This window comes from Agrobacterium sp. rho-8.1 (assembly GCF_033957725.1).
In the GTDB taxonomy this organism is placed as follows: Bacteria; Pseudomonadota; Alphaproteobacteria; order Rhizobiales; family Rhizobiaceae; genus Agrobacterium.
Genome location: NZ_CP192792.1, coordinates 1 through 57671, shown reverse-complemented (window position 1 = coordinate 57671; position 57671 = coordinate 1). Strand labels below are relative to the sequence as shown.

Genomic DNA, 57671 nt, shown 5'->3' with positions numbered 1-57671 from the left:
TACTCCTCTATTGGCCTCGGAAACAAGTGCGTTCCCGGTTGACGAATCGAAGATGGTCAGGGTCCTTGAATCGAAGTCCAAACCGATAAGTTCGTCGACACGCGCGGATTGGTTTGAAGGGGTGCGAGCCTTGATCTCGCCGTGAGGCGTATCGATCGTGACGATTTGTGTCGTTCCGAGATATTCGACGGCCACAACCCGGCCCCGATAGATCGAGTTGTCATCGAACCTGACATGTTCAGGTCTGACGCCAACTGCCAGCTTGCCCTGACGTTCTTCATGAGATTCCGGCACTTTGACCTTATGGCCGGAGAGCGCCACGGAGTTCCCTCCAGCTGCAATCGACCCATCGAACTCCAGGAAGTTCATCGAGGGCGAGCCGATGAACTTCGCAACGAACTTCGTCGCCGGCCAGTCGTAGATCTGCTGGGGCTTACCGAATTGTTCGACGACGCCATGGTTCATCACCACGATCTTGTCCCCCATCTGCATTGCTTCCAGCTGATCATGCGTCACATAGACTGTGGTGGCACCCATGCGATCGTGCAGAGCCCGCAATTCTTCGGCCATATGCTCGCGGAACTCGGCGTCGAGGGCGCCGAGTGGCTCGTCCATGAAGAAGGCTTTCGGATTGCGCACGATGGCGCGGCCGAGCGCGACGCGCTGCCGATCGCCGCCGGAGAGGCCTCCGACGGGCTTGTCGAGGATATCTTCGATCCTCAGGATCCTCGCCACTTCCGCGACACGCGTGGTGACTTCGGCCTTCCTCATGCCCTGGCTGACAAGCGGATAGGAGATGTTCCCGCGGACGTTCATGTGCGGATATAGGGCGAACATCTGGAAGACGAATGCGATGTCGCGCTGGCTCGCCCGCTTCATGCCCACCTCTTCGCCACCGATGTAGATTTCACCACTGGTGGGAAGCTCAAGGCCCGCCATCATCCGCAGCGTCGTCGTCTTGCCGCATCCGGAAGGCCCGAGAAGCATGAAGAACTCGCCATCCTCAACGGTAAACGTGGAAGATTTCACCGCGTTGAACGCCCCGAAATCCTTGCGCACATTCTGAATTCTGATCTGTGCCATGGGTTCACTCCGGGAAATGGCTGACGATGATGAACATCACTGTTCCGACCAGCGTCACGAGGAAAGAATACGTGTAGAGCGATAGCGACAGGGGCTGCATCAGCATGACGACCCCGAGCGCGATCAGGACCGATGCTAGCATTTCCCATGCGTCGCGGCGCAGGCGGAACAGGCGATTAAGAAACGTTGTCATTTGCGTACCGCTCCGAAGGTAATGCCGCGCAGGAGATGTTTGCGAAGCAGGATCGTGAAGACCATGACCGGTACCAGGAAGATCGTTGCGCCGGCGGCGACAGCTGGCCAGTCCTGACCGCTGACGCCGATGATGGTCGGGATGAACGGCGGAGCCGTCTGGGCGTTGCCCGATGTCAGCAGCACAGCGAAGGCATATTCGTTCCATGCGAAGATCAGGCAGAAGATCGCAGTCGACGCAATGCCGGTGACGGCCTGGGGCAACACGACCTTATAAAAGGCCTGGAAACGCGTGTAGCCGTCGATGAGTGCCGCCTCTTCGTATTCGATCGGGATTTCGTCGATGAAGCCCTTGAGAAGCCAGACTGAGAGCGACAGATTGACCGCCGTATAGAGCAGGATCATGCCGGCGTGGGTATCGCTGAGGCCCATTGAGCGGAACATCAGGAAGATCGGGATCGCGACTGCGATCGGCGGCATCATGCGCGTAGAGAGAATGAAGAAAAGGAGGTCGTCCTTGAACGGCACTTTGAAGCGGGAAAAGGCGTAAGCTGCCGCAGTGCCAAGTGCGATGCAAAGGACAGTCGAGCTAAAGGCAATAATGACAGAGTTGGTAAACCGCTCGGCAAAGCGCGACGCACCGGTGATCACCACACCTTCCTTGCGAACCAGCTTATCATACCACGTCGTCGGTTCGCCGAGTGCCTTGAGTTGATCCTCGGGCACGCGGGTGCGGGTGGTGAAAAGGTTGACATATCCTTCGACCGTCGGCTCGAAGATCATCTTGGGCGGGTAGGCGATCGCGTCTTCAGGCGACTTGAACCCGGTACCAACGATCCACAACAGTGGAAGGAGGGTGATTGCTGCATAAAGAACAACCAGGATACCGGCAAACCATTTCTGACGCCCTGAGGGCTCGGTTACGGAATAGCTGCTCATCTCTGTTTCACCTTGTTCAGTGCTTTGACATAGATCGACGCAAGGCCGAAGACGGTGACGAATAGAATAACGGCGTAGGCGGATGCGTAGCCGGTACGCCATTGCTCGAAAGCGGCGCGCTTCAAATTGATCGAGGTCAGTTCCGTGATAGATCCGGGACCGCCGCCGGTGAGTTGGACCACGAGGTCGAACATCTTGAAGTTTTCGATGCCGCGGAAGAGGACGGCCAGCATCAGGAACGGCAGTACCATCGGGATGGTGATCGTCCAGAACTGGCGCCACTTGCTTGCACGATCGCATTCGGCCGCCTCATAGATGCTGCTCGGGATGGACCGCAGACCGGCCAAACAAATCAGCATGACGAAAGGCGTCCACATCCAAGTGTCCACGATGACGATGGCCCACGGTGCCAGCGTTGTGCTGGCGATCATCGAGAAACTGGACGGATCGTTGCCGGTGAGGAAGCCGACCACGTAGTTGAAAAGGCCTATTTGCGGCTGGTAGAGAAAGGTCCAGAAGTTGCCAACGACGGCTGGACTCAACATCATAGGAAGCACGATGATCGTCGTCCAAAGGTCATTGCCGCGAAACTTCTTGTTGATCAAATAGGCGAGAGAGAAGCCGATTAGCACCTGCAGGACGATGGTCCAGATGAGAAAGTGCGCGGTCGCCTGCATGCTTTGCCAGATGTCGTTATCCGTCAGAATGCTGATATAGTTGCGCAAGCCGACGAACTCGACCGGTGCGTTAGGCCGGTTGACCCTGATATTCGTGAAACTTAGCCTAATCGTCCAGACCAATGGAAAGATGTTGATGGCGAGCAGCAACACGATCGACGGTGCTACGAAAAGCCAAGCTATTGCGCGATCAGATAGACCTCTGACGCGAGCCGCGATTGCGGGCGGAGTCGCGCTGGCGTCCCGATCGATCGGTGATTGGAGCATGTCCGTCTCCTTGGTATGAAGGTGGTAGGATGCAGGGCCGGCACGGTCCGCGTGGCCGGCCCTGCGTGACGCTCACAGCTGGGAGGAAGCGTGCGTAAGCGTCAGTATTTGCCTTCGTCCTCGAAGACGGCTTTCCAGTCCTTCGCGAGGCCATCGAGGGCTTCTTTTGGGGTGCCCTGATTTGCGATCACATAGTCGTGGAAACGCTTCTGGGATGCCTGGAGGAGAGACGCGTAGGAGGGCTCAGCCCAAAAATCCTTTACGATCGCCATAGAATCGAGGAACGGCTTCGCGTAAGGCTGACTGGAGGCAAAGCCCGGATCTTCCACCACCGCCCTCAGCGCAGAGTAACCGCCAAGCTTCCACCATTTCTGCTGGATTTCGGGCTGGCCGAACCACTTGATATAATCAAGGGCTTCTTTCTGCTTCTCGGACGCCGCGACGACCGAGATGCCCTGACCGCCGAGCTGGGCGAACTGCACGCCCTTCGGGCCGGCCGGATTGGGGAAGTAGCCTGACTTATCGCCACCGACGTTGGGGTCGGCATTGATGCCCGGCCAGGTAAAGGTGAAGTTCATCTGCAACGCGACCTGACCTGATTTATAGGCGTCAACGTCCTGAGTCATGTATGCGTCGGAGTGCCCCGGAGGCGTGCAGCAATCGTAGAGCTTCTTGTATTCTTCGAGGCCTGCGACAGCATCGGGGGAATTCACGAAACCTTCGAGGTCGTAGGGCTTGTTCGGATTCTGGTATTCGAAGCCATAGCTGTATAGCGCGTTCATGGCGCCCATGGTGATCCCTTCGGAACCACGCTCCGTGTAAATCGCCGCACCGTAAACCTTTTTGCCGTCGATTTTACGGCCTTGGAAGAACGTGCCGATGTCGATCAGTTCGTCCCAATCTTTCGGGACTGCGAGATCACGGCCATACCTCTTCTTGAACTCGGCCTGTAGTTCAGGGCGTGAGAACCAGTCCTTTCGGTAGGTCCATCCTACGACGTCGCCGAAGGCAGGCATCGCCCAGTAGTTAGGGGTATTCTTCGGCCACTCCGCGTATCCGACGACCGTCGCGGGGATGAAGTCGTCCATCTTGATTCCTTCTTTATCGAAGAAATCGTTGAGTTTGACGTACTGGCCGTTCTCCGCTGCGCCGCCGATCCACTGGCTGTCGCCGATCAAAAGGTCGCAGAGTTTGCCGCCGGAATTCAATTCGTTGAGCATGCGGTCTGCGAAATTGGGCCACGGCACGAATTCGAAATGCATCTTGTTGCCGCTTTTCGCCTCGAAGTCCTTGCTGAGCTCGACGAGAGCATTGGCGGGATCCCATGCTGCCCAGCACAAAGTGAGATCAGCGGCCTGAGCAGGAAAAACCGTTGCCAAAGAGACAGCAGCGTACGCCCCGGCAGCGAGTGCCGAGTTCATAAAAAGGGACTTCATTTGGGATCCTCCCGTTGACCTCTCGACCTCCATCGAGAGGAGTAAACAAGTGATACGGCAAATGGCGCAGTGTTCGGAAAGCGCTTTGGCCGGGCTAGTCAACCATCCTCTCGGCTTCTGGCCGCTCAGGCGTCGCCATTTCTCATTAACTGAGGTGCGGACCTCAATGCAAGCTTATTTTGAGGTCCGCACGTCAAATCTTGCTATTTTGGAATTTTTGGAGGAAATGTGGCAGAGTTAATCGATTGGAGTGCACATGCGGCCCACAGCAAAAGATCTCGCGGAAGCAGCTGGCGTGAGCCTCGCAACCGTGGATCGCGTCCTGAACGACCGCCCGAACGTAAGCAAGAAGGCGTCACGGAGTGTCCAGGAAGCTATTGAGCGGATCGGGTTTATTCGTAATCCAGCCGCCGTCAGCTTGGCGCGCAACAAAAATTACCGCTTTCGGTTCGTACTCCCCAAAGCAGGAGACCTCTATCTTCGCGAGCTTTTGCAGCGCGTGAAGGAGTTGAAGGAGGTCCTCAAGGGCGATCTCACCGAGATTGACTACACGCAGATTCCCATCAGCGACGCCCATTTCGTCGCAAAATATCTCACAGAGCTAAGCGAGAACGAGGTTGACGGGGTCGCGCTGATGGCTCCCGAGTCACCACAGGTGCGTGATGCCGTGGCCCGGCTCCTCGAAAGAAATATCCAGGTCGTCCAGTTTCTGTCAGGGCAGGAGAAACTTCCTGCCGCCGATTTCGTAGGTGTTGATAATTTTGCAGCCGGGGCAACCGCCGGCAAGTTGATCGGCAGGTTTGTCTGCCGAACGCCCGGCAAGGTGATGGTCATCGCCGATACGATGCAATCTCTGGACAGCATCCAACGGCGACACGGCTTTGACAGCGTGATCAACGAGCAATTTCCTTACCTTAGATCCCTGCCTTCCATCGAAACGCATGCTGACGAGAAACGCGCGCAGCAGATTATCGCCCGGGTGCTCGATAACAATAGGGATATTATCGCGGTTTACGTACTAAGCTCGGAGGCACGCGCTCCTCTCACGGCAACCGCCGCGCACGTAAATCTCAGCGATCTTGCCGTCGTTGTTCACGAGCGAACTCCCTTCACTGAGGAAGCGTTGCGCGACAACCGTATCGATGCTGTCATAGGTCAAGATCCGGGACACGCCGTGCGCAGCGCTGTTCGCATCATGCGGGCTCGCGCAGATTCGAAAGAGCCCCTGGCAGCACAAGAAAAGATAAGAATCGAAGTCCTTCTTAAGGAAAATCTTTAAAATTGGCCGTGCACGCGCTGGACCGGCCCGCTACGTTTGACGTTCGCACCTCACATTCAGAGGGCCGAGGGGCCGATCTGGCGTATCTTTCCTCGAAATCGCAACGGTTTTAGGATATAGCCTTCGCCAACATTTCTTTTTCTGTGCTCAGCAGTCCGCACCAGAGAAGCATGACGGAGGTTGGCAGTCGTTCCCACATTGAGAGTTCGGCCGTCCATCTTCAGACGCAGGTAAAAGTGCCGATTGCGGCGGAACCAAAGCCTGAATCAGTATTTTTTTCGAAGGCGCCGCAATCTCGTTGGTCTTAATTGGTCAAGCTGCTTTTCTGGAAAGGTTGTCACCCGCTTGGGTGCCGGCGGTTGTCTTGAATGCGCGCATCAGCTCGGCAAGTTGGGTTGTTTCCAACAAAAGGTTCTGCGTCGCGGCTGTGGTCTCTTCGACCATCCCCGCGTTCTGCTGCGTAACCTTGTCCATTTGGGCGGCCGCTGCAGATACCTGATGGAGGCTGGCAGCCTGATCTTGGGCGCTGACTGAAATTTCGTTTATCGCACTCGATACGCCGTCCACCTGAGTTAAGATGCGCTCGAAGACGATGCCTGATTCCGTAACGAGTGCTACGCCGTCCTTAACCTGACTATTAGCGCTCGATATTAGACCCTTGATTTCTTGCGCCGCACTCGCCGACTGTTGGGACAGCGCCCTAACCTCTTGTGCGACGACAGCGAAGCCCTTTCCGCGATCGCCCGCCCGAGCTGCCTCAACGCCCGCATTAAGTGCAAGGAGATTGGTCTGGAAGGCAATCTGATCGATAAGGCCAACGATGTTGTTTATCTTGCCCGAGGACCGTTCGATCTCAGACATTGCCCCAATTGCCTCAGCCAACACTGCTGCGCCTAGCTTCGCTTCATTATGAGCACCCTCTGCCAATTTTGTCGCTTCGACGGATTTCAGCGATGTTTCCTCAACCTTTTTCATCAGCTCTGAGAGCGCGGCTGAAGTCTCTTCAAGGGCAGCCGCTTGCTGCTCGGTCCTTCTGGAGAGATCGGATGCGGAATCTGTGATCCCGTTCAAGTCGGCCTGCATTGAGCTGATGCCAGCATCAACAGCGGCTATGGCGTTTTCGAGCCGTTCAACTGAAGAATTGAAGGCGGTCCGAATAGGTTCGAACTCTTGGGGAAATGCGCCACCGATGCGCGTCGTCAACTCACCAGTCGCAAGTCCTCCAAAGGCGATCTTCACGTTGTCGATAAGGTCGCGCAAGCGCTGCGTGCGGGCGTTATCCTCTGCCGCCTGCCGCTTCTGGATCTCCGCGCGCTCATTGTTGGCGATCTCTGCTTCATTGGCGAGCCTGCGGTTTTCGTTGGCAGCTTTTTTAAATACTTCAACGGAACGGGCCATGTCGCCAATCTCGTCCCGGCGCTGACGCCCATCAATCTCCACATCCAATTCGCCGGCGGCGAGGGTACTCATAGCCCCGCCAAGCTTGCGCAAAGGCCCGGTTATGCCTTTGGAGGAAACAAGGAGCGCTATGACAATTCCAAATGCGATACCCGCAAAGGATCCCGCCAGGGTGAGATAGATCACCCTGTTGGTTGTGCGGCCAAGGCTTTCGGCATGATAGGACGCGCTGGAGGATATTTGGTCGTAGAGCTTGGAGTAGGCCTGATTGAAATCAAAATAGGATTTGTCGAGTTGCTGAAGTGAGGATCGCTGACTTTGATCATCCGGATTTATCGCCACCATCGCAGCTCTCTCGCTAGCGGTGTCGACCAGTCGCACTGCCTGCCGCAAGGCGTCGATGTCTGCTTTATGGTCCGGGAAACGCCGCAATGCGCCGTCCAGCAAAAATGAGGCGCGGTTCAAACTGCGTGTCCTCAGCGCCTTCGATGAAATGACCACCCCAGAATTCCTTGGGTATGCGGAGACCCTGTGGGTGGCAAAAGCTGCATCGCTCACGCTTTTGGCGACGCCAACGAGTTTCAAGACCCCAGGATCTCGCTGATTCACTAGCAAGGAATAGTTCGAACCTATGTCCTCGATCTGGTCACTGGAGAACACCGCTAAAGCGGCGCTGACCAAACTGACCCCTAATACGATTCCCAGGATCTTGGTTCTAATTTTCACGCGACTGAGCATAGGAATTCCTGTCGATTGTAAAAACGCGGTTGCCTGCGGACGGGCCGCGCCTCTGCTGCTCGTTGGTCCGCATCGTGGAAAAGGCAGATTAACGTGAATTCCTTAATAATTTTTGACGTCCGCACGTCATTTTTGCGGTAGTACCACTAAAGACAAGATTATTCGCTTGTTTTGATGTTCGAACCTCAATAGATTTTGATCGATCCGGGGCTGCCGGATTTTTTCTTTAGAGGAGGAGATTAGAATGAGGTTGTTTCTTGCAGGGGGAGCGATGATCCTCAGCGCAACAGGCGTCGCTGCGGCCGAAACCAAGCAGTTTTTGACGCTTGCAGACGCGACGACGATGGCAGAGGCGTGCCTAAAGCATCAGTCAAAAGCGAAGTATAAGCCTATTAATGTCGTGATCGTCGACGACGGTGGAAACATCGTTCTGACGAACCGGCAGGATGGTGCATGTAAGGCTTGTGGGGACATTGCCGAAAGCAAAGCCCGCACAGCCGCACTTTTTGACGACGCTACAAGAAGCTTCGAACTGAAAGCCTACGGCAAAAACAAAGATGGCGAGGCAGCAGAGATGCCGGGCATTGCTCTGGTACCAGGTCTCATCGCGTTCCCCGGCGGGGTTCCCATTCACTCGGGAGGAACGGTTATCGGCGGCATTGGAGTCAGCGGAGCGAGTGGAGACGAAGATGAGCAATGCGCTATTGCTGCCATCGGAGCCTTTCAGGCCAGCCAGCACTAGCTTCTTCGGTCCTCACGCCTCTATGGGCGTGAGGACCAGTAGCGGAAACCAGAAAATTCTTTGAGTTCAGATCTATGCCAACGGGCCTTGAACCTGTGTCAGCCGACTCGATTACATTAGGAATGGAGTACATTCCCGGTCCGAAAACCCTTTCCGAGCATCCCGATCACTTTCTGAACTGTCAGGAAGCGATTGCGGACGCATTCAGACAGTTGGCCGAGCAAGCGGTGATGGCCGGTTGGGGAGAGACCGAAGTCGCCGGCGACTGGTGGATTGCCGACTGCCACATGCTTTCGCTGGCATCCAATCTGGAAACAGAGCGAATGTTAGACCAGGCGATCAAAGGCGGGCGCTAGGAGAATGTCGGACCGATATCCTCAGACGCCGGAATAGACTGGTCAAGGATTTGATGTCCGCAAAAAGGGCTGTTCGCGACGCAAAGGGCGACCCCGATGCGATGGCAAAGGCTCGACATCTGGTCGATGATGCCAAGGTTGCTCTCGGCGAGCGCGGTGCGCTCTGGTGGGAAGATGGCGCACCGGATTATAATCGGCACATGGCAAAAAACACGCCCTATGCCGAGTGGTTCGCCAACCTCGGAAAATAGGCTGGCGTCAAAGCAGCAGCGGTGCCTCGGGTGCAGACTTCTTTTTCGCCCACAGCTCGCTGGTCCGCTCCATTGTCACCAATTCAGCCGGAAATGTCCGTTTCTGGAATGCTAGCGCATCATCGAAGGTACCGTGCAGCCATTGTTCGTACTCATCGGGCTGTAACAGAACAGGCATCCGGTTGTGCACGGGTTGGATCGCCTCATTGGCGTCCGTCATGACCCCGGAATAGACCGGACCCCACTCGTCACTGATCCGCCACAGCCCTGCCCAAGCGAAGACCGGCTGGTCCTTCAGGGCAAACCAGGTGCGGGTCATTCTGCCCTTCTCCCCCTCGGCTTCGGCAAAACCCGTCACGGGGATCAGGCAACGCCATTGGGGTTTTCGAGCAAGACCAATCCACATGCCTTTCGCAAGGTCAGCGATATTGTTGACCGGCTTTGGCTTGGCTTCCGGCTTCATGCCTTTCAGGCGCAGCGGAAAACCCCACACCATCGAGCGGAGCTCGCGAACACCGTCATTCTCCGTCACCACCATCCCGGGCGTGCCCGGATAGACTTCCTCGGGAGCGTTCGATTGCATCGGGTTTGGCACACGGAAGTGTGCGGCCACTTCCGCGGCGGAAAGACGGACGGTGTACAAGTTGCACATGTGACGGACCTTTCAACACGAACCCCGGCTTACTTAAGCATGTTGTCCCGACGGGGTGAAGCCTTGGAGGGTGCAACGCCGCTTTGCCAGCGGTCGCGGCTGTGCAGGATTTCGAAATCATCGGAAGACGGCGGATCGCGAAACTGGAAGGCGATCACATCTTCGATCGAACCGTGAAGCCAGCGATCGTATTCTTGCCGCTCGAGCAAAACGGGCATTCGGTCGTTGAAGGGCCTGATCTTATCGTTTGCGGTCATGGTCATGCCGGCGAACACCGGGCCGAAGTCTGGAGTGTTCTTGCAGAACCCCGCCCAAGCCATCAAGGGTTGCCGGTTCTTCGAAAACCACGATCTGGTTTTCTCGCCTTTGACACCTTCGGGGTTGGCGAAGTGGGTGAGTGGGATCAAACAGCGGTATCTGGGGTCAACGACGATGCGATCCCAAAGCGGATTGGTGAGATCGGCAACGAGGCCAATGCGGCTCGGTGGCTCGCCTTCACGCCTCATGTCGCGTGTCTGTCGCGGAAAACCCCATGGGACGGACTTCAACAGCCGCAATCCGTCCTTCTCAAGGACGATCAGTCCCCGGGTTCCTTCCACGGTTTCGCTCGGCACCTCAAGCGCCGGTGCGTTATCGACCGCGAAATGGGCGACAATCTCCTCCAGGCTTTTGGTGACTGCAAACAGGCGCGACACATCGGTCTCCTCAATGGAAGTTTCTGGATTTGATCTTCAGATTATCGATATGAAGGTCTGGAATATAGATCTCGCGCGCCTGTACGACGGGTTTGGGATTGTCCCGTGGATCGGGCCCTCCTCCGTGCTTGACCTGGTCGCCGCGACCGTGCGGAAGTGGGAAGTCGCCGTCCCGATTACCAACGCTCGACAGGTCGGCGGAGAAATCGAACAGGCGCTGGGCAACGAGGTGAACGACGTCACCCTCCCGCTGGATGCGGCCATTGATGGCCATCATGCTCGCGGTCATCAACACCCGCCGCTGGCGTTCGAACAGCGATGGCCAGACCACGGCGTTGACGATGCCTGACTCGTCTTCCAGCGTGAGGAACATCACACCCTTTGCCGATCCCGGCCGCTGTCGCACGAGAACCAGGCCGGCAGTCCAAAGCCATTTCCCGTCGCGTTTCCCCATCGCCTCGGCGCAGGTGACGATACCTTTCCGGTCGAGGTCTTTTCGGAGAAACGAGACCGGGTGCGCCCGCAAGGTGAGACCGGTGTGCGAGTAGTCCTCGACGACCTCCCTTCCCTCGGTCATCGACTTCAGCGCCACGTCGGGCTCCTGCATCTCGGCGATCACCTTGGCTTCGCGCTCAGCGGCGGCCGCCCAAAGCTCCAGTGGTTCCTCCCGGAGCGCTTTGATATCCCAGAGTGCCTGGCGCCGCTCCAGTTGCAGCGACGGCAGGAAAGCATCTGCCTCCGCAAGCTTGACCAGCGACGACGGCGATACGCCGGAACGCCGCCACATGTCATCGGCCGAGACGAATGGCTGTGTCGTTTTGCATTTAACCGTGAGATTCAAGTCCTAACAGTTTCAATAAGATAGCCCGGCACTTAATTTGAGACTTGGCATTTAATTTGAGATTCTGGCTTCACTCTTTGGCACCTAATGTGAGATTCGCCGCCAGGGAGAGATGGCTGCTTACGGTCACGCTTCCATGAGAAAATGACCTATATTACAGATGGTTACAGCCGAACTGAAAGGCGTTTGGCACGGAAAATTACACCGAGGAATCTCAAATTAGGTGCCATCACCAGTCTGAACGGGCGCATTCTTACAGTTAAATGTCAAACGACACACAGAGATCGAACGCCCCAAATCCGAGCTATGGCATTGTTCATGCTTCGTTCGGCCTTAGCGTACGATTTCGGACTGCTCTTGTTCTGACCCCAAGATCGCTACATCTGGTTCCGAAGTCATGTCATCTCCGCGCCATCAGGCTTGCTGCGCTGTCGGCCTGAACAGGATCTCGTTCACGTCGACGCTCTCCGGCTGGCTTATGGCAAAAAGCACCATTTCGGCAAAGGTTTCCGGAGGAAGAGCATATTTGGCGGCGTTCTGCATGTGATCGGCGAGACTGTCATCCTTAACCAAGTCCATCAGTTCGGTGGATGATGCACCCGGAGAGATGATCGTCGAGCGAATGTTGTGCGGGGTCATTTCCTGGCGCAGACCTTCCGACAGGGCTCGGACCGCATGCTTGGTCGCAGAGTAGATCGCCGTCGTCGGACCGACACGGTGACCAGCCGTCGACGCGACGTTGATGAAGTGACCCGACTTGCGTTCGATCATATGAGGCAGCGCTGCTGCAATACCATACATCACGCCCTTCAGATTGATGTCGACCATCACCTCCCATTCGTCGACCTCGAGCCGCTCAAGCAAGGACAGTGGCATGACGCCCGCGTTGTTCAACATCACGTCAACCGTTCCGAACGTCCTGAGAGCCTCATCGACCAGCGCCTGAACATCTCTTCTCTTCGAGACATCAGTCGGCACGGCCACTGCCAGTGCACCGTTGGATTTGAGCTCTTCGGCGAGTTCTTCGATCCGCTCGGCGCGCCGCGCGCCGAGTACGACGCTGGCACCCTTGGCGGACAAAAGGCGCGCCGCCGCCTGGCCGAGGCCGCTGCTGGCACCGGTGATGATGATGACTTTTCCTGCGACGTTATTCATAAGAGCCTCCTTGTTTGGTACTGATGGGCAGAGATCCGAGCGGTCGACCGCCGAGCATTGTCAGCCTTTGAGTATGGGACCGAGTGCTGCGAACACCTCGGAGCCGGGCGTACTGACAAAGTCTTTCACGAGCCTTGTCGAAAGGCTGAGGACGGATGTTGGGATTGCTCCGGCCTGCTCCATCTCCTCGAATGCCGCTCTCTCAGTCCGTTCGGACGCGCTGCCGATCGTGTCGACCACGAAATAGACGCGATAACCCGTAGCGAGGGCATCGAGGGCTGCCTGCAGCACGACGGCTTCGGCTGCGAAGCCGGAAATCACGAGCGTCCTGCGCGGGGTCTTGCGAAGTGCCGCGACCGTCGCCGCGTCCCCGAACGGGCTGATTGGCGTCCGCTTGATGGTATTAGTTTTGTCGGCGAAATCTTTCAGGCCTGGAATGAGGTCGGCGGAGCCGCCAGCGACGTCCACGACGCTGAAAAGAGTCGGAAGCTCCAGGGTCGTGCCGACCTTGGCGAGTACGCTCGCCGCGCGCGAGATCGCTTCAGGAGAATTCGTCTTCGAACCAGACACAAGACCGACCTGAAGATCGCCGAACAGAAGCTGCACGTCATTTGGGTCGATGCGTGATGTGGATTCCTTTTGTCCCGTCTGCGCCAGAGCAGGCATCGAGCTAAGGGCCACGGCCGCAGCGGCAAGGGCACCGCCACGAAACACGTCGCGGCGGCTGAGAATGTTCTTCATGTCATGATTTCCCAGTTTCGGTCCGTATTGCGTCAGACGCGGCCAAGCGGATGCTTTGAGCCGCCCGTCACTGGAAGTCCTGGTGCTGGTACGCCGTCCTTCATGTCGCGGTTGCGCTGGCCCATTCCAAATGCTCCGTAGGGATAGCCGCCAGGCGTGGGGCGACTTACGGTTTCCAACGCCTCGCTCGCCTTATCATCAAGGACCAGGTCCGCCGCGCCGAGATTGTCGTTGAGCTGGTCCAGCGTTCGTGCCCCGAAAATCGGAGCCGCGACGCCCGGACGATTTGCGATCCAGCTCAATGCGACTTGGCTCGGTGTGGCACCGCACTCGTTCGCGATCCGGATTACGGCATCGATCGTCGCCCAGTTCCGGTCCGACTCGGCATACTCCTCGGAAACCCATTGGTAGAGTTCCTTATTGGAACCCGCGCGCGTGTCGGATGCAGGAACCCCTCCTCGCTGGTATTTCCCGGACAGGAACCCGCCGGCGAGTGGCGACCAGGGAAGAATACTCACGTCATTGTAGAGTGCTGCAGGGACCACTTCCCATTCGTTCTCGCGCGACAGGAGGCTGTATTGCTGCTGCAGGCTGGCCGGGACCTGCAAGCCCATCGCCTTGGCTGTGGATGCAAAGAGTTGAAGCTGCCAGCCTGTAAAGTTCGAGAGCCCGAAATAATGGATCTTACCTGCCTGCACGGCCTCGTCGAGGAACCTAAGCGTTTCTTCTACAGGGGTTTGCATGTCCGAGGCATGGAGCTGGTAGAGATCGATGGTGTCGACGCCAAGCCGCTCGAGAGAACCGTCAAGGGCTCGGTGCAGGTGACGGCGCGAAAGGCCGACAGCGTTCGGATCCTCGCCGCTGCCAGCTCTGCCCTTGGTCGCAAGAATGACCCGGTCTGTGATTTCGTTCGGTCGCGATGCGAACCATCTGCCTACGACCTGTTCGGCGACACCGCCTACATAGACGTTGGCGGTATCGATCAGATTGCCGCCTGCTTCCAGGTAGCCGTCCATGATCGTAAACGCTTCATCCTCCGGCGTTTCGTCGCCGAAGGTCATGGTGCCAAGAGCAAGCTTCGATATCGAAATACCCGTGTTTCCGAGTTTATTGTGCTTCATAATTATATGCCTCCATATCTCGAACGGTCGGTCAGACCGCAACTGGACACGAATATAGGCCGCACGATGGGCGGGATTACCCGCGATAATCTACATGCCGCTTTAAGCAGGGCTAAAGAATACCAACTGCTTTTAGACGCAAATTGCTACTTCGTTTCCCGGTACCGAAGAGCGTGGAGCAACAGACTGAAAGCCGGGGTGTGCTGACGGCGGCTCGGATAATAGATGTGGTAGCCGGGATAGAGCGGCGTCCAATCCTGTAAAAGTGGAACGAGCGCACCGCTGTCGATATGAGGATGAACCTCTTCTTCAGGAAGATAAGCCAATCCCGCACCTGATAGTACGGCCTTAAGGATGATGCCGAGACCGTTGAAAGTCACCTGCCCATCGACACGAACGTTGATGGTGCGGCCACTCTTCTCGAATTCCCAGGCATACAGCCCACCGAGCGTCGGCAGCCGGAAATTGATGCATCGGTGATTAGTCAGTTCCTGCGGCACCTTGGGCTTCTGACGGCCTGCTATATAGGAAGGCGCGCCGACCACAATCATGCGGGTCTTCGGCCCGATCGGTAATGCGATCATGTCCTTGGCGACAGTCTCGCCTAAACGAACGCCCGCATCGTATCGCTCACCTACGATGTCGCTGAGGCCGTAGTCGATCGTAACCTCGACCTTGATGTCTGGATACTCGGGCAGGAAGCGTTCGAGGACGGGCCAGATAATGGATTCGGCTGCGTGCTCGTCGCTTGTCAGACGGACGGTCCCCGCTGGCTTCTCCCGCAGCTCGTTCATCGAGGTCAGCGCTGCGAGGATGCCGTCGAGGCGCGGTCCGATCTCGTTCAGAAGTCGATCCCCGGCCTCTGTAACGGAGACGTTCCGGGTGGTTCTCGTTAGCAGACGAACCCCAATCCTTGCCTCCAAAGCCGTGATCGTTTGGCTGATTGCAGACGGCGAGACTCCGATCTTAACCGCCGCGCGCGTAAAACTTTGTTCCCTGGCCACTGCGACAAAGGCCTGCAAATCATCAATACTTTCCCGCGCCATTTGTTAGCCCTGCTTAATGCGAAATCCGCATTCTACCGAGTAATCGCCGAGGTTTACATCCCCTATGGTGGCCCAAAGACAATGGAGCCGATCGAAACTCATGCCGGATACGATTTCAGAAGCAGAACCCTCGACGCCTCTGTGGGCAGCCGTCTGGGCAACGGGCCTTGGCGTTTCCAGCCTGACCGCGGCCGAAATGCTTTCTTTCAGTCTACTGACTCCGATTGGGGAGGACCTCGGCATCACGGAGGGCATGGCGGGTCAGGCTTTGACGGCAACGCTGTCGTCGCCTTTTTCACTAGCATTTTCGTCGCCGTCCTCACGCGCAGGCTCGATAGGCGCAATCTGCTGCTGTGGCTCTCGGTGATCCAGATCGTATCCAACCTGATCGTCGCTTTCGCACCGAACCTTGCGGTTCTTCTCATAGGAGGAATGTTCCTCGGCCTCTCGCTTGCCGGAGGCAACTGTAGCGTTTTCGCTCGCGGAGACTACATCGTCGGCTTCGCATTGCCGCAACAGCGAACTCGAGTGCGCGGGTCCTTCTCGCGCACTCGAGCCCCGTCGCCGGGGTAAATGCTGAACGCATTGTCGCCACGGCATTCATGCGTCTCCCGCATAAGCGCTATCAAAGAACCGTGTCTAATCTGTCGGCTCCTTATTACTAAATCCATCAGGGCAAGCGAAGGAGCGTAAAATGGAATACAGACATCTTGGCCGCACAGGCCTGAAGGTCAGCCCACTATGCCTGGGGACCATGAACTTCGGCGAATACGCCGATGAAGAGACAAGCTTCCAGATCATGGACAAGGCGCTGGAGGTCGGCATCAATTACTTCGACACGGCGGATGTCTATGGCGGCCCTAACTCACCCGATATGAAGAAAGGCTATGGCATTTCAGAAGAATATATCGGACGATGGCTCGCGCAGGGTGGACGCCGCGAGAAGATCGTGCTGGCCACCAAGGTCTATCAACCGATGGAGGTTGGGCCGAACGACAAGTACCTGTCGGCCTACCATATCCGAAAGGCCTGCGAAGACAGTCTGCGCCGTTTGCAGACGGACCACATCGACATCTATCAGATGCACCACGTCGACCGAAAAACGCCGTGGGAGGAGATATGGCAGGCGATGGAACTGCTCGTGCAGCAGGGCAAGGTTCTCTATGTCGGATCCAGCAACTTTGCAGGATGGCACATCGCCACGGCCCAGTCGAACGCCAATGCCCGCAATTTCCTCGGGCTTGTCACCGAACAGAGCCTTTACAATCTCACAGCGCGGACGATCGAGCTGGAAGTCATTCCCGCCTGCCGTCACTATGGTCTGGGTCTCGTGGCATGGAGCCCTCTCGGCGGCGGACTCCTCGGCGGAATTCTGCAGAAGGCGGCAGATGGTCGCCGCTCCAAACCCAAGGTCACGAAGCAGATCGACAAGCTCCGTCCCCAACTGGAAGCCTATGAGTCGCTCTGCCAGGAAATTGGTGAGAAGCCTGCGGACGTAGCGCTGGCCTGGCTACTGCAGAATCCTGTCGTCACCGCTCCCATCACTGGTCCGCGCACCGTCGAGCAGCTTACCGAGAACCTCGGAGCGTTGAACGTCACCCTGTCTCAGGACACGCTGAACCGCCTCGACGAGATCTGGCCCGGATACGGGGTCGGCGCACCGGAAGCCTATGCTTGGTGATCATGCCGAGAACTCCACCGGGCGACGCCCGGCTTTAAACCGAACTCGCATTCGAAAGGAACGGACATGAACAAACTTGCCGCTACGGCTCTGTCGATGACACTCGCAGCCTCGCTCCCCGCGCTTGCAGATGAGGACAAGAAGCGTTTCGGGTCTTTGCCCGTTACCATGGCCGACGTTCAGTCGGTCTCTCCCGCTCTGGCCAAATACACGCAGAAGGATTTGTTTAACGACCTCTGGAAGCGTCCTGGCCTTTCACCGCGCGACCGTAGCGTCGTCACGGTGGCGGCCCTGATCGCCCGGAACCAACCCGTCGAGATGCCGTATCACTTCAATCTGGCGCTCGACAACGGTGTCACGGCCGCGGAACTTTCGGAGATCATCACTCACCTTGCCTTCTATTCAGGTTGGGGGAATTCAATGGGCGCGGTTGCTGTAGCCGCGCAGGTCTTCGCCGAACGTGGCATCGGTGCGGACCAGTTCCCCGAAGCATCGCCTGCGCCACTTCTACTCGATGAAGCAGCAGATGCCGAGCGTGCTGAGGGGGTCGAGAAGAACGTCGGCTCTGTTTCACCGGGTGTTGTGGAATACACGAACGGTGTCCTGTTCAAGGATCTCTGGCTCCGTCCTGGCCTAGCTCCACGCGACCGCAGCCTCATCACCGTCACGTCCCTTATCTCGTCCGGCCAGGTCGGTCAGATCAACTACCATCTCAACCGCGCGATGAATGCCGGGCTGACGCAAGATCAGGCCTCGGAAATGCTGACACAGCTCACTTTCTATGCCGGATGGCCGAACGTCTTCTCCGCCGTTCCGGTGGTGAAAGACGTGTTCGAAAAGCGACCGAGCTAATCTCGCCGCGGGATATCGTGCCCGCTTCCGAGTGACTCGGGCACGATCACTATCGCTCACGCAGGGCATCGACGACGACCTTGAACGCCGCGGAAGACTGTCGTCGGCTCGGATAAACCAGATGATAACCGGAATAATACGGGCACCAGTCCCCCAGCACCTCGACCAGCCTCCCAGCCTCAATCTCGGGCTGGGCGAGCCCTTCCGGAATGAAGCCCAGGCCGAAACCGTCGATTGCCATATTGCGGATCTGGGTGATACCATTGCAGGTCATCTGGCCATCGACCCGCACTCGGAGCTCCTGACCGTCCTTTTCGAACTCCCAGACATACAACCCGCCCTTGGTCGGCAGGCGGAGGTTGACGCAGTTGTGGTGCGTCAAATCCTGTGGAATGATCGGCGCTGGATTGCGGACTAGGTAATCCGGCGATCCGATGACCACCATTCGCTGTTCCGGACTGATCCGCACCGCTATCATCCCCTGCGAGACGATCTCCCCAAGACGGACACCGGCATCGAAGCGTTCGGCAACGATGTCCGCCAGACCGTAGTCGACGACGAATTCCACGTTGATGTCCGGATAATCGTGCAGCACCTCACGGAGCTTCGGCCAGAGCACGTGGTCGATCGCGAAATCCTCGGCTGTGATGCGAATGGTTCCGGCAGGCTTTTCCCGCAGATCCGTCAGCGCGATCAACTCGCCTTCGATCTCTTCGAACCTCGGGCCCACCATCGTCAGCAGGCGTTCGCCTTCCTGCGTGGGCGCAACGCTGCGGGTTGTTCGCGTCAAGAGGCGCAACCCGAGACGCTCCTCAAGGCCGCGGACAGTGTGGCTCAGGCCCGACTGCGAAACGCCGAGTTTGGCAGCGGCCTTGGTGAAGCTCCGCTCGCGGGCGACGGCAAGAAACGCGAGCAGATCGTTAACGTTCTCACGCAGCATTCATGGGATCCTCACATCAATCGAGTGTGATCCTAGCAGGATCAAGCCAAGACGCCACCCTCTATTCATGCGCTGAGTCCATATGTCTTTGCAGAATTGGACACCTAATTCTTCTAAATGAGCTGCACTATCTTCTAATCAACCCGATCAGGAAGGATCAGCTCATGGACATCACGAGAAACGGCAGCACGCCCTCGAACAAGGGACCAGCGGATTGGTTCACGGGCACGGTGCGCATCGACCCCATGTTTGCAGCCAATGACGCCCGTCGCGGCTCGGCCGGAACTGTCACGTTTGAGCCGGGCGCACGCACGGCGTGGCATACGCACCCGCTTGGCCAGACCCTTATTGTGACCGCCGGCTTTGGCCGCGTCCAGCGCGAAGGCGGACCAATCGAGGAAATCCGTCCGGGCGACATCGTGTGGTTTCCGCCTGGCGAAAAGCACTGGCATGGCGCGTCACCGAAGACCGCGATGACCCATATCGCCATCCAGGAGCATGTCGATGGCAAGGTGGTCGACTGGATGGAACACGTCACGGACGACCAATACCAAGGCTGATCCGAACGTACCGAATTCGGAACATCGAACCCTCCGAACTCCCTCGAGCGGGATCCAAGAATGCTGTCCAAACCTTTAGAAGGAGATCGCGAATGTGCGAAGCGTGTGGTGATTTTACACATGGGGCTGGAACGAGCCGTCGTAGCCTGCTGATCGGCGGCGCAGGACTGGTGGCAGCGCCACTCATGGCAATGGCTGGACGTGCAAATGCGCAGTCCAGCGCAGATGGTCAGGCCGTCGACATCGGGCCGAGCAAGGTGCGGGCCTTCGGCGCAACGAGCGCGACATCCAAATTAAGACAGATCGAGATCGATCGTCGGGCCGTTGGACCAAGCGACGTGCTTCTCGACATCCTTTACGCGGGGATCTGCCATTCCGACATCCACTCCGTGCGCAGCGACTGGGGTCCGACGAATTACCCCATCGTTCCTGGTCACGAAATCGTCGGTCGAGTGCGTGCTGTCGGCCGCAACGTCACGAAGTTCAAGGTCGGCGACATCGGTGGCGTCGGCTGCATGGTTGCCTCCTGCGGGGAATGCGAGAACTGCCTTGCCGACCGCGAACAAAATTGCCTCAAGGGAACGACATTCACTTATGACGCTCCGGACAAGGTCAGCGGCGGACGCACTTTCGGTGGCTATTCCGACGCCATCGTCGTCACCGAGAAGTTCGTCATCCGGATGCCTCCCTCCGTCGATCTGGCGGCTTTCACGCCGATCCTTTGCGCAGGCGTAACCACCTTTTCGCCGATGCAGCACTGGGAACTGGAACCTGGCCAGAAGATCGGTGTCGTGGGACTGGGCGGTCTCGGACATATGGCAGTCAAGCTCGCCGTCGCAAGGCGGGCAGAGGTCACGGTCTTCACGACCACGCCCGAAAAGGTTGCGGATGCCAGACGTCTAGGCGCAAAGAACGCCGTCCTGTCGACGGACACCGAAGCCATGAAGCGGGTCTCAGGCCAGTTCGACCTGCTGATCTCGACGGTTCCGAAACCCTATCAGATGCAGCCCTTCATCGACACGCTGAAGCTCGATGGCACGATGGTCAATGTCGGGGCGCTCGGTACGCTGCAAGGCGGACTCAGCGGCATGCTGATGGGGTTCGGCCGCAAAAGTCTTGCGGGCTCGATGATCGGCGGCATCGCTGAAACCCAGGAGGTTATCGACTACTGCGCCGCGCGTAACATCAAGGCCGATGTCGAGGTCATCACGCCTAACCAGATCGATCGCGCCTACGAGCGCGTCATGGCCAAGGACGTTCGTTACCGCTTCGTCATCGACATGTCCGCGGGCCGGAAGGCTTGATTGCGCGAATTCACATCTCCCCTGTTCTGAAAAGAAAGAACGAACCATGAAACAGTTTATAGCTACTGCCATCACTCTTGCCCTCTACGCTTCGACCTCGGCCCACGCCGAAACATCGCAGTTCTCGCAGGGCGGCTCGCGCCCTTCGATGAAAGGACCGGAATCCAATTTCACCGGGTCGGTCACGGTCGATCCTCTTTATTCCGACAACGAGCACACAAGTAATGCAGGCGGCCACGTGACATTCGACCCGGGTGCCCGCTCGGCATGGCACACGCACCCTGCAGGCCAGATCCTCATCGTGACGTCGGGGACTGGCTGGGTGCAGGAAGAAGGCGCGGAAAAGCGCGTCATGCGACCGGGAGACGTGATCTGGTGCCCGCCCGACGTGAAGCATTGGCACGGCGCGACCGCAACGACTGGCGTCGGCCACATCGCCATCACCAACATGAAGGACGGCAAGAACGTTGCCTGGATGGAGAAGGTGTCGGATGAGCAATATCTCGACTGAGCACTGAACCGGGGATCCGTCGATGAGACATGCAATGACATTGACCGGGGCGCTCGCGCTGGCCACCGCTCTAACATCGTTGGAAGCTCGGGCTCAGGATCTTCGTCCGGAGTCGCTTGCTTCCGCCACAGCCAGCTCGGACTGGACAGCCGAAGTGGTTGCCGAAGGGTTGGATTATCCTTGGGAGATAAAGGAGGCTGACGGTCGGATCTGGATCACCGAGGCCGCGGGCATTGTCGTCTCGGTCGCAGACGGACGACTGACCCGCCATGCGGTCCAGACATCCGACGCAATCGCCCGCGAAGGCGGCGGCGGTCTGTTGGGCATGGCGCTGTCGAAGGACTTCGGCACAAGCGGTACCGCTTATTTCTACCAGACCTATCGGGTCGGTGGCGATCTTGCGAACAAAGTCATCGAGGCGCGCTTCGACGGAAACTCATGGCGGGAAACACGGGTTCTGATCGACGGGATTCCCGGCCACCGTCTCTACAACGGCGGCAGGGTCGGGATCGGTCCGGATGGGAATTTGTATGTGACGACCGGATGGACGGAGAACCGCCAGCGCCCCCAGGATGTCTCGAGCCTTGCGGGCAAGGTCCTGCGCATGACGGTAGATGGAAAGGTGCCGGCCGACAATCCCTATCCCGGCTCCTACGTCTATTCCCTCGGGCATCGAAACCCACAAGGTATCGCCTGGGATGCGGATGGTCGGCTGTTCGTTGCGGAACACGGGCAGTCCGCCCATGACGAGATCAATCTGGTGCTGCCCGGCGGGAACTACGGATGGCCGATCGTTTCCGGCAATGAAAACCGTCAGGGGATGGAGCGCCCGCTCATTCACTCCGGCAACCAGACCTTGGCACCGTCCGGCATCGCATTCGCGGGCAATGACCTGCTTGTCGCGACGCTCGTCGGCAAGGGCCTCTACGCCTTCGACGAACGAGCAAAGGTCTTCAAGCCGATCTTCACGTCAGGCGACAGAGTTCGCGACGTGCAGCCCGTTGGCCGCGACATCTACCTCATCACCACGAACCGATCCCCGCGGGCGGAAGGCCCATCGCAGGATCGGCTGCTGAAACTGACCCGGACGCCATAGTCCGACCAACACATCGATACGACAGGAAAACCAGGAATGACATTCGATTTTCAGAACAAGGTGGCACTTGTCACGGGCGCTGCATCCGGCATGGGACTGGCCACCGCGAAGAAGTTCGCGGTAGCAGGCGCAGCGGTTGCTTTCGCCGATGTCAACGAAGACGCGGTCAAGGATGCGGCCGCAGAACTGGTTGCGGAAGGCCATCGTGCCATCGGTATCCGCTGCGACGTCGCGAACATGGAAGAGGTCGAGGCGATGGTTAGCGAGACGATCGCCACCTTCGGCGGTCTCGACGCAGCCTTCAACAACGCAGGCGTCCAGAGCCCCGTGGCGGAGACCGCGCTGGCCGAAGCTTCCGACTACGACTTCGTTATGGGCGTGAACCTGCGCGGCATCTGGAACTGCATGAAGTACGAGCTGCTGCACATGCGCGAACAGGGGAGCGGCACGATCGTCAACAACTCTTCGCTCGGGGGCCTCATCGGTATTGCCGAGCGCGGTATCTATCACGCCTCCAAGCACGGCGTCGTTGGCCTGACGAGGAGTGCTGGTCTCGAATACGCCCCGAAAGGCATCCGCATCAACGCGGTTTGCCCAGGCATCATTTCGACGCCGATGGTCACCGAAATGCTTGAGACGCAGCCGGAAGCAATGGACGTGATGATGAAGGATGTTCCGATCGGCCGCCTCGGTACGGCCGAGGAAATCGCCGATGCCGTGCTGTGGCTCTCCAGCCCAGCCTCGACATTTGTGATTGGGCACGCGCTGCCCGTCGACGGCGGCTACACGGTTCGGTGAGCGGGAACGAGGATACGATCCGATGACACGAGAGATCGACGCAACCCAGACGGATCCACCTCCGGCCGCCATGGTGTCCGAGGTCTGGCTAATGATCGTGCTTGGCACGCTCCTGGCCTTCGCGTCGATCTCCACTGACCTTTACCTTCCGGCCATGCCATGGATGAGTGCCGCGCTGCAGACCAGCCAGGGCACTCTCCAATATACCGTCTCGGGATACCTCGTTGGGTTCAGCATAGGGCAACTCTTTTGGGGACCGATCTCCGATCGGTTCGGACGGCGCATTCCGGTTGCCGTGGGTCTCGTGCTTTTCATGGCCGGATGCGCGGGCTGCGCCCTCTCGACCACCGTCACGCAACTGATTGCCTTCCGGCTCCTGCAGGCGGTAGGTGCCTGCGTCAGTGTCGTGCTTGCCCGGGCGATGGTGCGTGATCTCTACCAGCGCGACCGCGCGGCAAAGTTTCTGTCGACACTCGCGAGCGTCACGGCAATCGCGCCCTTGCTCGGACCAAGTGTCGGTGGGCTCATCCTGAGGGTAGCGGATTGGCAGGCGATCTTTTGGTTGCTGGTCGCGATCGGCTTCGCGACGCTAGTCGCTCTGTTCACCATACCGGAGACGCTTCCTGCGGAGCGTCGCAATCCGCAGACGGTGACAAAAGCCTTCAAAGCCTATGGATCGCTGCTCCTGGATAAACGTCTACTCGCCTATGCCGGGGCGCTAGGGTTCTTCTATGCCGGGATCTTCGCCAATATCTCTGGTTCGTCATTCGCCTATATCGACTACCACCGTCTCTCGCCACAGGCGTTCGGGTTGGCCTTTGCCGCAGCGACCATCGGCCTGATGGGGATGAACGTCGTCAACGCCCGTCTGGTGGTGCGCTATGGCAGCGATCGGATGTTGAAAGCAGGGACGATCGGCGCTGCTCTTGCAGGCTCCCTACTGGCGTTCGTGACCGCAACGGACTTCGGGGGCGTCTATTCGATGGCTGCGGGTCTCTGGCTGTTTGTCGCGATGAACGGCCTCATCAGCGCAAATTCGATTTCCGGAGCGATGACCGATTTCCCGATGAGGGCTGGGGCGGTATCGGCGTTCATGGGTGCAATCCAGTACGGCAGTGGCGTGATAGGATCCGCGATATCGGGTTCCTTCGCAGATGGCACCCCGTGGCCCATGGGAGCTGTGATTGCTGCCAGCGGCTTTGGATCCCTTATATGCGCAACGTTGATCAAATCTGGAAAAAAACATAACCGAACGCCATGATAGGACGCACGCTAACAGCACGCGGCTGAAATGCGATGACCAACTGACCGCTATGGCCAAGTTTCTCACTAGGCGTAGCCTGACTGCGTCCCCTTTGGGCGAGCAAGTTGTGTCTGAACGCGAACGTCAAGCATTAGATCTCCCCTATAAGCTGATGCATAGGGGAGATAACAACAGACCCAATTCCGCCCACCGAAGGCCGGGCGAAATGGAATGCCGAGTTCACTAGAACTTGTAGCTGGCGCCTACGAGAACCTTATGCTGTGTTGCGCCAAACTCACCGATCGATGAGCCGAAGTCTTTGTTGCCGAAGTCCGAGTACCGATACTCACCACGAACCAGGATATTATCGGTGAGGGCGTGCTCGACACCGCCACCAGCAGTCCATCCGATCAGAATGTCGTCCTTCTTGTCCGCACCAGCAATATCGACCTTGACGCCTGCCGCTGCAACACCTGCGGTGGCAAAAAACAGAGTGCGATCCCATGCATAACCAACGCGGCCGCGGCCAGACGCATCCCATTCGACAGTTGCGTTGTTGGTCTTCTCAAAATTGTAGTTGAAGTCGTTCTCGATACCGAAAACGATGTTTCCATGCTGGAAATTGTAGCCGGCATGCAGACCCGCCGACCCGCTGTCGAGATCCACGTCGGAGCCGAAAATCGTTGCTTGGTTCCAATTATATCCACCCTGGGCGCCGAGATAGAAGCCAGACCAATCGTAAGCAGAAGAGACCTGCGGCTCGCTTGGAGGCGAGGGCTGCTCATAGACTAGATCGGCTGCAAGAACCGGTGTTGCAGAAGAAAGCGCAAGTGCTGCGAAGGCCAGAAGTCTGAGTTTCATGGGATCGTTCCTGTGTTGTGTTTCGAAGCAGGATCGCCTCGTGCTCGGCCTGCTTATGCAGCCCACTATGGTTCAGAGGCATGTTGCAGAGTGTCTTTTCAGATTATGTTTTGTTGCGATGCGGAATTTCGATCGCCTGCGGTGCCTATCGAGTTGTCGTATTTCAGCAGCGTCCATGACGGGTCGCCATGCGCTCTCGACTAATGTTGGCCAGCAGTTGCTGGCTGGCTTCAGTCAACAAGCGCCCTAACTGATCGACGGATATGCCGTCGGCATGCATCATCTGACGGATCAGCGGGTCTTTTAGAACGTCTTGAACTGTCAATTCACCATCGAACATGATGATCTCCTATGTGGGGCACTTATGGACGTCTCAGATCGCCTTGAGTTGTCGAAATCAGGCCGTATCGAGGCGGAGTGTTTGATTAGATTACACTGTGGGCAGAGATGCTGGAGGGCGATCTCACTGCAATGCCTGACTGCGCTGTGGTTGCCCTACAACACTTGCCTACGCACTACAGCCGCGTGCTGCGTTAAACAACTACTGTCAAAGACGCGAGTGCCACCCAAGCGCAAGGCGGCCCGGCAGACAATCCCCAATGCTCGTCAGTCGTTTCTGCAAAACACTGACGATGGAGCATTCCTGCAGAACCGGCGGTGATCTTGGGCTTCTCGATACGCTGCTTCGTCTTGACGACGATTTTCGTCCCGCCGCGCCTGCTGTCGCTGCCATGCTTCCCGGGCACGATCACGCTGCTCGGGCGTGCCGTAATAATTACGAGAGTATTCCGATGATTGATCGTAGGGGTAGTCGTCACTTACGCAGCCGGAAAGTATCGGTAGAACGATCACCCATAGACTAACGGCTACCTTCGCTTTCAATGTCGGCATGTCTCATCCTCGCTGGTTCTTTATGGAAAATTACTGCCGCCGCAGCTTTGCTGCACCGAGCGGTGCCAGCCACCATCAATCCAGCTTCGCCATTCCCCGCGCCGCATCTCGACCAAATTTCAGCGTCGTGAACGGCAAAGCCGCAGTCTGAACGAGCACAAATCCCGCGCCGTTCACCACAGCCGCTCCGATTTCCACGGCTTGGCTCGGACGTCCGGCGTCTGTCTTTTCTGCGGCAATACCGGACGGCATTGCGTGACCCCCGGGTGAGATCGAGCCGACAACCAAGGGACCTCGGGTGTCGCAAGCCGGGTCGCATCGATCGTAGCGGGTAACCTGGATCGAATTCTTTATCGCTGCCGCGTAATTGACCTTCTCGACCCGACCCGATTTGACGGGTTCAATGACCGGACGTTTGGTTGGAATGACAGTGTATGGTTGTGAGGCGAATTGCGTTTTGCTGACCGGCTTCAGTAATGGCGCGGCATCGACAATGTCCCGCAGTGCCGTTGGAACGCTCACTGTTTCCGGACCGCCAGGATACGAGACCATGGCCTTCTCCGGAACAGTGACATGTGTTGGCCCAAGATCGCTGTAGGCGAACATGCAGATTGTACCGAGAACAAGGCTGCTTACCCCCAATGCAAGTGATGTCAAACGATTGAAGCGCGGCTTTGGTATCGGCTGTATTTCAAGATCATGGCGATGCTGCCACACGCGCTCTGCTCGGACTACACCGGCATTGGATGTTTCGCGTGGGGAAATGATATCGTCTTCGTGATAGCTGGACATTGGATGCCTTTCTTTGGCAATTAAAGATGGCAGGCAGAGCCTGTACGACCCAACTATTGGAGCAGAGCTCGAAATAGGTTGGAATTGCAGAACTGCTTCGTCATGGCTCAGTACCGCTCGTGAACGACACCCATGATATCGCCATACCGCGACACGCTTACGAGGAGATCGTCGCCGCTCCGGCTTGCGTTCACCAAATAACGCTCGCCGACATCCTGAACGCTCCTGACCCTGTAGCCCCGATCTTCAAGCAAGGTGATGACGTCGTTCGGTCCAAAGCTCGACCGTTCCCTTGACCAATGGTTCTGATCGTTATGGAGGCGATTCCACGAATGCAGAAAGTTGGCTTCCGTATTACCGTCGAACGCGTAGGTATCTGAAGGCTGGCCGTCATGGATAACCACCTGCGGGAAGGCCGGGAGGGCGGCGGTAGCGCTTAAAGCAGCAGCCGCACTGAAAACGATGATGTAGCGTCTCACGAAACTCTTCCTTGGATTGAGCGCCGCACGGATTGACCCGGGACCGAGTGCGATCATTGCGCGTGCGACGAACGAAAACTATGCCAACATGATGCACCGAGCTGCTGTTGCTGTGTGTCGTTTGTTGTTGCAAAATGTTGCGTCCGCTCACTGGCGCAACTGCGCAAGCAGAGCATCGGCTCCCTTATCGATCGCCACCTGCGAGGCCTTGAGAGCTCCAAAGCTTGCGCCGACGTTCATCGCGTTCGGGTACTGCTTGGTGACATAAGCCGACAACAACGTGTTGCTCGTGGCGTCGTAAATCTCGACTGCGTAGGCCACGGATCCAGTCATCGACCCTTCCTTGTCGCGTGCTGCCTGCACGGCATTGTAGACACCACCTCCGACGTCGAGATGCGAGAAAGGGCCGAGCACGGGCGTGGTCGTCTTTGCTCCGGTGAGCGTCAGATGGATCCTTAAAGTGCCTGGCGCAGATGAATTGACAACGGAAAACCGTGTTCGCAGTTTCTGCGTGAACTGGGACTGCATGTAGGTAGCAAGTGTATTCTTGTCCTGCTCGCTGATCTTGACGAACTGGTTGTCCTGACCGCGATAGATGGTGACCGGATCGACAATGATCTTGTCGTACTGCCGCCAGTTGGTGCCGCTGTTGTACCGGTAGAGAATGCGGCCGCTGCGGTCACTCGGATCGGGTTTCAGGTGCTGGGCGGATGAAAGACCGGCATAAGCAGTTGGATCCGCCGTTGTGCAACTGGCAAGAGTGCCGCTAACGATGAGGCAGGCGCTAGCTTTCAAAAGTATTTTCAAAGATTTGGCTCCAGCCGGGGTTAGCGCCGTGCGGCGAGTGTGGCTGGATGAGCGATAGCCGAAGGGAGCGTTACTGTGTTTTAAATGATGTTAGGAAATGTTCGCGCCATGAAAACCTTAAACACCTGACGCGTGGTCGGTTATTTTTTCGCGCTGAACGGCTTCGCCCTTCGGCAGGATCATTTCTACGACAAGGCCATTTGGCTGACGATCCAATAGCGTAAAAAGGCCCTTATGACCTATCGCTACAACCCCTTGGGCAATCGAAAGCCCCAAACCGAAACCGCCGCTTTTTGCGCCTGTTTGCCGGGATTCATCAACCTTGAAAAAAGGCTCAAGAACCCTCTGCTTCAGGTCATCAGGCAGACCAGGACCATCATCGGAAACTTTGATAATGACCGCGTCACCGTGGTCTTCCAATTCGATCTCGATATGCTGGGCGTAGCGGGACGCATTGTCCACCAGATTTGACATTGCCCGCGTCAGCCCCTGTGGCATGCACATATATGTCAGACGCCTAGGGCCAATAAAGCGGATGTTAACGCCAGTATCTGCGAAATCGTCCGAGATCGTTTGAAGAAAACTTGACAGGTCCACCTTTCGGGCGGGCTCGAATTTGTTGTCCAGAAAACTGAGGCTGGCGTCGATCAGCGAGGACAGCATTGTGATGTCAGCCAGCATCATCTCTTTCAGCGCCGTTTCGTTTGATCGATCAATACGCATGCGCAAGCGGGTAAGCGGTGTTCTGAGGTCGTGGCTGATCGCTCGCAGCACCCTCGTCCGCTCTCGCAACATCGTCTGAATCCGGCCTTGCATGACGTTGAGTGACGCTGCCAAACTCCGGATCTCGGATGCACCTTCCGCTTTGAATGGTTCCTCAGAGTGATCGTCCATGCTGACGCGCTGTGCTGCGGCCGCAAACCGCACAAGGGGCTCCGTGATCAGCCAACTGCCGAGATAGGCAAGAAGTATAAGCGGTATGACGATTTTGAGAAGCCCGCTTGCCATGGCAGGCGCCAGCCAGACACTGGTCGGGAACTGCGGCATGGCGAAAGCTAGGGCCCTCGTCTCACCAACTTTGACAGTGAGCACCGACGGTCCGTCATTGCCCCAGATCGCGGAACGGATCGATGTCAGAATTCCATCGTTGATGAGGTCTTTGACCCGCGTCAAAATCTCCGGGTTTGGTGTGCCGGCTCTATAAGAAATGGACGCTTGGGAGGGCGTTGCACGCTGGGTCGGAACACCCAACCGACCAGCGTATTGAAGTGCTGCGTCTTCCTCACTCGGCGTCCGTCCACGCGCAAACTGCTCAAGTATCGTTTCGATGCGTCCGGCGTACAAACCGATCTCGATTCCCTTGTCATGGCGTCCATAGATGAACGGCTCCGTCGTGGCCGCAACTGTTGAGACAAGAACGACCAGCAGGATCGCGAGGAAAAAAAGCTGTTTGCGGATAGAGGCTGTGCGGAGGCCCCTCATAGAAGGCGCTCTACCTTGGAGGCAAATAGGTATCCTCCAAGCCGGACGGTCTTGATGTATGTCGGGTCCTTCAGATTGGGCTCAATTTTCTGTCGGACGCGGCTGATATGGGCATCGATACTTCTTTCGATAGGGCCCGCTGAGCCAGCGTGAGTCATCGCCAGGAGTTGCTCACGTGTCAGTATCTTGTTTGGGTGGCAGCAAAAGGCCCAAAGCAGATCGAACTCCGCTGTTGTCATGGAAACCTGGGCTCCTTCAGGGTCGAACAGCTGGCGGCTCTTCGGATCAATCCGCCATCCTGAGAACGTCATCGGTTCAAGTTCAGGCTCCGGCTCACTGTGATCGGACGCCCTGCGCAGGATGTTTTTAATACGCGCTATCAGCTCGCGCGAATTGAATGGCTTTGTAACATAGTCATCAGCACCCAGTTCCAAACCAAGGATGCGGTCGATATCTTCGCGCAGGGCCGTCAGCATCAGGATCGGCGTTTTTCCGGAGGACCTCAGCCTTCTACAGATGCTGAAGCCGTCCTCGCCGGGCAACATGCCGTCGAGAAGGATCAGATCAAAGCTGTGACGGGCAAGCATCCTGTCCATTTCGACCGCGTTTGCGACCGAAGCTGCCTCAAAACCGTTACTTTTGACCAGATCGACCAGCATATCGGCAATATCTCGGTCGTCCTCAACGACCAGAACCCGTGCCTGGGTTGGGGTTACCATTCGAATCGTTGAATTGTTGCCCGGCTGCTGCGGAGACATCGCCATAAAAACTCTTGCCGGGTCTATCCCGTGTGTTGCGGTGAGCGAGATGCGGCACCGTGCCGCACTTCATTCTACCTCTATCCCATCTCGTGCAAAACTTTATTCGGAAATGTTGCAAGATGTTGCGGCGCTCTTTGCATATAAATCTGGTTAGCTAACGTTCCAATACCGTAGATCGGAGTGGGTCTTATCGAAACCGGGCATCGACAATGACAGCGGCGATGTAACAGGCTCTGATTGTCAACAAAGAGAAAAACGCCGCAGACACCCAGGCGATTAGATGACGTCTGGAATGCGATCGCCGAGGCAATCTCTCTGCCAGTGCGAGACATTTGTGCTTGGCGAACCGTGCCGCTGCAACAAGAATGAAGAATGCGAGGATGATGTAACCGCTGAACGATGCAGCATTGATCAACCACAACATCATCAAACGTCCTCCCAAAAATGACTGTTCCTGTCTTGGAGCGACAATCTGCGTTACGTGAGAATACCCCGAGCGCCGCGGCTTGCCCTTAGCTCTATGGTCTGCCGCATGACATCCCTCCGAGTCGGCCGGAAAGCCAACTTCGCGAGCAATATTCGGGCGGAACGACATATCTCGCCTCATGACTGAACGTTCGTCTCCCGTCTGATGAACCGTCTCTGGCGCAGAGCATTTGCCGCGATGACCCACCAACGTGCGTTCCGCTGCATCTTCGGTAATCCCGCACGATCACTCTCGACGTCCATCCGTGGGGCTGTAGACTGTGCGAGAAACTTCACCCTTTCGAAGAAGGCGTTGCTGTCGAACAGCTTCGAGTTGACCTCGCTCCCATGTCTGAGGATACCGGCATGGAAGAACACTTCCAGATTAATGACCGGGATGGCGCGAATATTGCGCAGCACGTCAATGTCAGGTCGCGTCGTGATGGCAAATACGAACTGGTCGGAGCGGAGCGCGTCGAATGCTTCGGGCACCGTCGATACCATCACCGACTCGTATCCATGCTCTGCGAGTTTGGAAACGATCGTAGCTCCGGCGGCCTGTGGTAGAAAGACAAGAATTTTTAAAGGATTTCGAGCTTGGAGCATGTTGCGGTCTTCCTCATCGCTGGTGAGGAAACATAGCCCGGACCGGTGCAGCGCTGTGTTTAGTTTTGTGCACTTTTGTGCGTGTTCGACTTCATCTGGCTGTGTATTTGGATGATGTTATGTTCGGACATGTTGCAGCGCTGGTTTTCCACTCCAATGCGCCTCACCTGGATAACAAAAGACAAACGGAATCAACCAAGTAGACATCTGGCAACTGCGTGCGTCGAGGCGGCTGGTGATGGCTCGCTTGGAAGAGTTCGAGCCACTGTACCTGTGCCAACGTTCTCATAAGCTACTGCTAGCAAGCAGTTTTCAGCAGCGAGCTCCGGTAGAGCACGCGCTCGCCGCTTGCCACTTACACCGCAACCTAAATCCCCGACTGATCTTCGGAGTAGCCCTCCATTTTTGATGAGCCGGTGGACGCGTTGTCATTGACGAATGGGTAGGAAGTTTGGTTTCGCGGCCAGCCTTTGAATTTATGCGTGCCACTCATATGTGTGTGCATGAATGAAGAAATAGTAGGGTCGCATTCCCCCTGATAACCTAAGTGCATCCGGGGCACAGCGCCTCATTCGCTTTATTTACGGGGAGAAGACTAATTTCTCATTCAGTTGCATCGCGGACTGGAGCGCTTGCGCTTGCAGCCCTTGGCCTTCTCATCATCGCAATTGGCCTAATTATGGCGATTGGCGGCCTATACCTGATCACTCTTGGAGGATCGTGGTATTTCGGTTTTACCGGCGTGGCACTCATTGTTTCTGGCTATCTCATTGTCAGACGGCGATCTGCTGGCCCGGTGGTTTTTCTTATCGTGTTTGCCGCCACAATCGCGTGGGCCATATGGGAAGTTGGTTTCGACTTTTGGCCGCTTGTGTCGCGGCTTTTTGCCCCGGCTATCATCGCACTGCCGGTCCTTCTGGTGACACCTGCCCTGCATCGCCACAGCCCCCGACGACTTGAGGCTCCGTCTTACGGGGTGGCTACCGCTATCTTGCTCGCTCTGATCGCGACCGCGTATTCGGCGTTCCAGCCTCATCCGATCATCACTGCCGACAACGCGCCGCAGCCCCTCCCCGGTGCTGCCGTCGCACCCATAGCGGGCACTGACTGGCCATACTGGGGCCGAACACCATCCGGTACGCGCTATGCACCGATTGATCAGATTACGCCGTACAATGTTTCCGGCCTGCAAGAGGCCTGGACCTACCGGACCGGTGAAACTCCCAATCCGGACAAGGGCGAAGGATTTGTGACTACCCCGCTCTTTGTTAATGGTCTGCTTTACGGCTGTACGCAGTCCAATGCGATTTTTGCGCTTGACCCGGAGACGGGCCAGGAACGCTGGCGTTTTGATGCGAAAGCCACCGGCAACAACCGCCCGCGTTGCCGCGGTGTGGGGTACCACGATGCCTCGCCGGCGGGCACGGAGTTTTCGGCAGGCCCCAATCTGGCGCTCTGCACCCGCCGTATCATCTCGACTACGGTGGATGCGCGCATTGTCGCTCTCGATGCCACTACGGGCGCGCCATGCACGGACTTTGGCGATGACGGCGTCGTCAACTTGGGCACCGGCATGGGCAACATCAAGCCGGGGTTCTATTTCCCCACTGCCGCGCCGACGATAGCCCGTAACCTGATCATCGTGGGTGGCCTTGTCTGGGACAATGCGGAAGTCGGCGAGCCGTCCGGTGTCGTGCGTGCATTTGACGTGCGAACCGGTGCACTTGTCTGGGCTTGGGATCTTGGCAATCCGCACATCACCGGACTGCCGCCGGCAGGCGAAGAATATTCGCGTGGCACGCCGAACGTCTGGTCGACACCGGCTTTCGATGATGCGCTAGGCCTCGTGTATCTGCCGACCGGCAATGCGACACCTGATTTCTGGGGTGGTCACCGCACTGAAGCAGACGATCGCTATTCGTCCTCCGTCGTTGCGCTGGATCTGGCCACAGGCCGTGAGCGCTGGCGTTTCCAAACCGTCCATCACGATATCTGGGACTTCGACGTGCCCTCTCAGCCGGCGCTATATGACGTCCCCAATGGCAAGGGCGGTACCATTCCGGCCTTGATCCAGACGACCAAAACCGGCCAGATATTCATGCTCGATCGGCGGACCGGAACCCCAATCGCTGACGTTCAGGAGCGGCCAGTTCCGCAAGGTGGCGTTGCCGATGATCACACATCGCCGACGCAGCCATTTTCCGTCGGCATGCCCACCATCGGCGTCGAGCATCTGAGCGAGTCACGCATGTGGGGCATGACGCCGCTTGACCAATTGGCATGCCGCATCGCCTTTCGCAAACTGCGATATGAAGGGCCGTTCACCCCGCCGAGCGAAAAGGCGACCCTTCATTTCCCCGGTTGGTTCGGCGGTATGAACTGGGGCTCCGTATCGATCGCGGAAAACCTTGGCTATCTAATCGTCAATGATATCCGCACCGGTGTGACAAGCCGCCTTGTTCCCCGCGCCGACTTTGACGCCACCCATAGCGGTCCAGGTTCTGAAGGCACTGGCGGCAGGCAGGCAGGCACACCGTGGGGCGTTGAGCAGGGCACGTTCGTCTCGGTGCTCGGAACGCCCTGCCAGGCACCGCCATTCGGCACCCTGACTGCCATCGACCTTGCAACCCGCAAGATCGCCTGGCAGATGCCGATGGGGACGGCCGAGGACCTTGGACCGCTCAATGTACCGACGCAGCTGCCCATCCCTATCGGCATGCCGACGCGCGGCGGCCCGGTGACCACCTCCAGCGGCATCATCTTTATGGCGGGCACCCAGGACTATTATTTGCGTGCGATCGATGTCCGCACCGGCCGGGAATTGTGGAAAGGCCGCCTGCCGGTCGGGGCCGAGACTACGCCGATGACCTACGTCTCGCCGCAGAGCGGTCGCCAGTTCGTACTCATCAGTGCCGGCGGAACAGGTGCCAGCAGGAAGACGGGCGACTACGTCGTAGCCTTCGCGCTACCGAAATAACAGCTAAGACCAGACCTCCTGGTGCCGCTACGCGTCTTCGGGAGGATTTCAATCCGGATTGGGTCGCAGGATTCGACTGCCGCGAACGAGTAGTGGGCCTCGTTTTGGAGGTATTGGGAGAGGCTATGACGATTATCCGGTAGTTGCCGCTGATCGGAACCGATATCATCCCTCGAGAAAATATCTCGCCGAGGCGAACATCTGCACCGAAAAACGTAAAACCAACTCCTAAGTAAAGATAAGCGGGGAATGCTTATTTAGAGTTGTTTTGAACATCGCCTAAAGCATCTAGTTCAACCCAAAATAAGCTTAACAACACTTTAATGTTTTAAGCGAATATTATCCTACATAATCTTGGGGTAGAGGCGCGAACGGCAGAAGCCGCTCTGAAACGCGGACGATGATGTTCACCCCTTTTTATGTCTCCGACCTCTGTTCATGGAAGTGTCACCATGTCACTCATGCAAAACCTCCGGATCAGGACGAAAGTCCTGTCTCTGGTCCTTCCCACATGCCTGATCGGCATTGGAGGGGCTCTCTATGTGTCCAGCAACTTTAAATCTGCCGACACTGAGTACTCCGACTTCATCGCCAATGACGGCAACGCGGAGATCGATATGGCGATCGCCAGCCAGCGCCTGGTCGCAATCGTCTATGATGCGTACCAAGTCTTCCTTTACGACGCTGGTACAGCAGGAATGAAGAGAGCGACGGATGACTACGCTGCAAGCAAGACGAGACTTAACGAACTGATCGATAATGCCGAAAAGCTGTTGCCAGAAGAAAGCCAGGCACTCGGCAGCCTCCAGTCTCAGGCTGAATCCATTATCGAGATCACCGACAAGGCGGTAGCGGCAGGATCGGCCAATCGCGATGCGGAAGCGAAAGCGCTACTTGTTCAGGCTGACGAGAAGGCTGCCAAGACGATCGGTGAGATGAGAACGTGGATCAATGGTGCCAGCGATGGCATCAAGACCAGGTCCGCAGAACTCTCCGAAAAGACGAGCGACACTATCCTTTATACCCTTCTCACCCTCGCCGGGGTATTTTCGCTTACGCTTTTATTGGCCGTGTTTGTTACGAAACGCGAAATCACGTCTCCGATCGAGCGTCTGCGTTCACGCATGATGTCTCTTGCTTCTGGAAAGGTCGATGAGGTCGTTCCAGGTGCCGATCGACGTGATGAGCTCGGCAGCATGGCGTCGGCAGTCGCAGTCTTCCGTGACAACGCAATTGAAAAGGATCGTCTTGAAAAACAGACCGATGCTGACCGTGCACTGTCTGAAAGCGAGAGACTGGAACGGGAAAAGCAGAAAGCAGAAGATGCAGCGAACACGAAGTTTGCCGTCGATTCGCTTCGCGGGGGTCTGGAAGCTCTGGCAAATGGGAACGTCTCTCACCGGATCCGCACTCCATTCACCGGCACGCTTGACGAGCTTCGCTCTAACTTCAACGGATCTGTCGAAAAACTCCACTCGGTTCTGAAATCCGTTGGACAGAATGCGGCTGGCATCGATGCTGGTGCAAATGAGATCAGATCTGCCGCTGACGATCTGTCGAGACGGACGGAACAGCAGGCTGCATCTGTCGAGGAAACCGCTGCAGCGCTGGAGCAGATTACAACAACAGTAAGGGACTCAGCCAAACGCGCTGACGATGCAGGCAAACTGGTTGAGAAAGCGCGAAGCGGCGTCGAACGTTCGGGCGAGTTGATGCAAGACGCGGTACAGGCCATGATGGCGATCGAGAAATCCGCAGGTGAAATGGGCAACATCATCTCAGTTATTGACGAGATCGCGTTCCAGACCAACCTGCTGGCCTTGAATGCTGGTGTTGAAGCTGCTCGTGCCGGTGAAGCCGGGAAAGGGTTTGCAGTCGTTGCGCAGGAAGTTCGCGAACTCGCGCAACGTTCAGCGACAGCCGCAAAGGAGATCAAGACCCTGATCGCGGCTTCCGGTTCGCAAGTTCAGACTGGGGTCAGCCTGGTGAAGCAGACAGGCAACTCGCTTGACACCATTGTCGACGAGGTCCGGGAAATAAGCCGTCATGTCAATGCGATCGTTGAATCTTCCCGCGAGCAGTCTACGGGGCTGCAGGAGATAAACACCGCTGTTAACGTGATGGACCATGGCACTCAGCAGAACGCAGCCATGGTCGAGCAGTCGACTGCGGCGAGCCACAGCCTTGCTCGAGAAGCTGCTGCCCTCAACCAGTTGCTGGCACAGTTCGACTTGCGTGGTGGACAAGGCTCGGACAGCGTTCTGCGGGGACAGTGGGCCGCCTGAATACGCAATAGTGTGACTCGGGAGTGGTGCCAAAAGACCATTTTGGCACCTAATCTTTCGGCGAACGAAGTAAGCAGAACTCCTCGCCACGGAAGCGGAGTGCAACGTAGCTGCACTGATTCATATGCTCGATGAGGCATGCTTGCTCTGGCGCTGACATTTCTACCATCGTGCAGCGCTCGTCCGCACATGCCTGACTGTAAAATTGACCGGTGGGAACATGCGCAACGAAAAGTGCCGTCTCCGGTCCCTTCGGGTCGATTTTTTCATATGCTGCGGTCAACCTCTCAAAAGTTGCACGATCCTGCCCCAGAGGATTGAGGTCGATACCCATTTCGCCGACCTCGCCGACCACTGTCATGTAACGCGCATGCTCAGACTCGGAACAAACAAGTCGATCAGCCTTTGCAGGAACCGAACACGTGAAAACGATGGCACTGGCAATAATCGTTATATTTCGCATGACCAATTTCGGGCTATGCTTGTCACCGAGCAAATCCCTACTGCCCTTCCCTAGTTCTGTCGTCACAAAAAACTTCATTACAGCTAACCCGTTTTCTGGCTTTTCGAAGACGCAGGGTAAAGCATTTTTCAACACCCGCAACGTACCACAGCTTATGTAGTCGGGGCTCCAACTCCCGGGAACCGAGGGACATTGTCAGCTTCGACACCAGTACACAAAACTTACTTCGGATATGGCTCCCCTTCGCCATGAATGAAAACACCGGAGATCGCCTGACCAAATCAGAATGGATTTAAGATCTTGATGAGATCTCGAACCAGAGACCTGCAAATGTAAAGGCTCAGGCGGCCCAAGGATTGATTACTCTTAATCCGGCTGCTTCAAATAGGCTTGTATCTCACGTTGCAATCGCGAGATCGTTCTGTGTAGCTGTAGCGGCAATGTATTCATCAGCCTTCCCAATCGCCTTTCCGGATGTTCGGGCACTGGCCATCAGGTTCTCGTAGAATTGGGAGGTGCCTACATTAAAGGGCAGAATGCGCCCGTCAAAGATCGGTAGAACATCACCTTCAAGGCGATCGTGTAGAATTGTCTGACGCTTTCTCGATGGCATTGAGGCAATCCCGAAACGTCATCGGCACTGCTGTTGCCGTGTCGCGCTGTTGTTGCAGCGCTTCGACATCACTGTTTGACGTTTCGGCGTCACGACCAATGTCCGCGAAAAGCGAGCCGAGTGTCACGCGTCTAGATGGTCGTCCTACATTTGAAGCCTCATCCCGAGCATAATTACAGAAAGCTCGCACAATTTTCAGATCGATGAGCTTTCAAGGCAAATGAACCGCTAACCCTGCAAAAAAATATTAGCGTACACAGGGAGAGAGGGCTGCATCACTAAATTGATCACGAAGCTATTAGAAGAAAGATTTAACTGGCCGTAAATTATAAAAAGCATGAACCACTTACTCAGAGCGCTGGCATGGAACATTCTCGGCAATTCTCGCTTTTGGGAGCTTCGACCTTCACCCTCCAGAAAGCAAAAAAATGGCCTTTTCCATACCCACTGACGCTGCCCGCGTTCTCCAAGCCCTAAGCAGCTCTCAGGCCATCATAGAATTTGATCCATCTGGGCGAGTCCTCGCTGCCAACGAAAATTTCTGCAATCTAGTTGGGTACGAGGCGGCGGAAATCATCAACCAACATCATTCGATCTTCGTCGCTTCCGATGAGGCAGCCCACTCGGATTACAAGATGTTCTGGGCGAAACTCGCAAGAGGCAACAGCGACCGTCGTCAGTACAAGCGTCTAGCTAAAGGCGGCAGGGAAATTTGGATCGAAGCGTCCTACAGTCCTGTCTCGCGCGCGGGCAAGGTCTACAAAGTAGTGAAGGTTGCGACCGATATCACGGGCACTGTAATCCGCGCCGCCGAGGATGCTGGCAAGGTTGCGGCATTGTCCCGGGCGCAGGCTATCATCGAGTTTACGCCGGACGGCCAAATTCTCGGCGCGAATCAGAATTTTCTCCAAACTATGGGATACGAACTCGAAGAGATCTTGGGGCGGCACCATGCAATTTTCTGCGATGAGGCAATTGTGCAATCGGTGGAATATGATCAATTCTGGAAGCGGCTCCAGGATGGTGAGTTCATTGCATCCGAGTTCAAGCGTGTGGCCAAGGATGGACACTTCGTTCATATTCAGGCGTCTTACAACCCTATTCTTGATGAGACGGGCCGCGTGCGAAAAGTGCTTAAGTTTGCGACTGATGTCACAGCTAGAGTACAGAATGTCGAAACGCTTGCTGCTCGCTTGAATGATCTTGCCAAGGGTGATCTCACAAAAGAGATCGAGCAGCCGTTTATACCGTCGCTCGAGCGCCTGCGCGTAGATTTCAACACTGCAGCGCAACGTCTCTGTGAGACCATTTCAGCCGTTGCCAGCAACGCGGAGGCTATTGCTGCATCGGCAGCAGAGGTTCGATTGTCGGCCGACGATCTTTCGCGCCGAACCGACGATCAGGCCGCGTCGGTGGAGCAAACCGCTGCTTCTCTTGAGCAGATTACAACGACAGTAGCAGACAGCAGTCGTCGAGCCGATGACGTTGGTCATCTTGTCGAAATGGCGCGCGTAGATGCTCAGAAATCCGGAGAGGTTGTCAGTGAAGCGATGGTGGCTATGGGGGCAATCGATGTGTCTTCTCGCCAAATCTCTGGGATTGTGGGGCTGATTGAAGAGATCGCGTTCCAAACCAATCTTCTTGCACTGAATGCTGGCGTGGAGGCTGCTAGGGCCGGAGAAGCAGGGAAAGGGTTCGCTGTCGTCGCGCAGGAGGTGCGATCGCTCGCCCAGAGGTCCGCGACAGCCGCCAAGGAGATCAAAGCCCTTATTGTCTCATCAGCTGAACAGGTGAAACGCGGTGTCACTCTCGTGGATAAGACCGGTGAAGCACTCACAAAGATCGTCACACAGGTCAATGAGATCAGCACGAACGTTGCAGCAATTGTTGATGCTGCCAGAGAGCAGTCCATCGGTCTGACAGAGATCAACAAAGCCGTGAATGTAATTGACCAACGCACACAGCAAAACGCTGCAATGGTCGAACAGACGAAGGCGGCGAGCTCGGCTTTGTCGAATGAGGCCAAAGACCTGTTTAATCTTGTGGCGCAATTTTACATGGACCGAGCAGCGAGCGCGCGCAAGACCTCCCCTTCTGGGGTTGGACGGGCCGCCTGATTGGATATTGTTTGACAATAATGCCGTTGCCACAACTGATGAGTGCCGCACAGATGGTGCAAGTGTGATTTGATGGACTAAGTGAGGACCATCGCAATCAGCTTCTCCTAGACTATTCTCCAGAAATTTTCTTCCGCTTCGGCCGGAAATGAACGAGCAGCGATTTAAGCTCGACCTCGCGCACCCGGCGTGCAGCCTCGTCGGGTGAAACCCACGCTAGCTTGCGTTGGCCCTGTTCTTTATAATCGGCCTTCTGTTCCGTGACATCCATCGGAAAGACTTCAACGATGCAGGGCGAGACATGCTGGTTATCGAGCCATTTTAGGTAGGTGTAGCGACCGACTGCGCGTTTGCCGACACGGCCGCGCACGCCAGACTCCTGAAAGGCTTCAAGCGCCGCTGCTTCATACGGTTTCTTTTTCTTCATCGGCCAGCCCTTGGGAATGATCCAGCGGCCAGTTTCCCGCGAGGTGATCACCAAAATCTCGATGTCATCGCGGTCGGGAAAGCACCGGAAGCAAAGCGCAGCATATTGTTGGCGGAAATCAGCACGTTTCAGTTGCTCGGGCATTGCTGCGAGCTGGGTAAGCAGTCCACGAGACGCGGATGGAATGGTCTGCTTTTGTTTCTTTCCTGGTTTCACAGCCATCTCAACCTGACTATTACCCCTCAAACACTCAATCCCAATTGGCACAATAACTTGAAGCGACTGCCTCAACCGAACCAGTAGCTCCAGGCAGCGCCGACAACGACCCCCGTTGTCACAAGAGCAATCGTCGACGGTAAATCACGGCCCAATGCTGGGAGCACGACTGGTTGCGGTGGCGCCAACCCATTGCCAATCGGTGCGGCAAGCCCTAGGGGATAAGCGCTTGCAGAGGCGGTCGCCTCAAGCATCTTGCCGGGCGCACTGATCGAGACCTTCGTGATAGTATGCTCATCAAATTTGACTGAGAAAGCGACTTTGTCAGCGTCCCTAATCTGGCGGAGCGCCTTCTCTGCGGCAGATACCTCATCTTCCCCCTCAACCAGCGAGGTCTGGGTTACGAGGAAGAATGGCATGTGAAGTCCTCAAATTTTCATTCCCGCGATGATCGCAGCTTGTCTTAGTGGGCCATCAATTTCACATACACGTAAGCTATGGAGCAAGCGAAATCATCGGTCGAGACCAGGGATTGGCAGCCGTTCACAACAATTAGGGCCTAGCTTTCACACAATGCCTAATAAGCCGCCTTACTGATACGCTAAACAATGCGAACTAATCGCGCGCTGAAGCGGCCTATTGCCGATCATTCGTCAGATCTTGCCACTACACATTCTTGTTGAACGCACCGACAGGTTTACGAATCGGGTATGGGGTCCTCCTCGCCTTGAACAGAATCGAACCGGCGCTTCTTCGATTCAGAAGTCAACCCGCTGAATTTGTATGATAAAGATGGTGACCAGAGATAGTCTGCTGCATCAGTCTCCTAGCATTGGGCCCAACACACGGGATTCCCATCCATCGTCGCACTTTGATGGAGAGCCGACCTGCGACCGATCGAACATAATGGTGAAGTCCGCTTTTAAAGTGCTATCCCCACTTTGGAAGTTCGGTTAAATAAGACGAGTTTTAGCAAAAGAAGCCATCTGCATATGACCGAAATCGTCTGGGGATCAACTCGTAAGCCTGTAACTAGTCAACGGCTAGCTACTCACATTGAGCGTGAGTTCCGAGACGAAGGCTTTCTCTATGTGGGCTACCCAGTTTTGTCGGCAGCCGAAGGCGTAAACTCGATTGATGCGCTATGGATCAGTCCTGCTCACGGCGTCGTCATTTTTCACCTGATTGAGGGCAAGGATTACGAAGGCTTCGAGGAAGTCCAAGATGAATTCGCTAACAATCTAGAGACGAAATTTCGACCGCATAAACAATTAATGAAAGGTCGGACGCTTTTAGCCTTGCCCGTAGTCGTTACCTACGCGCCCATGGCAAAGTCACCTCCGACGAGCGACGAATATCGTATTGTAACAGACGACGACCTTATAGAAACTTTAAGTGCCATCAACTGGGAGAATCCGGAGCTTTATGCCGCCACCCATTCCGTAATTCAATCGATCTCATCGATCCGAAAAGGCAAAAGGCGGCGGATTGCATCGGTGCCCAATTCGCTTGGATCACAATTGAAAAGACTGGAGGATTCCATTGCCAACCTCGATTCGATTCAGAGCCGAGCGGTAATCGAAACGGTAGAAGGCGTGCAGCGTATCCGTGGTCTTGCCGGTTCCGGCAAAACAATCATTCTCGCACTGAAGGCGGCCTATCTGCATGCACAGCATCCGGATTGGAAAATCGCTGTAACATTCAACACCCGCTCCCTAAAAGCGCAGTTCCATAGGCTCATCGAAACCTTCGTTGTTGAACAGACCGGGGAGGCACCGGTTTGGGAAAATATTCAAATAATAAACGCTTGGGGTGCGCCGGGTGGCCCTAGCCGCACGGGCGTGTATTTTCAGTTCTGCGTCGCGAACGGTCTTGAATTTTATGATTTCCAGCAGGCTAAAGACCGCTTCTCCCAACCGCGTGCTTTCGAAGGAGCGGTTCAAACATCGCTTCAAAAGTTGACAGACATTAAAACAATTTTTGATGTCATTCTGGTCGATGAAGCACAGGACTTCCATCCGAACTTTCTGAGGTTGTGCTACCTGGCCCTCGGCCCATCGAAACGGCTCGTCTATGCCTACGACGAGTTACAGTCATTGACCGAGAGTAGCTTACCTCCTCCTGAAGAACTATTCGGCAAGAAGGCTGATGGCTCACCAGAAGTCGTTTTCTCAGAGCCACAACCTGGTCAACCAAATCAGGACATTATTCTAGAAAAGTGCTACAGAAATTCGCGGCCAGTGCTTGCTACCGCTCACGCGCTAGGTTTCGGCATTTATCGTGATGTAGATCCGAAAACGAACACGGGTTTGATTCAGATGTTTGACCGCGCTGATCTTTGGAAAGACGTAGGATATGTCGTGAAAACGGGGTCGCTTACCGACGGAGCGCAAGTGACTTTGACTCGCACGCCGCAGTCCAGCCCAGAGTTTCTGGAGGAACCGGGACATTCGGCGCCCCTAGTCGAATTCCTCAGCTTTGCAGGAGCAGAACAACAAGCGAAGTGGATTGCCGATCAGGTTGAAAAGAACGTTCGCCATGATGAATTAAATTTTGACGATATTATAGTCATCAACCCTGATCCGCTTACGACTGTCAGAGAAGTCGGACCAGCTCGAAAGTTATTGTTCGAGAGAGGAATCCAATCTCATGTCGCCGGCGTCGACACATCATCGGATATTTTCTTCAAAGGTGATGATGAATCAATCGCCTTCACCGGGATATTTCGGGCCAAAGGTAATGAGGCGGGCATAGTCTACGTCATGAATGCGCAAGATTGCTATCAATCGTTTGGTAGTTTAGGGCGCGTCCGAAATCAGCTTTTCACCGCGATAACGCGAAGCAAAGCGTGGGTCAGAGTTTTAGGATTCGGCCCAAATATGGATAAACTCACAGAGGAATTTCAACGAGTGGCAGGACACAACTACGAGCTAAATTTTGTCTATCCTGACGAAGAGACAAGAAAGCATCTCAAAGTTATCAATCGAGATCTTACCCCTGAAGAGCAAAAATCAATCAAAGGCGCCGCGACAAGGCTGTCTTCCCTCGTGAGCGATATAAGCGCGGGGAAGGTGCTCATCGAGGATCTCCCTAAACAGGACGTTGACGCACTCCGCAAATTCCTGGCAACTGGAGCTGGGAATGCTAACGGCTAATGCTATTCGGACACAGATATCTGAAATCACCGCTGATCTGATCGCCGTCGGCTTGTGTGTAGATCAAAACTTTCCCACGATGAAAACTGAGAGGGATGGATCGCTCACCGTCAGTTTCAGCGGTTTAGAGAACCTTTCTGTAACGCTGAAAAATATTCCCTATGCAGAATCTTATCGAGAGTTACGGCTAAACAGATCTTATAATCTGAGACTAATCGATGGCGGCGTGATTCAAATGCTCTATCATTTCTCAAATGATAAGCTCGTTAAACATCGGCTGGCCTTTTTCCCATCACCTGACCTTTTAGAATATCAAAACAATAGCGAAGTATATGAACTAGATGAAATGTACGGTGATGTGATTGCGAGTAACATAGTCACTTCTCCAATACGATTTGACTTTGACCCCACTGCCTTTGACGACTACCACCATCCCATGTCGCATCTCACCATCGGCCAATACAAAAACTGCCGCATTCCCGTGACCGGACCTTTGTCGCCGTTTTCTTTTATGAATTTTATTCTGCGAGCATTTTATAATACCCCATATAAAAAATTCTCCTCAGACGTTCGCGAACACGAAGGTTTATTCGAAGCGACGATCACAGGAAAAGAGACGAGGCATTTGCATATCAACGTTGGATCGCCGCTCGTGGCCGCCTAGAACGCTATCCTGGTCGAAGACTGGCAGCCATCAAAAGACAGTTGCAGGCTGTTTCCCAAGTTGGCAATCTTACGCACAATGTAGCCCGCAAGGTGCGCTGCTGCACCGGTTTTCCAAGCGGCGCGTTGGCGGGTCGACTGTCCTACCGGAGACGCTATTCGCTATGATATATGCCACTGAGCACTGGTGCCCAATACCATCCCGGCACCTCTCGTGCGCATCAGAATGTCGGACCAAGTGCACCGAAATCGGCGGGCCTCTAAGCTAGCACCAATTCAGAATTCCGCCATTTTGAAAAGTCGGCCAGCTTGTCCGCTGTCGTCCAGGCGCAGAACTATCTCATCATCGGCAAAAGCAACAAGCTTTCCATTTGCGTCGCGCGGTAGATCGGACGCGATAACTGTCATGATATATTGGAGCTTTCCATTGCTGATCTGATCGCGAACGACTTCAAGGAAAGCTAGCTTCTTGCGATTGTCGAGCGCTTCCATCATCCCGTCATGGTAGACAAAATGAAAGAACGGAATGTCCTCATAGACACGCAAAAGCGCCAGGTCGAACAAAGCACAAACAAGCTTCTTATAGCTTGTGCCCTCGCCCTGGCTGGATGCGACGCCCTTTTGGCCGGCGAGGCCCAGGCTGATCTTGTAGTCCAGGTTGTTGTTTGAATTGACGTGAAAGAAGAAGATGCCCTCATGATTGAGCACCTTCTGGCAAAAATCGTTGAAAATGCGGGTGAAGCGTTCGTAGATAATCGTCGGTTTTGCAAGCATCGCTTTTATTTCGTCAACCACACGTCCACGATCACGTTCAGCTTCACGAACGCGGCGAGCCGTTTCCACGAGCTCCTCAAGTTTCTTGCGCTGTTCGCCAAGGAATACGAGCTGCGCGCGCTGCACGGTGACATCTTTCTGCAGGGCCTTGAACTTTTCGAAGGTATCGGTCGAACGGAGCACTTTCAGACGTTGCACTCGTTGAGCGTCAAGAGACGCCTTGCGACCTTCCGCGGCCAAAAGTTCCTCCTCTAATTCCTTGCGGCGCTTTCGCAGCGCTGCATTGCGCTCCTGCGTGACCTTCTTCTTGAACTCAACCAGTTCGCTGTATTGCTTTTTCAGTTGTGCCGGAAAATGGAGCTTTGCATTGTCAAAGATCGATTGCACCTCGTCGAGGTCGAATTTGTCCTTGTGGCTAAGCGAGCTATCGATCTGGCCGATATCATATCTAGCATCATAAATTTGCTGGTTCAGGCTCGCGATCTCGCTCTCAATGGTTTCCACCAAATCGCGCATAAGGCGGCGCTCTTCGTCATCAAAGCGGAACGCATCTAGCTGCGCTTCCAAATCCTCAACCTGTTGTTGGAGCACGCCTAGTTCCGCCGTCAGTTTGGGAAGGTCCTCTTCTTTGAACTGGACCTCAGACTGCTGTTCAGACTGCTTTTCTTGGAGTTTCGCAATTCGTTCGTCCAGCTCATACTTTCGAATGATCGGCGTCTGATCGAAGCCAAATAGTTGAGCGACAAACGGCTTCCAATGAAGGTCGCGCCCCGCTTGGAATTTTTGCAGCTGTAGCTCATCACTCCAGTCGCCTTGCGATCGCAGAAAATACGTGATTGCCTTCCTATAATCGTAGGGTTTTAACGCTCTGAGATCGAGCCAAGCGTCAAGAAGCTTGATGGCTTCGTCGATCGGCAGATCGGGATGATCCCATACGTCTTCGGCTGCCGCGCTGAAATCTGCGTCGGGATCTTTGTGACGGGACAGAGCGATCCGGGTCGGGGCGACGACGCTGCGCCGTATGGTGGCGTAACCGCCACTATTCAAGGCGATCTCAAGAAAGAAAACGAAATCTGAAAAGCGGTCACGATGTCTATGGAGAAAGCTCTCCTGCGACCATCCCTTCAGCATCATGAAGTCGATGACGTGCAGTAGTGTCGTCTTGCCGAGATTATGCGAGTCTTTTCTACGATCCCCTGGATGGTTGACCTCACCAAGCACCACATTCAGATGAATGGCATCGGCCCCATGATTGAAAGCGACCGGTGAGAGAACATCTGGAAGGTTGGAGTACAGGCGGCTGAGCTGCATGGTCAGTCAGTCCCCTTATATTCGAGCGTATCGTTCTTGAGGTGATACTCGGCCTTGCCCAATAGAAACAGAAGGTCGAGGGCGGGCAGGAAGGAAAGCTCGCCATCGGAACCCACCCGTCGGATCACGACTCCGCGCAGCTTCTCAAATTCACAAACGCCCCGCTTCTGAAGCTCTTTGAGGACGAGCGAAAATACGCGCAGCAATGAAGTGTCCAAGTTGAGATGTTTCTTAGGCGTCAACGTGGATGACATCTTCATTCTCCTCCAGCTGTTTGATGCCAATATCGCAATTGAAATACATGTAGTGCAGCAGGATCGAAATCAGGCGGCGTTTGCCCCGCAGGGCTTCACGCTTCTCCTGGATCTGTTCGTACATGAAGACGAAGATGTCATCGAACGCTCCGAACTGAGCGCGCTTGGCAATGATCTTCTGCTTAAGCTCATCGGCAGCATCATGATAGAGAGCCGCGAATTCCTCGTTCCTAGGATTCTGAAGGAACTGGGCGACGCGATCAAAATGCGGCATGGATTGAGCGACAATCACCTGCTTGTAGTATTCGTCGGAGACGCCATTGATCTTGTTTTTCTGCGGCATCTTAAGCTTTTCAAAGTCGAGCGCGCTGTCAAACGCGCTGGTAGGGTCATCCTTAGTATAGGCGTGAAGCGCGCTGATCACTTCTACCAGTTCGTCCGGGTTGAAGCGGAAAGGAGATGAGTCGAGCCAGTTAGGCAAGGTTTCTCGGATGTTCGCGTAATCATCGAGCGCTAGGTGAAGACGTTCAACGCCGATAATGTGCGCGGAGCTGATCCCGAGCCCCAAGAGATCCTTCATGAACTTTTCGTCAGCACCGCCCGTATATTTCCTGTTGGCGAAAACGAGATAGTGGTCGCAAATCCCGTCCCCGTTCAGCCGCTTGATCTTGCCATGCTCTTTCCCGAGCAAGCCGGCGAAATCGGGGTCGGAACACGATCTGTTTGGCGCGCTGATGTGCTTTGCCTGAAGGACAAAATGTCCGGACAACGGCGATGCGTCGCTCGGGAACGCGTTCGCAGTGCCGTGAAACTTTCCATCGCGGCCACCGTCCCGTCCGCGAGCAAATGGGGTCACACCCTCGCCTAACCAGCGCACACAAATGCGAACGACGAGCTTTTCAAACTCATCTTCATTTAGCTCGTGCAGTCTGTAGTCGCGAGGCAGCATGAGATCAGCATTGCAAACAAAAGTTGAACATAACTCTAATGGATTTGGAGTATCTGAGGCTAATTGCGTTTGCAATGCCTGGAGAGCTCGATCGGCGAGATCGCTGGCCGTCCAGTTTGCAGCGGGAACGCTCGGCGGGCTCATCACCTTACCCCCCATGCCCTAAACCTTCCCCTCCCCGTCATCTCCCGCAAACCCAATTCCTCGACGATCCTCAGCGCCGCTCGCGGCGTGACGCCCAGTTCCTTGGCAATCATCCCGGCCGACACCAATGGTTTTCCCATTGCCAGCTCAATCAGCTTCGGCATCTTTGACGACGTCCTCCTTCCGACCAGCTTGCGCTCCAGCATGGTTCGCGCCAGCGCCAGTCGGTCATGCTCCTTCAGCCCGACTTCTGCGGCCGCCAACAATCCATGGGCAATCGCCAGCAGTCGGGTTTCCCTATCGCGATGCCGTCGCCGATCGACGGGAATGGTTTTCAGGCCCAGATTGATGGCGACGAGATGCGCACCTGATGTGATGCTAGCCTGGCGTAGGATGGACGCGGACAACAGCCGGCCCAGCCAAGGCGCATGCTGCAGCACTGACAATTCATTCCAGGCATCGAGGGCGATGGTCGCCTGCAGCACCGGCGGCAAATTTTCGGCCTGCTGCACCACGCCCTGCCATTCGTCTAGCCGCTCATCCTCATCCCAGTCGAGATCATAGATCATCGGATTTTTTTCGGCCGCACGCCCGGCCGCCAGCGGGCCGGGACGCTTTGCCTGCTCGATGGCGGCGTCCGAGCGGGCGAGCAACGCGTCGATGTCAGCGAATTCGTCGTCAAGCGCTCTCGCACCTTTGTCCTCGTTGCCCTCTCCTGCTTCGTTGGCGATGTCGGGCACGGCGTCTTCATCAGCCGCGACCGGTGTCTGATCATCCGAAGATGATGCAGACGCGCCGGCGACGACGTCGTGTCCGCGGATGCTCCGGAGGCCGTTGGATGACAGTGCCCATTTTGGTGGCTGCGCGACGATGCGACGCCGAGTGCGCAAAACATCGCGGGCGATGGTGAGTTCGTGGGTTGGGGTGCGGATGTCTTTGGTGGCATCGTGGAGAACGAGGTCTTCGAGATGGACGAGTTCACCGTCGATCCAAAGCGACGCGCAGGCGTCGGTGAAGTGGGAACGTTCGACAAAGCCATCACCGACCCCTGAGCGGGCAATCCGTTCATCGAGACGAGACAACGCGGAGACCGCGTCCGAAATCGGCCGCAGCAACGTCGAGATAGGCAATTTGGCGATATCGTAAACCATTGAAATCATGGTAAATGATTTGTTAAACGGACACCAGTGAATAGTTTGTGTCCGTCACATGGTATGATTATGGGTTGGGGTTATAACCATCGATAACAAACGTTTATCGATGGTAGTTGATCTGGAGTCGCAAATCAGAAAGAATCGGGCCAAATCACGGCCCTGAAGGCCGCCGAAACCCACGATTTTGGAGCGTCCGTGCTCAAAGCCAAGACATCACTGACCGCCGTCGAGCGGCGCGCTGAAGAACTCGACACCATCGCTTCCGTGCTGCCTATGGAGCGCCGCGACGAACTCGCCGAGCTTCTCACTGACCAAGACATCGAGACGCTGCGCCATCTCGTCAACCAGGGCATGGGCGACAACACATTGCGGGCACTCACCTCCGATCTCAGTTATCTCGAGGCGTGGGGCTTGGCAGCAACCGGGAAATCGCTGCCTTGGCCCGCGCCCGAAGCGCTCCTACTAAAATTCGTTGCCCATCATTTGTGGGATCCTGAAAAGCGTGCAGCCGATCCCGGCCATGGCATGCCGGCCGACGTCGACGGAAACCTTCGAAGCCAAGGGTTCCTGAAATCCGTCGGCCCGCATGCGCCGGCGACGGTGCGCCGGAGGCTGGCGAATTGGTCGACGCTGACCAAGTGGCGGGGCCTTGATGGCGCCTTCGCCTCCCCTGCCCTGAAATCGGCCATCCGCCTTTCGGTTCGCGCCGTCCCCCGGACGCGGGGTCGCAAGAGCGCCAAGGCGGTCACCGGTGACATCCTGGCAAAACTGCTGTCGACCTGCGCGACCGACAGCCTGCGCGATCTCCGTGACCGGGCAATCCTGATGGTAGCGTTTGCGTCCGGCGGCCGGAGGCGCAGCGAGATCGCCGGACTTCGGGTGGAACAATTGACCATCGAGCCGCCGATCAAGATGCCGGACGGCCCTCCCCTCCCCTCTCTTGCCATTCATCTCGGCCGGACCAAGACAACGTCGGGCGAGCAGGACGATACCGTCTATCTCACAGGCCGGCCGGTCGAGGCTCTCTATACATGGATGTCGGCGGCGAAGATCGATAAGGGCAGTATCTTCAGGGGGATTGGGCGATGGGGCACCGTGTCAAAGCGGGCGATCGATCCGCAGTCTATTAATACGATTCTCAAGCAGCGGGCGGAGATGGCAGGGTTGGAGCCGGGGGAGTTTTCGGCGCACGGGTTACGGTCCGGGTATTTGACCGAGGCCGCCAACCGCGGCATCCCGCTCCCGGAGGCGATGGAGCAATCGCGTCACCGATCCGTCCAGCAGGCTTCAAGCTATTACAATAATGCCACGCGCCGCAGTGGCCGGGCGGCGAGGATGCTCTAGACAGATTATGAGGCCGTGAGAGTATGGCGATCTGCGTGCATTCTCAGCTAATCGGAAAATACTCGACCCTTTTCAAGGCTGAAAGCAGTGCTTGAGTGGATTTCCCATCCGTAACCGCGTTCGTCACGATACATGCAAGTGCCATTAGAGTTTCCTCGTGAGAGCCGTCTCCCATCGACCTAAAACCACGCGCAAAACGCGTTTGCTCACCGAATTCCAAAGCGGCTTTGTCTTGGTAGGGACCGTCATTGGCAACTTTTTCGGGCGCTAAGCCTGAAGCAAACCCCCAACGAAGGTCATTTAGTTCTGATGAGCAGAAGACGCCGCATTGAAGGATCACAAAAGCGTCGAATGGATAACTATCTGATCCTTGCTCTTCAAATTGGTACAGAAGGTCGTCTTTAAGATCTGGGTCGATCTGATACGCAAACAGAAGCCGCGTCGGGACCGGATCACCATTCCTCTCTGCAAACGCCGCAACCTCGTTCATAGCCTCGCACGCCTTGTTGAGGGTATGTTCGGTCAGTGTCGATTTCACTTCCACGACGACGCGGATCTGTTCCCAAGTTACAACGGCGTTGACCGCTCCAGCGTCAATCGGCCATGCCACCCCGTCAAACTCATCAAGAACAACAAGATCGAGCTCCGGCCCCAGTTGCTCTCCTCCGATTGCGCTTGCGAATACATTCGTATGGGGCCTGTTTCTCTTTGAAAGCCATGTACCAATAAAATTTGCAACCGCGTCTTCGCGGATTACGCCTTTTCCTCCCGGCAACTTGTGTGCAGCACTGCGATGATATGCGGCCATCATTTCGTGATAGTGGCCCAACAGTGTCCTTGACAGTCGTGGTGGCAATTGCGTCATTTCGGGGTCCCAGTGCGTCCTATGTGTTACCCCGTGTAACCGTCAGATCTTAAAGTACCGTAGCGCGGCAGCTGAAAGAAGTGCCCCCATGAGGACGCTACCACACACGTCAGTTGGAAGAGGGCATCGCGTTGGTTTCCCGCTGAACAACGGTCTGTGTGAACAAGCACAGAGCATTCAGGCCGCCCTCGCTCCCTCAGAAATGAAATAATTTGGCAACTATGTCAGGTCGTGAAGGTCTTTGCCCAAGGCCGGCCCCAATTGCCACTCACTAAATCTCACCTCTAAGCCTGCACGTTCGGGAGTGCAGCACATTGGGCCAACTAGATAATGATCCGCTTCTGGGAATGGGCCGAGGCGGACCAGTGGCCACGTCTGCCCATCTCCTGAAGCTTGTATTCTCAGAACACCGCTCTGGACGGTCACCCTTATCCAAAAATCGGATGGGTTGCCGTCATATCGCCCCGTTGCCCAGTCGGATACCTCATCCGTCAACACGCTGCCCAACAAGCCATATCCGTCTGAGAACTCGATCCCGGTCTTGACCCAACGTCTCTCGTCGAGCCTGACCATGAGTCCAGCCTGGTCGTAGAGATGTTCAAAATGGGCTTGGACTCGAATCTGGGCGGTGAAGTCACGATCAGCCCGGAACGCGTAAAAGTGGCCACTGTCGCGCACAAAGCCATAGTGTGTCTCTCGCCAAAAATCCGTGTTGGCGTCAGTCATTACGGAAATTTCGATATCAGAAGCAATTGCTGCTGTGGGCTCGTTGAGCCAATGTCCATTTTTAAGACTCGGCAAGGGCGTCTCCTTTGACAACTGGTGGACTTGCTCAGCCGCATCTCACCTAAACGGTCATTCCTTAAAAAGCGCAATTGTCGTCGACAGGCAAGGCCTGACAGGTTCATTCGCTTGGCAACTACATTGCGGACATGCAGGCCGCTCCGGAAAAACAGAAAGGCGGACGGACCGCTTTCGGCCCCAACTCGGACAGTGCGTCGATTGAAGCGAAAGTCCGGTGTTGGCGCATTATCTCACCGAGGCTGCCAACCGTGGTGTTCCGCTCCTCAAAGCAATGGAAAAGTCGCGCCATCGATCAGTTCAGTTGCGTCCACCTATTATGGCAATGCGACATGACGCACGGGGAGGAACGCGCGCTTACTGTAGTGGCTTGGAAGTGAGCGACTGGCAAAGGACGGCTTATGTTTTGGGACAGACTTTGATATTGGACACAGGTGCGCGTAAAAGAGGTGGGAAGCCTAGTGACACAGAACCATCGACGACTTCTGCACACGGGCCTACAGAATTACGATCATGCCGAGTTCGAAGTCGATTCGCCATTTTTCTCGCAAGCCCTCCAAGCACATCGTTGTCCCTGTTGTGCAATTGGCCTTCAGGTGTTTGAGCATGAATTGGAGACGAAACCACTGAAGCCAGGATACGGCCAGGTTCGATGGTTGCACCTTGAGATATGCCTCGCCTGTGGCTGGTGGAATTTTCGTCAAGACCATGAATCGTTACCATTTGAGGGACCTAGGGAGATTTCCAGGTCTACATGGTGGGAACTTACCCATGCGCTGCAGAGCGAGATTAATTTAGGTTCAACCACCCTCCCCCTCGAACTGATCAGAAAGCACCTTCTGCGGCGTTGGGAAGATCGGAAGTTGATTTCCGCCCAGCAGGCAGAGGATCTCGTTGCCTCGCTTTTACAGGAGCATCACGGCGGTCAGGTGATCCGAACCACAGCTAATGCAAACTCCCCCGACGGCGGGATCGATCTGTATCTCGCATGTGGTGATGACGGCACGGTTAGACGTGCAGTTCAGGTGAAACGTCGAATAGCGACGGATACCGAACCTGTTGACGAAGTACGTAACTTCGTTCGTGCGATGGTTTTGACTGGGTCTGACTGTGGAATTTTCGTCACTACTGCCTCGCGCTTTTCTAAAGTTGCGCAAGGTGTGCCGGACCTTGCGAAGGAGGCAAAATTCAAACTCGAGCTCGAACTCGTGGATGGTGAACGTCTGTTCGAGATGCTCCGAGCAACGAGCGCGACGATGACTGCCCAACTTCCTCCAAGGGTTGAGCCCGATCAGGAGTGGCTCGGCGGTAATGGGCGGACGATTCTGGCGCGCGAGCTATTCAATGGTGACATCAGAGGTTGGGCCTGATTCGTACATCAATATTCCAAGGCCTAATTGAAAACAGACCCCGAGGCGGGACTGACTACGTGGTCGCACGATGTCAAGAACCCGCCCACCCGGCTCCGGAGATCGGGATCCTGCCATAGCCGCTCAATTCGCAGCTATATTTTCGACTTCGGCGTCATGCGCCAGCCACTTCCTCATACCAATAATGACATTGGACCTAAACCCATTTCCTAGAGAGTTGCCAGCCGGAAACTTTCTACAGCGAGGAAAATATCACAGTAATATCAGTCGCTTCACGCTCTGATCGTTAGAAACTGACGTTTCCGGGCCGCTCGGAATGGAACGACTTGAGTCGCAATTCCGACGAAACTCCTCTCCGCCGTATGGTGTTCAGCACTTTTGGAGGCTCTTTTATTTCAACTGTCATTCACGCCGATCTCTTTCCGGCTTCACCGTTCGATCGCAACAGCGCCATCACCATCGGTCCAAGGGAAAACTCGCCCCGCGCCGCCCGGTTGGTGAGATCACGCAGATAGCCGCCGGCCGAATTGATGTGCCCTGCCCTCTCCAGGATACAGGCAATCGCAACTGCTGCGTTCTCGGGCCCCATGGCTTCGCAGGCCTCCTGATAGGCCGATGGGCTCACACCCAGCATCGACCTCACCACGACTGCGGCTGACATCAGATCGCGCCAACTACCCACAGCGCCGGCCGGACCATAGTCGTTAATTTGTGGGCACGCCTTCAGCACAACACCCAGAGGAAAGGCCTTCAGCGTCTCAGTGTCAGGCTTGCGTCCCTTGTTCGGCTTTTCGCCCTGCTCTTTTTCAGAGCTAGGTTCAAGTTCATTGCAGGATTCTGGTTTTGAATTCTGTATGTGCTGCTCAATATGAGCATCATTGGTGCTATTAAATTCTGAATTTGACTGCGTATCCAACAGATTAAGGATTTCCTCGCGCAGAAGCTCCAGTTCATCGAGAATGCTGGCGACGTCAGCCATGGTTGGGGAGCGTGGAATGCGGGCGACGAGGTCGATGTACATAGCCTCGATCGCCATCCAGTCGCCGTCAGCCCCCTCCTCTATCGCCGCAGTAATGAGCTTGCGAACATCCCGGCGGCAGATTGTCAGGTTCTCTTTCGCCTTACGGAAAGCGGAACGAGCAGCAACGACTTTCTGCGCGATGACAGCAAGCTCTTCAGATCTGGCAAGGATTGGCGATAGATCGAAACCAAACGCATTTTCAATCTCTCCGACACCGTTCTTCCGCGCATAACGCTTTCCGTTAGCACTGTCTTTGCGAACGATAAGACCAGCATCAACCAACAATGCGAGATGCCGACGTAGCGTGGCCCCTGCCATACCATGGGCTCGAAGGATCAATTGAGCATTTGAGGGAAACACGACGAGCTGCGCGTCCTGGCGCAATTCGTTTTCCGGATAGAAGCTCAGAAGCGCGTCGAGCACAGCCAGGCTGTTCGACTGCAAGCCGAGTTCTTCTCTCGCTTCCGAGGCATCACGGAAGACTTTCCATTTTTCGACCGTTTTGCCAGCCTTGATATCGTTTGTGGCCACTTGCCGCTTCACCAAGGCGAGCGTCATTGGCCGCCGCCCAAAAGGCGTCGTCACACTTCCTGTCTGCATTTCTTTCACCTTTCAAAAGGCAAAGAAAAGGCTACGCCAAGACGGCGTTGACTCTTGACTGGGATTCCGGGAAATGCGATTCTCTAAGCGACCAAACTGAGAGAGGCCTTCTGGAACACCGTTTCGGAGGGCTTTTTCTTTGCGCTATCGTTCCTTTCCTGTTTACGATTCGCCCTACTGCTTCGACCTCTTGAACGAAGCGTAGATCTCTGGGAGGGCCGACATCAGGTAGTCCGCAAAATCCGGAGCGGCCTTTTTGTCGATCATTAAAGTCAGCGTACGCTTGTCTTGCTTGTAACGAGCGGCCTTGGTGCCGTCCTCAGCTTTCCAAACTTCCGTTTCAGTCTTCACTGCCTTTGTCTTCTTAGGGGTGACAGCTTCGAATACTCGAGCGAAACGCTCGTCAGAATTCAAGCTTTTCACCGCATCGTCATTGAGTAACGTACGGGCAGTTTCGGAAGCGCCATCTTGTCCCAGGCGGCCCGACAATTCGTACCAACGGTCCCGACCGGTTTTAGGGGCCGCGCCGATCAAGCGGATAATATCTGCTGGAAGCTGTTTGGCGGCTTGGATCAACCGGGAAAGATTGCTTTTATCAACCGCAAGAGCCGCCATGATGACCGGCCGCTGAAATCCACCGGCTTCAAGCTCTGCGGCGTATAGGGCGCGCTCAATAAATGAAAGATCCTGCCGAGCGCTGTTCTCTTGCCCTTGCGCCAGAACCAACTCGTCATCCGACAAGGTGCGAATCGCAGCCTTCACTTTGATGCCGGCAGCCTTCACTGCTCTCAGGCGTCGGCGCCCGTAGGCAATCTGGTATCGACCTTCGACAGACGGGTGAGGGCGCACGAGGATGGGGACCTGCTGACCGTGCTCTTTTATGTTACGAGCGAACTCTTCGAACTGCTCTGGAGACTCCTCCAAGCGGTCTGCCACGAGCGGCGCGTCAATGAGATCTGGATCGAGTTCCGTAAGCGACTGAGACTTCAAAAGCTCAATGGAGCGCGAGACCGCACCTATCGCACCACGTGGGGAATACTGCGGAGTGGCAGCATCCTGCGCGGCAATGTCTTCGGAGTTTCCGGCTGGCAACTTTGGTCCAGCGAGGTCGGAGAGCAGGTGTTTTCTAGCCATTAGTAGCCCCCTCGGGTGTCGAGATTGCCGCCCCACAATAAGGGGTTTCCCGAAAGTTTCCGGCTGACAACTTTTGCGCTTCTACGCGAGATGCGAGCGTCATTTGCGCCCCCATGCGCTCTGAATGAGCTGTGCGATTTCAGTGTTCACATTGTCGAGCGATTCCATCGCACGGTCGTAGGTCGCGCGCGTAAACTGGTCACGGCTGACTTCATAAAGCGTCTGCTTTGTAATTCCGGCGTCGGAGATAGCTGTGCTTTTCAACATTGGATGATTTAGGACATGGTCACCGAACATTGTCCTCATAAACGACACCATCTGGTTCTGAGGACCATCACCGGGCTCGTAGCGAGTGACAAGGTACCGCATCCAGTCGTAGTTCATGCTTCCGCCTGCATCCGCGACGACGCTCAGCAATTCCGACGTCATCAAAAGAAACTGGCACATGGACATGACGTCCAGCATCTGCGGATGGACTGTGACAAGGACGGCGGTCGCTGCACACAGAGCAGAAATAGTTAGAAAGCCGAGCTGTGGAGGGCAGTCGACGACCACGACATCATAATCGTCCGCGACTGAAGCGATCGCGTCGTCCATTCGCGTGAAGAAGATGTTCTTCCGATCGTTCGAGCCCAAGACCTTTGCCGTATCGTGCTCGAACTCCATCAGCTCGAGGTTGCCTGGCACCAGATCGAGGTTGGCGAAATACGTCTTCTTTATCACGTCTTTCAACGGGCGACGTTCAGCGTCATAGCGCATCGCACCGTAAAGCGTCTCATTGTCCTTGACGTCGAACTCCGGCTGGAAGCCGTGCAGTGCCGACATACTGGCCTGCGGATCAAGATCGATGGCAAGAACGCGATAGCCGTTCAGGGCGAGATATTGCGCCAAGTGTGCAGCTGTTGTCGTCTTCCCGCTGCCACCTTTGAAATTGACAACCGTGATGACCTGCAAATGCTCTTTGCCCGAGCGTTTGGGTGAGTAGCGGCGATCATTTTTCCCGGTCAGATCAAGGTATTCACGTAGGGCCTGAATCGTTTCGACCGTATAGGAGCGGCGATTGTTGTTGCCAATTTCCGGCTGCGGACCTTTCCCCTCGATCGAGAGGTGACGAAGGTATCCGTCGTTGACGCCGATAAGCTTTGCAGCTTCCGTCGAGGAGAAGGAACGCAAAGTTTTGCGCGCCTCTGGCGGGTACAACTTCACACGATGTTCGTGCAACGCACCGGAGAGGTCTCGCGCGTGGGCGGCGATCAGTTTATGAATAGCCTTTTGAAGCTGAGCCGGATTTTCCAC

The 57671-nt window shown here is 55.9% G+C and carries 53 protein-coding genes and 3 pseudogenes (1 of these 56 running past the window's edge); 20 read left to right on the top strand and 36 right to left on the bottom strand.

Translation table 11 applies throughout. The features are described from left to right. From RMR21_RS25130 to RMR21_RS25110, 5 genes are all read right to left on the bottom strand, one after another. Window positions 1–1083 carry the 5' portion of an ABC transporter ATP-binding protein gene (locus RMR21_RS25130; RefSeq protein WP_320187964.1) on the bottom strand. 15 nt of this gene lie to the left of the window's left edge, so the window shows 1083 of its 1098 coding nt (coding positions 1–1083); its start codon is at window positions 1081–1083; its stop codon lies beyond the left edge, outside the window. 4 nt (window positions 1084–1087) lie between these two features. Further along, on the bottom strand, window positions 1088–1276 hold the full coding sequence (locus tag RMR21_RS25125) for a hypothetical protein (RefSeq protein WP_320187963.1): 189 nt from the start codon (window positions 1274–1276) through the stop codon (window positions 1088–1090). Then, the gene (locus tag RMR21_RS25120) at window positions 1273–2214 is read right to left on the bottom strand and encodes a carbohydrate ABC transporter permease (protein WP_320187962.1); all 942 of its coding nucleotides are present in this window, start codon (window positions 2212–2214) and stop codon (window positions 1273–1275) included. Before RMR21_RS25120 ends, RMR21_RS25125 begins: the two co-directional genes overlap by 4 nt. Beyond that, window positions 2211–3158, bottom strand: a complete 948-nt coding sequence (locus RMR21_RS25115; RefSeq protein WP_320187961.1) for a carbohydrate ABC transporter permease — start codon at window positions 3156–3158, stop codon at window positions 2211–2213. Before RMR21_RS25115 ends, RMR21_RS25120 begins: the two co-directional genes overlap by 4 nt. Window positions 3159–3259: 101 nt before the next feature. Next, window positions 3260–4594 (bottom strand): ABC transporter substrate-binding protein, encoded by a 1335-nt coding sequence (locus RMR21_RS25110; protein ID WP_320187960.1) that lies wholly within the window; start codon window positions 4592–4594, stop codon window positions 3260–3262. A gap of 256 nt (window positions 4595–4850) precedes the next feature. Here RMR21_RS25110 and RMR21_RS25105 point away from each other — a divergent pair, with 256 nt between their 5' ends. Beyond that, window positions 4851–5873: a LacI family DNA-binding transcriptional regulator gene (locus RMR21_RS25105; RefSeq protein ID WP_320187959.1), complete on the top strand. Its 1023-nt coding sequence runs from the start codon at window positions 4851–4853 to the stop codon at window positions 5871–5873. 312 nt (window positions 5874–6185) lie between these two features. On the opposite strand, the gene RMR21_RS25100 is transcribed toward RMR21_RS25105, so the two are convergent. Beyond that, window positions 6186–8009, bottom strand: a complete 1824-nt coding sequence (locus tag RMR21_RS25100) for a methyl-accepting chemotaxis protein (protein WP_320187958.1) — start codon at window positions 8007–8009, stop codon at window positions 6186–6188. Between the two features lie 271 nt (window positions 8010–8280). Here RMR21_RS25100 and RMR21_RS25095 point away from each other — a divergent pair, with 271 nt between their 5' ends. The 3 genes and pseudogenes from RMR21_RS25095 to RMR21_RS25085 form a co-directional block, all read left to right on the top strand. Beyond that, on the top strand, window positions 8281–8751 hold the full coding sequence (locus RMR21_RS25095) for a GlcG/HbpS family heme-binding protein (RefSeq protein ID WP_320201335.1): 471 nt from the start codon (window positions 8281–8283) through the stop codon (window positions 8749–8751). A 122-nt stretch (window positions 8752–8873) separates the two neighbouring features. After that, window positions 8874–9107 carry a hypothetical protein gene (locus RMR21_RS25090; RefSeq protein WP_320187956.1) on the top strand — a complete coding sequence of 78 codons (234 nt, stop codon included), beginning with the start codon at window positions 8874–8876 and terminating at the stop codon, window positions 9105–9107. Between the two features lie 29 nt (window positions 9108–9136). Continuing rightward, window positions 9137–9358: pseudogene (locus RMR21_RS25085) on the top strand (hypothetical protein); the annotation flags it as partial. Between the two features lie 7 nt (window positions 9359–9365). Here the strand turns inward: RMR21_RS25085 and RMR21_RS25080 are convergent. From RMR21_RS25080 to RMR21_RS25050, 7 genes and pseudogenes are all read right to left on the bottom strand, one after another. After that, on the bottom strand, window positions 9366–10010 hold the full coding sequence (locus RMR21_RS25080) for an SOS response-associated peptidase (RefSeq protein WP_320187954.1): 645 nt from the start codon (window positions 10008–10010) through the stop codon (window positions 9366–9368). 29 nt (window positions 10011–10039) lie between these two features. Beyond that, window positions 10040–10705 (bottom strand): SOS response-associated peptidase family protein, encoded by a 666-nt coding sequence (locus RMR21_RS25075; RefSeq protein ID WP_320187953.1) that lies wholly within the window; start codon window positions 10703–10705, stop codon window positions 10040–10042. Between the two features lie 10 nt (window positions 10706–10715). Beyond that, window positions 10716–11534 (bottom strand): annotated as a pseudogene (locus RMR21_RS25070) (OB-fold nucleic acid binding domain-containing protein); the annotation flags it as partial. A gap of 426 nt (window positions 11535–11960) precedes the next feature. After that, window positions 11961–12701 carry an SDR family oxidoreductase gene (locus RMR21_RS25065; protein WP_320187952.1) on the bottom strand — a complete coding sequence of 247 codons (741 nt, stop codon included), beginning with the start codon at window positions 12699–12701 and terminating at the stop codon, window positions 11961–11963. A 60-nt stretch (window positions 12702–12761) separates the two neighbouring features. After that, the gene (locus RMR21_RS25060; RefSeq protein WP_320187951.1) at window positions 12762–13442 is read right to left on the bottom strand and encodes an isochorismatase family protein; all 681 of its coding nucleotides are present in this window, start codon (window positions 13440–13442) and stop codon (window positions 12762–12764) included. A 32-nt stretch (window positions 13443–13474) separates the two neighbouring features. After that, complete coding sequence (locus RMR21_RS25055; protein WP_320187950.1) at window positions 13475–14563, bottom strand: aldo/keto reductase; 1089 nt, start codon at window positions 14561–14563, stop codon at window positions 13475–13477. A gap of 146 nt (window positions 14564–14709) precedes the next feature. Next, window positions 14710–15609, bottom strand: a complete 900-nt coding sequence (locus RMR21_RS25050) for a LysR family transcriptional regulator (RefSeq protein ID WP_320187949.1) — start codon at window positions 15607–15609, stop codon at window positions 14710–14712. A gap of 81 nt (window positions 15610–15690) precedes the next feature. Here RMR21_RS25050 and RMR21_RS25045 point away from each other — a divergent pair, with 81 nt between their 5' ends. From RMR21_RS25045 to RMR21_RS25035, 3 genes are all read left to right on the top strand, one after another. After that, a complete protein-coding gene (locus RMR21_RS25045) occupies window positions 15691–16182 on the top strand; it encodes an MFS transporter (RefSeq protein WP_407026494.1) in 492 nt (163 codons plus the stop codon). A gap of 121 nt (window positions 16183–16303) precedes the next feature. Next, window positions 16304–17290: an aldo/keto reductase gene (locus tag RMR21_RS25040; protein ID WP_320187947.1), complete on the top strand. Its 987-nt coding sequence runs from the start codon at window positions 16304–16306 to the stop codon at window positions 17288–17290. Between the two features lie 66 nt (window positions 17291–17356). Continuing rightward, on the top strand, window positions 17357–18142 hold the full coding sequence (locus tag RMR21_RS25035; protein ID WP_320187946.1) for a carboxymuconolactone decarboxylase family protein: 786 nt from the start codon (window positions 17357–17359) through the stop codon (window positions 18140–18142). A gap of 49 nt (window positions 18143–18191) precedes the next feature. Here the strand turns inward: RMR21_RS25035 and RMR21_RS25030 are convergent, their stop codons facing one another. Beyond that, a complete protein-coding gene (locus RMR21_RS25030) occupies window positions 18192–19082 on the bottom strand; it encodes a LysR family transcriptional regulator (RefSeq protein ID WP_320187945.1) in 891 nt (296 codons plus the stop codon). A gap of 164 nt (window positions 19083–19246) precedes the next feature. On the opposite strand from RMR21_RS25030, the gene RMR21_RS25025 reads away from it, so the two are divergent. From RMR21_RS25025 to RMR21_RS25000, 6 genes are all read left to right on the top strand, one after another. Beyond that, entirely contained in the window at window positions 19247–19642 is a 396-nt protein-coding gene (locus RMR21_RS25025) for a (R)-mandelonitrile lyase (RefSeq protein ID WP_320187944.1), read from the top strand. 92 nt (window positions 19643–19734) lie between these two features. Beyond that, window positions 19735–20946, top strand: coding sequence for an NAD(P)-dependent alcohol dehydrogenase (locus RMR21_RS25020; protein WP_320187943.1), 1212 nt, complete (start codon window positions 19735–19737; stop codon window positions 20944–20946). A 46-nt stretch (window positions 20947–20992) separates the two neighbouring features. Then, window positions 20993–21457, top strand: a complete 465-nt coding sequence (locus tag RMR21_RS25015; RefSeq protein ID WP_320187942.1) for a (R)-mandelonitrile lyase — start codon at window positions 20993–20995, stop codon at window positions 21455–21457. 34 nt (window positions 21458–21491) lie between these two features. Then, window positions 21492–22553, top strand: coding sequence for a PQQ-dependent sugar dehydrogenase (locus RMR21_RS25010; RefSeq protein WP_320188706.1), 1062 nt, complete (start codon window positions 21492–21494; stop codon window positions 22551–22553). A 36-nt stretch (window positions 22554–22589) separates the two neighbouring features. Next, complete coding sequence (locus RMR21_RS25005; protein WP_320187940.1) at window positions 22590–23351, top strand: SDR family NAD(P)-dependent oxidoreductase; 762 nt, start codon at window positions 22590–22592, stop codon at window positions 23349–23351. 22 nt (window positions 23352–23373) lie between these two features. Next, on the top strand, window positions 23374–24612 hold the full coding sequence (locus RMR21_RS25000) for a multidrug effflux MFS transporter (RefSeq protein ID WP_320187939.1): 1239 nt from the start codon (window positions 23374–23376) through the stop codon (window positions 24610–24612). 225 nt (window positions 24613–24837) lie between these two features. Here the strand turns inward: RMR21_RS25000 and RMR21_RS24995 are convergent, their stop codons facing one another. From RMR21_RS24995 to RMR21_RS24955, 9 genes are all read right to left on the bottom strand, one after another. After that, a complete protein-coding gene (locus RMR21_RS24995) occupies window positions 24838–25455 on the bottom strand; it encodes an outer membrane protein (RefSeq protein ID WP_320187938.1) in 618 nt (205 codons plus the stop codon). Window positions 25456–25618: 163 nt separating this feature from the next. Further along, window positions 25619–25795, bottom strand: coding sequence for a hypothetical protein (locus RMR21_RS24990; RefSeq protein WP_320187937.1), 177 nt, complete (start codon window positions 25793–25795; stop codon window positions 25619–25621). Between the two features lie 626 nt (window positions 25796–26421). Then, window positions 26422–27138 carry a hypothetical protein gene (locus tag RMR21_RS24985; protein WP_320187936.1) on the bottom strand — a complete coding sequence of 239 codons (717 nt, stop codon included), beginning with the start codon at window positions 27136–27138 and terminating at the stop codon, window positions 26422–26424. Between the two features lie 107 nt (window positions 27139–27245). Then, window positions 27246–27617 (bottom strand): hypothetical protein, encoded by a 372-nt coding sequence (locus RMR21_RS24980; protein WP_320187935.1) that lies wholly within the window; start codon window positions 27615–27617, stop codon window positions 27246–27248. A gap of 147 nt (window positions 27618–27764) precedes the next feature. Next, complete coding sequence (locus RMR21_RS24975) at window positions 27765–28424, bottom strand: DUF3313 domain-containing protein (RefSeq protein WP_320187934.1); 660 nt, start codon at window positions 28422–28424, stop codon at window positions 27765–27767. A gap of 117 nt (window positions 28425–28541) precedes the next feature. Continuing rightward, window positions 28542–29906 carry an ATP-binding protein gene (locus RMR21_RS24970; protein WP_320187933.1) on the bottom strand — a complete coding sequence of 455 codons (1365 nt, stop codon included), beginning with the start codon at window positions 29904–29906 and terminating at the stop codon, window positions 28542–28544. After that, window positions 29903–30625: a response regulator gene (locus tag RMR21_RS24965; protein WP_320188014.1), complete on the bottom strand. Its 723-nt coding sequence runs from the start codon at window positions 30623–30625 to the stop codon at window positions 29903–29905. The genes RMR21_RS24970 and RMR21_RS24965 overlap by 4 nt, the downstream gene beginning before the upstream one ends. Window positions 30626–30854: 229 nt before the next feature. Continuing rightward, the gene (locus RMR21_RS24960; protein ID WP_320196574.1) at window positions 30855–31094 is read right to left on the bottom strand and encodes a hypothetical protein; all 240 of its coding nucleotides are present in this window, start codon (window positions 31092–31094) and stop codon (window positions 30855–30857) included. 176 nt (window positions 31095–31270) lie between these two features. Beyond that, window positions 31271–31636 carry a hypothetical protein gene (locus RMR21_RS24955; protein WP_498672706.1) on the bottom strand — a complete coding sequence of 122 codons (366 nt, stop codon included), beginning with the start codon at window positions 31634–31636 and terminating at the stop codon, window positions 31271–31273. A gap of 700 nt (window positions 31637–32336) precedes the next feature. Between RMR21_RS24955 and RMR21_RS24950 the strand changes: the two genes are divergently transcribed. Both RMR21_RS24950 and RMR21_RS24945 read left to right on the top strand, forming a co-directional pair. Continuing rightward, window positions 32337–34715 carry a membrane-bound PQQ-dependent dehydrogenase, glucose/quinate/shikimate family gene (locus RMR21_RS24950; protein ID WP_320188013.1) on the top strand — a complete coding sequence of 793 codons (2379 nt, stop codon included), beginning with the start codon at window positions 32337–32339 and terminating at the stop codon, window positions 34713–34715. Window positions 34716–35167: 452 nt separating this feature from the next. Next, on the top strand, window positions 35168–37000 hold the full coding sequence (locus RMR21_RS24945) for a methyl-accepting chemotaxis protein (protein WP_320187931.1): 1833 nt from the start codon (window positions 35168–35170) through the stop codon (window positions 36998–37000). Between the two features lie 49 nt (window positions 37001–37049). Here RMR21_RS24945 and RMR21_RS24940 read toward each other — a convergent pair whose 3' ends face one another. Together RMR21_RS24940 and RMR21_RS24935 are read right to left on the bottom strand one after the other, a co-directional pair. Next, on the bottom strand, window positions 37050–37541 hold the full coding sequence (locus RMR21_RS24940; protein ID WP_320187930.1) for a hypothetical protein: 492 nt from the start codon (window positions 37539–37541) through the stop codon (window positions 37050–37052). 319 nt (window positions 37542–37860) lie between these two features. Further along, a pseudogene (locus RMR21_RS24935) lies at window positions 37861–38094 on the bottom strand (PIN domain-containing protein); the annotation flags it as partial. A 410-nt stretch (window positions 38095–38504) separates the two neighbouring features. On the opposite strand from RMR21_RS24935, the gene RMR21_RS24930 reads away from it, so the two are divergent. Next, window positions 38505–40193, top strand: coding sequence for a methyl-accepting chemotaxis protein (locus tag RMR21_RS24930; protein WP_320187929.1), 1689 nt, complete (start codon window positions 38505–38507; stop codon window positions 40191–40193). 112 nt (window positions 40194–40305) lie between these two features. Here RMR21_RS24930 and RMR21_RS24925 read toward each other — a convergent pair whose 3' ends face one another. Together RMR21_RS24925 and RMR21_RS24920 are read right to left on the bottom strand one after the other, a co-directional pair. After that, window positions 40306–40836 (bottom strand): NUDIX hydrolase, encoded by a 531-nt coding sequence (locus tag RMR21_RS24925; RefSeq protein WP_320188012.1) that lies wholly within the window; start codon window positions 40834–40836, stop codon window positions 40306–40308. 71 nt (window positions 40837–40907) lie between these two features. Further along, a complete protein-coding gene (locus RMR21_RS24920) occupies window positions 40908–41255 on the bottom strand; it encodes a hypothetical protein (RefSeq protein WP_320188710.1) in 348 nt (115 codons plus the stop codon). Window positions 41256–41828: 573 nt separating this feature from the next. Between RMR21_RS24920 and RMR21_RS24915 the strand changes: the two genes are divergently transcribed. Together RMR21_RS24915 and RMR21_RS24910 are read left to right on the top strand one after the other, a co-directional pair. Continuing rightward, window positions 41829–43991 (top strand): DEAD/DEAH box helicase, encoded by a 2163-nt coding sequence (locus RMR21_RS24915; protein WP_320187928.1) that lies wholly within the window; start codon window positions 41829–41831, stop codon window positions 43989–43991. Then, window positions 43978–44655, top strand: coding sequence for a DUF2290 domain-containing protein (locus tag RMR21_RS24910; protein WP_320187927.1), 678 nt, complete (start codon window positions 43978–43980; stop codon window positions 44653–44655). The genes RMR21_RS24915 and RMR21_RS24910 overlap by 14 nt, the downstream gene beginning before the upstream one ends. 275 nt (window positions 44656–44930) lie before the next feature. Here RMR21_RS24910 and RMR21_RS24905 read toward each other — a convergent pair whose 3' ends face one another. Genes RMR21_RS24905 through RMR21_RS24890 form a run of 4 tightly spaced genes read right to left on the bottom strand, consistent with a single transcriptional unit; the run spans window position 44931 to window position 49246 of the window. Further along, window positions 44931–46739, bottom strand: a complete 1809-nt coding sequence (locus tag RMR21_RS24905; protein WP_320187926.1) for a DUF2326 domain-containing protein — start codon at window positions 46737–46739, stop codon at window positions 44931–44933. Between the two features lie 2 nt (window positions 46740–46741). After that, the gene (locus RMR21_RS24900; RefSeq protein ID WP_320187925.1) at window positions 46742–46993 is read right to left on the bottom strand and encodes an ABC-three component system middle component 8; all 252 of its coding nucleotides are present in this window, start codon (window positions 46991–46993) and stop codon (window positions 46742–46744) included. Further along, window positions 46971–48086, bottom strand: coding sequence for an ABC-three component system protein (locus tag RMR21_RS24895; protein WP_320187924.1), 1116 nt, complete (start codon window positions 48084–48086; stop codon window positions 46971–46973). The genes RMR21_RS24900 and RMR21_RS24895 overlap by 23 nt, the downstream gene beginning before the upstream one ends. Continuing rightward, on the bottom strand, window positions 48086–49246 hold the full coding sequence (locus tag RMR21_RS24890; RefSeq protein WP_320187923.1) for an RHE_PE00001 family protein: 1161 nt from the start codon (window positions 49244–49246) through the stop codon (window positions 48086–48088). The genes RMR21_RS24895 and RMR21_RS24890 overlap by 1 nt, the downstream gene beginning before the upstream one ends. A gap of 189 nt (window positions 49247–49435) precedes the next feature. Between RMR21_RS24890 and RMR21_RS24885 the strand changes: the two genes are divergently transcribed. After that, on the top strand, window positions 49436–50584 hold the full coding sequence (locus RMR21_RS24885) for a site-specific integrase (RefSeq protein WP_320187922.1): 1149 nt from the start codon (window positions 49436–49438) through the stop codon (window positions 50582–50584). A 43-nt stretch (window positions 50585–50627) separates the two neighbouring features. Here RMR21_RS24885 and RMR21_RS24880 read toward each other — a convergent pair whose 3' ends face one another. Beyond that, window positions 50628–51449 carry a DUF6602 domain-containing protein gene (locus tag RMR21_RS24880; RefSeq protein WP_320187921.1) on the bottom strand — a complete coding sequence of 274 codons (822 nt, stop codon included), beginning with the start codon at window positions 51447–51449 and terminating at the stop codon, window positions 50628–50630. Between the two features lie 219 nt (window positions 51450–51668). Beyond that, on the bottom strand, window positions 51669–52268 hold the full coding sequence (locus tag RMR21_RS24875; protein ID WP_416409725.1) for a DUF1349 domain-containing protein: 600 nt from the start codon (window positions 52266–52268) through the stop codon (window positions 51669–51671). Window positions 52269–52711: 443 nt separating this feature from the next. Between RMR21_RS24875 and RMR21_RS24870 the strand changes: the two genes are divergently transcribed. Then, window positions 52712–53620, top strand: a complete 909-nt coding sequence (locus RMR21_RS24870) for a restriction endonuclease (RefSeq protein ID WP_320187919.1) — start codon at window positions 52712–52714, stop codon at window positions 53618–53620. 406 nt (window positions 53621–54026) lie between these two features. Here RMR21_RS24870 and repC read toward each other — a convergent pair whose 3' ends face one another. From repC to repA, 3 genes are all read right to left on the bottom strand, one after another. Next, on the bottom strand, window positions 54027–55241 hold the full coding sequence (repC, locus tag RMR21_RS24865) for a plasmid replication protein RepC (protein WP_320187918.1): 1215 nt from the start codon (window positions 55239–55241) through the stop codon (window positions 54027–54029). A gap of 174 nt (window positions 55242–55415) precedes the next feature. Next, complete coding sequence (gene repB, locus RMR21_RS24860; protein ID WP_320188725.1) at window positions 55416–56375, bottom strand: plasmid partitioning protein RepB; 960 nt, start codon at window positions 56373–56375, stop codon at window positions 55416–55418. Between the two features lie 99 nt (window positions 56376–56474). Continuing rightward, on the bottom strand, window positions 56475–57671 hold the full coding sequence (gene repA, locus RMR21_RS24855; protein WP_020046783.1) for a plasmid partitioning protein RepA: 1197 nt from the start codon (window positions 57669–57671) through the stop codon (window positions 56475–56477).

Coding starts and splice junctions, on each gene's coding strand:
- RMR21_RS25000 (WP_320187939.1), top strand. CDS start 23,374: ATGACACGAGAGATCGACGCAACCCAGACGGATCCACCTCCGGCCGCC.
- RMR21_RS24970 (WP_320187933.1), bottom strand. CDS start 29,906: ATGAGGGGCCTCCGCACAGCCTCTATCCGCAAACAGCTTTTTTTCCTC.
- RMR21_RS25025 (WP_320187944.1), top strand. CDS start 19,247: ATGGACATCACGAGAAACGGCAGCACGCCCTCGAACAAGGGACCAGCG.
- RMR21_RS24905 (WP_320187926.1), bottom strand. CDS start 46,739: ATGCAGCTCAGCCGCCTGTACTCCAACCTTCCAGATGTTCTCTCACCG.
- RMR21_RS24895 (WP_320187924.1), bottom strand. CDS start 48,086: ATGAGCCCGCCGAGCGTTCCCGCTGCAAACTGGACGGCCAGCGATCTC.
- RMR21_RS24960 (WP_320196574.1), bottom strand. CDS start 31,094: ATGATGTTGTGGTTGATCAATGCTGCATCGTTCAGCGGTTACATCATC.
- repC (WP_320187918.1), bottom strand. CDS start 55,241: ATGCAGACAGGAAGTGTGACGACGCCTTTTGGGCGGCGGCCAATGACG.
- RMR21_RS24990 (WP_320187937.1), bottom strand. CDS start 25,795: ATGTTCGATGGTGAATTGACAGTTCAAGACGTTCTAAAAGACCCGCTG.
- RMR21_RS25120 (WP_320187962.1), bottom strand. CDS start 2,214: ATGAGCAGCTATTCCGTAACCGAGCCCTCAGGGCGTCAGAAATGGTTT.
- RMR21_RS24945 (WP_320187931.1), top strand. CDS start 35,168: ATGTCACTCATGCAAAACCTCCGGATCAGGACGAAAGTCCTGTCTCTG.
- RMR21_RS25080 (WP_320187954.1), bottom strand. CDS start 10,010: ATGTGCAACTTGTACACCGTCCGTCTTTCCGCCGCGGAAGTGGCCGCA.
- RMR21_RS24985 (WP_320187936.1), bottom strand. CDS start 27,138: ATGTCCAGCTATCACGAAGACGATATCATTTCCCCACGCGAAACATCC.
- RMR21_RS24920 (WP_320188710.1), bottom strand. CDS start 41,255: ATGCCATTCTTCCTCGTAACCCAGACCTCGCTGGTTGAGGGGGAAGAT.
- repB (WP_320188725.1), bottom strand. CDS start 56,375: ATGGCTAGAAAACACCTGCTCTCCGACCTCGCTGGACCAAAGTTGCCA.
- RMR21_RS25035 (WP_320187946.1), top strand. CDS start 17,357: ATGAACAAACTTGCCGCTACGGCTCTGTCGATGACACTCGCAGCCTCG.
- RMR21_RS25125 (WP_320187963.1), bottom strand. CDS start 1,276: ATGACAACGTTTCTTAATCGCCTGTTCCGCCTGCGCCGCGACGCATGG.
- RMR21_RS24900 (WP_320187925.1), bottom strand. CDS start 46,993: ATGTCATCCACGTTGACGCCTAAGAAACATCTCAACTTGGACACTTCA.
- RMR21_RS25115 (WP_320187961.1), bottom strand. CDS start 3,158: ATGCTCCAATCACCGATCGATCGGGACGCCAGCGCGACTCCGCCCGCA.
- RMR21_RS24955 (WP_498672706.1), bottom strand. CDS start 31,636: ATGGTATCGACGGTGCCCGAAGCATTCGACGCGCTCCGCTCCGACCAG.
- RMR21_RS25050 (WP_320187949.1), bottom strand. CDS start 15,609: ATGGCGCGGGAAAGTATTGATGATTTGCAGGCCTTTGTCGCAGTGGCC.
- RMR21_RS25060 (WP_320187951.1), bottom strand. CDS start 13,442: ATGAAGAACATTCTCAGCCGCCGCGACGTGTTTCGTGGCGGTGCCCTT.
- RMR21_RS25110 (WP_320187960.1), bottom strand. CDS start 4,594: ATGAAGTCCCTTTTTATGAACTCGGCACTCGCTGCCGGGGCGTACGCT.
- RMR21_RS25100 (WP_320187958.1), bottom strand. CDS start 8,009: ATGCTCAGTCGCGTGAAAATTAGAACCAAGATCCTGGGAATCGTATTA.
- RMR21_RS24965 (WP_320188014.1), bottom strand. CDS start 30,625: ATGGTAACCCCAACCCAGGCACGGGTTCTGGTCGTTGAGGACGACCGA.
- RMR21_RS24995 (WP_320187938.1), bottom strand. CDS start 25,455: ATGAAACTCAGACTTCTGGCCTTCGCAGCACTTGCGCTTTCTTCTGCA.
- RMR21_RS24880 (WP_320187921.1), bottom strand. CDS start 51,449: ATGACGCAATTGCCACCACGACTGTCAAGGACACTGTTGGGCCACTAT.
- RMR21_RS25030 (WP_320187945.1), bottom strand. CDS start 19,082: ATGCTGCGTGAGAACGTTAACGATCTGCTCGCGTTTCTTGCCGTCGCC.
- RMR21_RS25045 (WP_407026494.1), top strand. CDS start 15,691: ATGGAGCCGATCGAAACTCATGCCGGATACGATTTCAGAAGCAGAACC.
- RMR21_RS25005 (WP_320187940.1), top strand. CDS start 22,590: ATGACATTCGATTTTCAGAACAAGGTGGCACTTGTCACGGGCGCTGCA.
- RMR21_RS25040 (WP_320187947.1), top strand. CDS start 16,304: ATGGAATACAGACATCTTGGCCGCACAGGCCTGAAGGTCAGCCCACTA.
- RMR21_RS24940 (WP_320187930.1), bottom strand. CDS start 37,541: ATGAAGTTTTTTGTGACGACAGAACTAGGGAAGGGCAGTAGGGATTTG.
- RMR21_RS24910 (WP_320187927.1), top strand. CDS start 43,978: ATGCTAACGGCTAATGCTATTCGGACACAGATATCTGAAATCACCGCT.
- RMR21_RS24890 (WP_320187923.1), bottom strand. CDS start 49,246: ATGATTTCAATGGTTTACGATATCGCCAAATTGCCTATCTCGACGTTG.
- RMR21_RS24930 (WP_320187929.1), top strand. CDS start 38,505: ATGGCCTTTTCCATACCCACTGACGCTGCCCGCGTTCTCCAAGCCCTA.
- RMR21_RS25090 (WP_320187956.1), top strand. CDS start 8,874: ATGGAGTACATTCCCGGTCCGAAAACCCTTTCCGAGCATCCCGATCAC.
- RMR21_RS25010 (WP_320188706.1), top strand. CDS start 21,492: ATGACATTGACCGGGGCGCTCGCGCTGGCCACCGCTCTAACATCGTTG.
- RMR21_RS25055 (WP_320187950.1), bottom strand. CDS start 14,563: ATGAAGCACAATAAACTCGGAAACACGGGTATTTCGATATCGAAGCTT.
- RMR21_RS24915 (WP_320187928.1), top strand. CDS start 41,829: ATGACCGAAATCGTCTGGGGATCAACTCGTAAGCCTGTAACTAGTCAA.
- RMR21_RS25105 (WP_320187959.1), top strand. CDS start 4,851: ATGCGGCCCACAGCAAAAGATCTCGCGGAAGCAGCTGGCGTGAGCCTC.
- RMR21_RS25015 (WP_320187942.1), top strand. CDS start 20,993: ATGAAACAGTTTATAGCTACTGCCATCACTCTTGCCCTCTACGCTTCG.
- RMR21_RS25095 (WP_320201335.1), top strand. CDS start 8,281: ATGATCCTCAGCGCAACAGGCGTCGCTGCGGCCGAAACCAAGCAGTTT.
- RMR21_RS25020 (WP_320187943.1), top strand. CDS start 19,735: ATGTGCGAAGCGTGTGGTGATTTTACACATGGGGCTGGAACGAGCCGT.
- RMR21_RS25065 (WP_320187952.1), bottom strand. CDS start 12,701: ATGAATAACGTCGCAGGAAAAGTCATCATCATCACCGGTGCCAGCAGC.